Source organism: Ruegeria sp. F5 (assembly GCF_056533845.1).
On record NZ_JBQFOU010000002.1, the window covers coordinates 1 to 55,938 of the forward strand.

Annotated in this window: 54 protein-coding genes and 5 tRNA genes (1 of these 59 only partly in view); 30 read left to right on the forward strand and 29 right to left on the reverse strand. The window is 60.9% G+C overall.

The genetic code is table 11. The annotated features are described in order from the left end of the window. Positions 1-439: 439 nt before the first annotated feature. Positions 440-525, reverse strand: a tRNA-Leu gene (locus ACR0K1_RS02345). A gap of 144 nt (positions 526-669) precedes the next feature. Between ACR0K1_RS02345 and ACR0K1_RS02350 the strand changes: the two genes are divergently transcribed. Both ACR0K1_RS02350 and ACR0K1_RS02355 read left to right on the forward strand, forming a co-directional pair. Further along, positions 670-1,248, forward strand: a complete 579-nt coding sequence (locus ACR0K1_RS02350; protein WP_480848593.1) for a YqaA family protein — start codon at positions 670-672, stop codon at positions 1,246-1,248. Then, entirely contained in the window at positions 1,245-1,709 is a 465-nt protein-coding gene (locus ACR0K1_RS02355) for a disulfide bond formation protein B (protein ID WP_480614949.1), read from the forward strand. The genes ACR0K1_RS02350 and ACR0K1_RS02355 overlap by 4 nt, the downstream gene beginning before the upstream one ends. Here the strand turns inward: ACR0K1_RS02355 and ACR0K1_RS02360 are convergent. Continuing rightward, positions 1,706-2,290 carry an HNH endonuclease gene (locus ACR0K1_RS02360; protein WP_480614947.1) on the reverse strand — a complete coding sequence of 195 codons (585 nt, stop codon included), beginning with the start codon at positions 2,288-2,290 and terminating at the stop codon, positions 1,706-1,708. The genes ACR0K1_RS02355 and ACR0K1_RS02360 overlap by 4 nt on opposite strands. A 213-nt stretch (positions 2,291-2,503) precedes the next feature. On the opposite strand from ACR0K1_RS02360, the gene ACR0K1_RS02365 reads away from it, so the two are divergent. Together ACR0K1_RS02365 and ACR0K1_RS02370 are read left to right on the forward strand one after the other, a co-directional pair. After that, the gene (locus ACR0K1_RS02365) at positions 2,504-3,109 is read left to right on the forward strand and encodes an rRNA large subunit pseudouridine synthase E (RefSeq protein WP_480848596.1); all 606 of its coding nucleotides are present in this window, start codon (positions 2,504-2,506) and stop codon (positions 3,107-3,109) included. A 32-nt stretch (positions 3,110-3,141) separates the two neighbouring features. Beyond that, positions 3,142-3,567: a VOC family protein gene (locus ACR0K1_RS02370; RefSeq protein WP_480614943.1), complete on the forward strand. Its 426-nt coding sequence runs from the start codon at positions 3,142-3,144 to the stop codon at positions 3,565-3,567. Here ACR0K1_RS02370 and ACR0K1_RS02375 read toward each other — a convergent pair. The 3 genes from ACR0K1_RS02375 to ACR0K1_RS02385 are packed head-to-tail and all read right to left on the reverse strand — an operon-like array spanning position 3,564 to position 5,349. Continuing rightward, positions 3,564-4,052: an N-acetyltransferase family protein gene (locus ACR0K1_RS02375; RefSeq protein ID WP_480614941.1), complete on the reverse strand. Its 489-nt coding sequence runs from the start codon at positions 4,050-4,052 to the stop codon at positions 3,564-3,566. The two genes, ACR0K1_RS02370 and ACR0K1_RS02375, sit on opposite strands and share 4 nt — an antisense overlap. Before the next feature lie 2 nt (positions 4,053-4,054). Further along, a complete protein-coding gene (locus tag ACR0K1_RS02380; RefSeq protein WP_480848599.1) occupies positions 4,055-4,720 on the reverse strand; it encodes an alpha/beta hydrolase in 666 nt (221 codons plus the stop codon). Further along, positions 4,717-5,349: a DNA-3-methyladenine glycosylase family protein gene (locus ACR0K1_RS02385; protein ID WP_480848601.1), complete on the reverse strand. Its 633-nt coding sequence runs from the start codon at positions 5,347-5,349 to the stop codon at positions 4,717-4,719. The genes ACR0K1_RS02380 and ACR0K1_RS02385 overlap by 4 nt, the downstream gene beginning before the upstream one ends. 96 nt (positions 5,350-5,445) lie before the next feature. Here ACR0K1_RS02385 and ACR0K1_RS02390 point away from each other — a divergent pair, with 96 nt between their 5' ends. Continuing rightward, on the forward strand, positions 5,446-6,672 hold the full coding sequence (locus tag ACR0K1_RS02390) for an MFS transporter (RefSeq protein WP_480614935.1): 1,227 nt from the start codon (positions 5,446-5,448) through the stop codon (positions 6,670-6,672). On the opposite strand, the gene ACR0K1_RS02395 is transcribed toward ACR0K1_RS02390, so the two are convergent. Genes ACR0K1_RS02395 through cysS form a run of 3 tightly spaced genes read right to left on the reverse strand, consistent with a single transcriptional unit; the run spans position 6,673 to position 10,483 of the window. After that, a complete protein-coding gene (locus ACR0K1_RS02395) occupies positions 6,673-7,455 on the reverse strand; it encodes a squalene/phytoene synthase family protein (protein ID WP_480614933.1) in 783 nt (260 codons plus the stop codon). After that, positions 7,452-9,086 (reverse strand): citramalate synthase, encoded by a 1,635-nt coding sequence (gene cimA, locus ACR0K1_RS02400; RefSeq protein WP_480614931.1) that lies wholly within the window; start codon positions 9,084-9,086, stop codon positions 7,452-7,454. The genes ACR0K1_RS02395 and cimA overlap by 4 nt, the downstream gene beginning before the upstream one ends. Continuing rightward, entirely contained in the window at positions 9,086-10,483 is a 1,398-nt protein-coding gene (gene cysS, locus ACR0K1_RS02405; protein ID WP_480614929.1) for a cysteine--tRNA ligase, read from the reverse strand. The genes cimA and cysS overlap by 1 nt, the downstream gene beginning before the upstream one ends. A gap of 208 nt (positions 10,484-10,691) precedes the next feature. Between cysS and ACR0K1_RS02410 the strand changes: the two genes are divergently transcribed. Together ACR0K1_RS02410 and ACR0K1_RS02415 are read left to right on the forward strand one after the other, a co-directional pair. Further along, positions 10,692-11,036, forward strand: a complete 345-nt coding sequence (locus ACR0K1_RS02410; protein ID WP_480614927.1) for an MmcQ/YjbR family DNA-binding protein — start codon at positions 10,692-10,694, stop codon at positions 11,034-11,036. A gap of 57 nt (positions 11,037-11,093) precedes the next feature. Further along, positions 11,094-12,281 (forward strand): pyridoxal phosphate-dependent aminotransferase, encoded by a 1,188-nt coding sequence (locus ACR0K1_RS02415; protein ID WP_480614925.1) that lies wholly within the window; start codon positions 11,094-11,096, stop codon positions 12,279-12,281. A 6-nt stretch (positions 12,282-12,287) separates the two neighbouring features. On the opposite strand, the gene ACR0K1_RS02420 is transcribed toward ACR0K1_RS02415, so the two are convergent. Further along, complete coding sequence (locus ACR0K1_RS02420) at positions 12,288-12,806, reverse strand: outer membrane protein (protein ID WP_480614923.1); 519 nt, start codon at positions 12,804-12,806, stop codon at positions 12,288-12,290. Positions 12,807-13,232: 426 nt separating this feature from the next. On the opposite strand from ACR0K1_RS02420, the gene ACR0K1_RS02425 reads away from it, so the two are divergent. Beyond that, on the forward strand, positions 13,233-14,777 hold the full coding sequence (locus ACR0K1_RS02425; RefSeq protein WP_480848605.1) for a trimethylamine methyltransferase family protein: 1,545 nt from the start codon (positions 13,233-13,235) through the stop codon (positions 14,775-14,777). Between the two features lie 46 nt (positions 14,778-14,823). On the opposite strand, the gene ACR0K1_RS02430 is transcribed toward ACR0K1_RS02425, so the two are convergent. The 3 genes from ACR0K1_RS02430 to ACR0K1_RS02440 form a co-directional block, all read right to left on the reverse strand. Then, a complete protein-coding gene (locus ACR0K1_RS02430) occupies positions 14,824-15,069 on the reverse strand; it encodes an EF-hand domain-containing protein (RefSeq protein ID WP_480614919.1) in 246 nt (81 codons plus the stop codon). Between the two features lie 524 nt (positions 15,070-15,593). Next, positions 15,594-15,860, reverse strand: a complete 267-nt coding sequence (locus ACR0K1_RS02435; RefSeq protein ID WP_480614917.1) for a hypothetical protein — start codon at positions 15,858-15,860, stop codon at positions 15,594-15,596. A gap of 10 nt (positions 15,861-15,870) precedes the next feature. After that, positions 15,871-19,488, reverse strand: a complete 3,618-nt coding sequence (locus ACR0K1_RS02440; protein WP_480848608.1) for a vitamin B12-dependent ribonucleotide reductase — start codon at positions 19,486-19,488, stop codon at positions 15,871-15,873. Between the two features lie 479 nt (positions 19,489-19,967). Here ACR0K1_RS02440 and ACR0K1_RS02445 point away from each other — a divergent pair, with 479 nt between their 5' ends. Next, entirely contained in the window at positions 19,968-20,456 is a 489-nt protein-coding gene (locus tag ACR0K1_RS02445) for a hypothetical protein (protein ID WP_480614913.1), read from the forward strand. Between the two features lie 13 nt (positions 20,457-20,469). Here the strand turns inward: ACR0K1_RS02445 and ACR0K1_RS02450 are convergent. From ACR0K1_RS02450 to pdxH, 4 genes are all read right to left on the reverse strand, one after another. Next, a tRNA-Pro gene (locus ACR0K1_RS02450) sits at positions 20,470-20,546 on the reverse strand. Between the two features lie 43 nt (positions 20,547-20,589). Continuing rightward, the gene (locus tag ACR0K1_RS02455) at positions 20,590-21,000 is read right to left on the reverse strand and encodes a DUF192 domain-containing protein (protein WP_480614911.1); all 411 of its coding nucleotides are present in this window, start codon (positions 20,998-21,000) and stop codon (positions 20,590-20,592) included. A 62-nt stretch (positions 21,001-21,062) separates the two neighbouring features. Beyond that, the gene (locus ACR0K1_RS02460) at positions 21,063-21,590 is read right to left on the reverse strand and encodes a cold-shock protein (RefSeq protein ID WP_480614909.1); all 528 of its coding nucleotides are present in this window, start codon (positions 21,588-21,590) and stop codon (positions 21,063-21,065) included. A 121-nt stretch (positions 21,591-21,711) separates the two neighbouring features. Continuing rightward, positions 21,712-22,317, reverse strand: coding sequence for a pyridoxamine 5'-phosphate oxidase (pdxH, locus tag ACR0K1_RS02465; protein ID WP_480614907.1), 606 nt, complete (start codon positions 22,315-22,317; stop codon positions 21,712-21,714). 135 nt (positions 22,318-22,452) lie between these two features. Here pdxH and fabI point away from each other — a divergent pair, with 135 nt between their 5' ends. The 5 genes from fabI to trpE all read left to right on the forward strand — a co-directional run bounded on the left by fabI (position 22,453) and on the right by trpE (position 28,461). After that, positions 22,453-23,259 carry an enoyl-ACP reductase FabI gene (gene fabI, locus ACR0K1_RS02470; RefSeq protein WP_480614905.1) on the forward strand — a complete coding sequence of 269 codons (807 nt, stop codon included), beginning with the start codon at positions 22,453-22,455 and terminating at the stop codon, positions 23,257-23,259. Between the two features lie 4 nt (positions 23,260-23,263). Continuing rightward, positions 23,264-23,773 (forward strand): xanthine phosphoribosyltransferase, encoded by a 510-nt coding sequence (gene gpt, locus ACR0K1_RS02475; RefSeq protein ID WP_480614903.1) that lies wholly within the window; start codon positions 23,264-23,266, stop codon positions 23,771-23,773. Between the two features lie 67 nt (positions 23,774-23,840). After that, positions 23,841-25,016, forward strand: a complete 1,176-nt coding sequence (locus ACR0K1_RS02480) for an aminotransferase (RefSeq protein WP_480614900.1) — start codon at positions 23,841-23,843, stop codon at positions 25,014-25,016. Positions 25,017-25,095: 79 nt separating this feature from the next. Beyond that, entirely contained in the window at positions 25,096-26,937 is a 1,842-nt protein-coding gene (locus ACR0K1_RS02485; protein ID WP_480614897.1) for a peptidyl-prolyl cis-trans isomerase, read from the forward strand. A gap of 12 nt (positions 26,938-26,949) precedes the next feature. Beyond that, positions 26,950-28,461: an anthranilate synthase component I gene (gene trpE / locus ACR0K1_RS02490; RefSeq protein WP_480614895.1), complete on the forward strand. Its 1,512-nt coding sequence runs from the start codon at positions 26,950-26,952 to the stop codon at positions 28,459-28,461. Positions 28,462-28,519: 58 nt separating this feature from the next. Here trpE and ACR0K1_RS02495 read toward each other — a convergent pair whose 3' ends face one another. Beyond that, positions 28,520-29,980, reverse strand: a complete 1,461-nt coding sequence (locus ACR0K1_RS02495; RefSeq protein ID WP_480614893.1) for a divergent polysaccharide deacetylase family protein — start codon at positions 29,978-29,980, stop codon at positions 28,520-28,522. Positions 29,981-30,155: 175 nt separating this feature from the next. Here ACR0K1_RS02495 and ACR0K1_RS02500 point away from each other — a divergent pair, with 175 nt between their 5' ends. The 6 genes from ACR0K1_RS02500 (at position 30,156) to lexA (ending at position 34,981) form a co-directional block, all read left to right on the forward strand. After that, positions 30,156-30,737, forward strand: a complete 582-nt coding sequence (locus ACR0K1_RS02500; RefSeq protein ID WP_480848614.1) for an anthranilate synthase component II — start codon at positions 30,156-30,158, stop codon at positions 30,735-30,737. Beyond that, positions 30,734-31,753 (forward strand): anthranilate phosphoribosyltransferase, encoded by a 1,020-nt coding sequence (trpD, locus tag ACR0K1_RS02505; protein WP_480848616.1) that lies wholly within the window; start codon positions 30,734-30,736, stop codon positions 31,751-31,753. Before ACR0K1_RS02500 ends, trpD begins: the two co-directional genes overlap by 4 nt. After that, positions 31,750-32,562 (forward strand): indole-3-glycerol phosphate synthase TrpC, encoded by an 813-nt coding sequence (gene trpC / locus ACR0K1_RS02510; protein ID WP_480848618.1) that lies wholly within the window; start codon positions 31,750-31,752, stop codon positions 32,560-32,562. The genes trpD and trpC overlap by 4 nt, the downstream gene beginning before the upstream one ends. Continuing rightward, complete coding sequence (gene moaC, locus ACR0K1_RS02515; protein WP_480848620.1) at positions 32,562-33,035, forward strand: cyclic pyranopterin monophosphate synthase MoaC; 474 nt, start codon at positions 32,562-32,564, stop codon at positions 33,033-33,035. Before trpC ends, moaC begins: the two co-directional genes overlap by 1 nt. Next, positions 33,032-34,204, forward strand: coding sequence for a molybdopterin molybdotransferase MoeA (locus tag ACR0K1_RS02520; protein ID WP_480848623.1), 1,173 nt, complete (start codon positions 33,032-33,034; stop codon positions 34,202-34,204). The genes moaC and ACR0K1_RS02520 overlap by 4 nt, the downstream gene beginning before the upstream one ends. Positions 34,205-34,282: 78 nt before the next feature. After that, a complete protein-coding gene (gene lexA, locus ACR0K1_RS02525) occupies positions 34,283-34,981 on the forward strand; it encodes a transcriptional repressor LexA (protein WP_480848625.1) in 699 nt (232 codons plus the stop codon). On the opposite strand, the gene ACR0K1_RS02530 is transcribed toward lexA, so the two are convergent. Continuing rightward, positions 34,975-37,026, reverse strand: a complete 2,052-nt coding sequence (locus ACR0K1_RS02530) for a ComEC/Rec2 family competence protein (protein ID WP_480848627.1) — start codon at positions 37,024-37,026, stop codon at positions 34,975-34,977. The genes lexA and ACR0K1_RS02530 overlap by 7 nt on opposite strands. Before the next feature lie 78 nt (positions 37,027-37,104). Here ACR0K1_RS02530 and gltX point away from each other — a divergent pair, with 78 nt between their 5' ends. Both gltX and gltA read left to right on the forward strand, forming a co-directional pair. After that, positions 37,105-38,505, forward strand: coding sequence for a glutamate--tRNA ligase (gene gltX, locus ACR0K1_RS02535; protein WP_480614870.1), 1,401 nt, complete (start codon positions 37,105-37,107; stop codon positions 38,503-38,505). Between the two features lie 122 nt (positions 38,506-38,627). Continuing rightward, positions 38,628-39,923: a citrate synthase gene (gene gltA, locus ACR0K1_RS02540; RefSeq protein ID WP_480614867.1), complete on the forward strand. Its 1,296-nt coding sequence runs from the start codon at positions 38,628-38,630 to the stop codon at positions 39,921-39,923. Between the two features lie 44 nt (positions 39,924-39,967). Here gltA and ACR0K1_RS02545 read toward each other — a convergent pair whose 3' ends face one another. Beyond that, positions 39,968-41,035: a PA0069 family radical SAM protein gene (locus ACR0K1_RS02545; RefSeq protein ID WP_480848630.1), complete on the reverse strand. Its 1,068-nt coding sequence runs from the start codon at positions 41,033-41,035 to the stop codon at positions 39,968-39,970. A 314-nt stretch (positions 41,036-41,349) separates the two neighbouring features. On the opposite strand from ACR0K1_RS02545, the gene ACR0K1_RS02550 reads away from it, so the two are divergent. Both ACR0K1_RS02550 and ACR0K1_RS02555 read left to right on the forward strand, forming a co-directional pair. After that, positions 41,350-42,048: a corrinoid protein gene (locus ACR0K1_RS02550; RefSeq protein ID WP_480614861.1), complete on the forward strand. Its 699-nt coding sequence runs from the start codon at positions 41,350-41,352 to the stop codon at positions 42,046-42,048. 101 nt (positions 42,049-42,149) lie between these two features. After that, the gene (locus tag ACR0K1_RS02555; RefSeq protein WP_480614858.1) at positions 42,150-42,818 is read left to right on the forward strand and encodes a DUF1638 domain-containing protein; all 669 of its coding nucleotides are present in this window, start codon (positions 42,150-42,152) and stop codon (positions 42,816-42,818) included. An 11-nt stretch (positions 42,819-42,829) separates the two neighbouring features. On the opposite strand, the gene ACR0K1_RS02560 is transcribed toward ACR0K1_RS02555, so the two are convergent. Continuing rightward, the gene (locus ACR0K1_RS02560) at positions 42,830-43,240 is read right to left on the reverse strand and encodes a SufE family protein (RefSeq protein ID WP_480614855.1); all 411 of its coding nucleotides are present in this window, start codon (positions 43,238-43,240) and stop codon (positions 42,830-42,832) included. 173 nt (positions 43,241-43,413) lie between these two features. On the opposite strand from ACR0K1_RS02560, the gene ACR0K1_RS02565 reads away from it, so the two are divergent. Then, positions 43,414-43,905 (forward strand): hypothetical protein, encoded by a 492-nt coding sequence (locus ACR0K1_RS02565; protein ID WP_480614959.1) that lies wholly within the window; start codon positions 43,414-43,416, stop codon positions 43,903-43,905. Here the strand turns inward: ACR0K1_RS02565 and rnd are convergent. From rnd to purM, 3 genes are all read right to left on the reverse strand, one after another. Then, on the reverse strand, positions 43,902-45,059 hold the full coding sequence (gene rnd, locus ACR0K1_RS02570; RefSeq protein WP_480614852.1) for a ribonuclease D: 1,158 nt from the start codon (positions 45,057-45,059) through the stop codon (positions 43,902-43,904). The genes ACR0K1_RS02565 and rnd overlap by 4 nt on opposite strands. A gap of 113 nt (positions 45,060-45,172) precedes the next feature. Then, a complete protein-coding gene (purN, locus tag ACR0K1_RS02575) occupies positions 45,173-45,769 on the reverse strand; it encodes a phosphoribosylglycinamide formyltransferase (protein WP_480614849.1) in 597 nt (198 codons plus the stop codon). Next, the gene (gene purM / locus ACR0K1_RS02580; protein WP_480614846.1) at positions 45,766-46,812 is read right to left on the reverse strand and encodes a phosphoribosylformylglycinamidine cyclo-ligase; all 1,047 of its coding nucleotides are present in this window, start codon (positions 46,810-46,812) and stop codon (positions 45,766-45,768) included. The genes purN and purM overlap by 4 nt, the downstream gene beginning before the upstream one ends. Positions 46,813-46,919: 107 nt before the next feature. Here purM and ACR0K1_RS02585 point away from each other — a divergent pair. Both ACR0K1_RS02585 and ACR0K1_RS02590 read left to right on the forward strand, forming a co-directional pair. After that, positions 46,920-46,996 (forward strand) — tRNA-Ile (locus ACR0K1_RS02585). Positions 46,997-47,203: 207 nt separating this feature from the next. After that, positions 47,204-48,280, forward strand: a complete 1,077-nt coding sequence (locus tag ACR0K1_RS02590) for a toll/interleukin-1 receptor domain-containing protein (RefSeq protein ID WP_480614843.1) — start codon at positions 47,204-47,206, stop codon at positions 48,278-48,280. A gap of 3 nt (positions 48,281-48,283) precedes the next feature. Here ACR0K1_RS02590 and ACR0K1_RS02595 read toward each other — a convergent pair whose 3' ends face one another. Then, positions 48,284-49,603, reverse strand: coding sequence for an ATP-binding protein (locus ACR0K1_RS02595; protein WP_480614840.1), 1,320 nt, complete (start codon positions 49,601-49,603; stop codon positions 48,284-48,286). A 45-nt stretch (positions 49,604-49,648) separates the two neighbouring features. Between ACR0K1_RS02595 and ACR0K1_RS02600 the strand changes: the two genes are divergently transcribed. Both ACR0K1_RS02600 and ACR0K1_RS02605 read left to right on the forward strand, forming a co-directional pair. Beyond that, complete coding sequence (locus ACR0K1_RS02600) at positions 49,649-50,563, forward strand: MBL fold metallo-hydrolase (RefSeq protein WP_480848634.1); 915 nt, start codon at positions 49,649-49,651, stop codon at positions 50,561-50,563. A gap of 75 nt (positions 50,564-50,638) precedes the next feature. Beyond that, positions 50,639-50,713: transfer RNA gene (locus ACR0K1_RS02605), tRNA-Asn, on the forward strand. Between the two features lie 96 nt (positions 50,714-50,809). Here the strand turns inward: ACR0K1_RS02605 and ACR0K1_RS02610 are convergent. Next, positions 50,810-51,373 carry a hypothetical protein gene (locus ACR0K1_RS02610; protein ID WP_480848636.1) on the reverse strand — a complete coding sequence of 188 codons (564 nt, stop codon included), beginning with the start codon at positions 51,371-51,373 and terminating at the stop codon, positions 50,810-50,812. A gap of 292 nt (positions 51,374-51,665) precedes the next feature. Between ACR0K1_RS02610 and ACR0K1_RS02615 the strand changes: the two genes are divergently transcribed. After that, positions 51,666-51,740, forward strand: a tRNA-Asn gene (locus ACR0K1_RS02615). 15 nt (positions 51,741-51,755) lie between these two features. Here ACR0K1_RS02615 and ACR0K1_RS02620 read toward each other — a convergent pair. The 4 genes from ACR0K1_RS02620 to zwf all read right to left on the reverse strand — a co-directional run. Continuing rightward, positions 51,756-53,375 (reverse strand): long-chain-fatty-acid--CoA ligase, encoded by a 1,620-nt coding sequence (locus ACR0K1_RS02620; RefSeq protein WP_480848638.1) that lies wholly within the window; start codon positions 53,373-53,375, stop codon positions 51,756-51,758. 103 nt (positions 53,376-53,478) lie between these two features. Next, a complete protein-coding gene (gene pgi / locus ACR0K1_RS02625; RefSeq protein WP_480848640.1) occupies positions 53,479-55,089 on the reverse strand; it encodes a glucose-6-phosphate isomerase in 1,611 nt (536 codons plus the stop codon). Between the two features lie 4 nt (positions 55,090-55,093). Next, positions 55,094-55,765, reverse strand: a complete 672-nt coding sequence (gene pgl / locus ACR0K1_RS02630) for a 6-phosphogluconolactonase (protein WP_480614826.1) — start codon at positions 55,763-55,765, stop codon at positions 55,094-55,096. Continuing rightward, positions 55,762-55,938: the 3' end of a glucose-6-phosphate dehydrogenase gene (zwf, locus tag ACR0K1_RS02635; RefSeq protein ID WP_480848643.1), read on the reverse strand. 1,278 nt of this gene lie beyond the right edge of the window; only the last 177 of its 1,455 coding nucleotides appear in the window; the start codon falls outside the window, past its right edge — the gene reads right to left on this strand; it ends in the stop codon at positions 55,762-55,764. The genes pgl and zwf overlap by 4 nt, the downstream gene beginning before the upstream one ends.

Genomic DNA, 55,938 nt, shown 5'->3' on the forward strand with positions numbered 1-55,938 from the left:
CGCCCGTCGGATAATAAACACCCGTTACACCACCCGTCCCAATCGTGATGAACTCCTCAGAATACGCCGCAGGCGCAAAAAAGGCGGCGGCCGCAAAGGCGGTAAGGCTGACTTTAACTTTGTTCTTCATAACTGTTCTCCCTGTCGTCTTTTTCCGGCAGACTTGACGAAAACCGAAGGCGGGAAATTGTGCCGCCCTGGAAACATAAAGCATGTCAGTATCTGATTTTTTCCAAAGTCTCCCAACAAATACGAGGTTTCATTCAGAGACAGCACTTGTCAAGTGCAGCCCCTGCCCGCGCCCGCAAAAGTCTCAGTTTTGAAGATATCCGGAGGAATTTCCCCGTCTGCCCCGGGGTAAGACCGTCTGACAGGTCCACTGAACATAAACAGTGATAATTGCGAATGTTGCGCCGCAAAATCAAATTGACGCTGGATGTGGTGCCCTTCCCCGGACTCGAACCGGGACGCCGTTGCCGGCAAGAGATTTTGAATCTCTCGTGTCTACCATTCCACCAGAAGGGCACTGTCACTGGATTAGCGCCCAAAAAAGGGAAGGTCCAGAGGCAAAAATAAAGCAGTGAACTGTTTGTTTCCTTGACGGTGGTTGACGGGTCTGCGGGCGCGTGTTTTGGCTTGCACGGTTAGGGAATGGGATTTGAGTATCTTATGTTACGAGCGCTTTACGATTGGACGATCCGGCTGGCGGAGCATCCGCATGCCCTTTGGGCACTGGCGATTGTGGCCTTTATCGAAAGCTCGTTCTTTCCGATCCCACCCGACGTTCTGATGATTCCGATGATTATCGCACGGCCGTCGCGGGCCTGGCTGATCGCGGGGGTTGCATTGGTGGCCTCGGTTCTGGGGGGCTTGCTGGGTTATGCCATCGGCGCGTTCGCCTATGAAAGCATCGGTCAGCCCATCCTCGAAGCCATGGGCAAGGCGCATGCGATGGAGGAGTTCAACACCCGCTTCAACGATTTCGGCTTCTGGGCCGTTCTGGCCGCCGGTGTCACGCCCTTCCCCTACAAAGTCATCACCATCATGTCCGGCTGGACCGGGATGCCACTTGGAACGTTCATTGCGACCTCGATTCTGGCGCGGGCGATGCGGTTCTTTTTGGTGGCCGGATTGCTGTGGAAATTTGGCGAACCGATCCGCGAATTCATCGAAAAACGCCTTGGCCTGATGTTTACGCTCTTCATCATCTTGCTCTTCGGCGGGTTTTTGATAGTGCGTTACCTATGACAAAAAGAACAAGCTATGTGCTATTGGCCGCCGGTGGTTCGGCGGCGATGCTGCTGGGTGCCTGGGCCTTTCAATATCTGGGCGGTCTTGCACCCTGCAAAATGTGCATCTGGCAGCGTTATCCGCATGGCGCTGCTGTACTGATTGGGGCTTTGGCCCTTTCTGCGCCCCATGTGCGGCTGTTGCCTGCGCTGGGGGCTTTGGCGGCGCTGGTGACCGCTGGCATTGGCCTGTTCCATGCGGGGGTCGAGCGTAAATGGTGGGAAGGTCCGACCAGTTGCACCTCGGGCGATATTGGCGGGCTGTCGACGCAAGAGTTGATGGATCAGATCATGTCCGCCCCGCTGGTGCGCTGCGACGACATCCCGTGGGAGATGCTGGGCCTTTCGATGGCCGGGTGGAACGCCGTGATCTCTGCCGGGCTGGCCCTGATCTGGATCGCAGCCTGGCGCGCGCGCTAAGCGTCCAGTTCTGCATCCCAGTACAGGAAGTCGATCCAACTGTCGTGCAGGTGGTTGGGCGGGAATTTCCGCCCGATATTGCGCAGGGCTTCGGCATCGGGCTGACGCGGCGGCTTGCGCAGGCTCATCCCGGCTTGCCGCAGCGATTTCGACCCTTTGCGCAGGTTGCACGGGCTGCAGGCTGCGACAACGTTCTGCCAGCTTGTGACGCCCCCGGCGGCACGCGGCACAACGTGGTCAAATGTCAGATCGCCCCGGCTACCGCAGTACTGGCAGCAGAACTCATCCCTCAGAAATAAATTAAAGCGCGTGAAGGCCACGCGCTTTCTGGGTTTTACATAGTCTTTCAAAACAACGACCGAGGGTATTCGGATCTCGGTGCTCGGGCTTCGAACGACCTCGTCGTATTCAGCCACGATGTCGACCCTGTCCAGCCAGGCGGCCTTGATCGCCTCTTGCCAGGGCCACAGCGACAGCGGATAATAGGACAAGGGGCGGTAATCGGCATTCAAAACCAGCGCCGGGTGATGCTTGAGCGCACCTGGCTCCCTGACAAATTCGGTCCTGAAGTCTCCGTCCATCACAGAATCGCTCCTCGCTCTCAGCTGCCCGTTTGTGACACCAGAGCGGGGAGCACCCGCCCCGGCCTTATAATGACTATATATCGTGGTAAAACTCTGACAAGCCCTGATTTTCCACAATATGTCGCAGACTGAGTACGCCTGTTCCGTAACAGACACGTGACAGTTATCCACAGGTTGCACCTGCTGTGCCCTTCGGGCTATGGGCGGGTCATGTCCTGGTTCATTCGCTTCAACAAACCGTTCGACGTGCTGCCGCAGTTCACCGACCGCGCGAATGAGGATTCGCCGCGCCGGACCCTGTCGGATTTCATCGACCTGCCCGGGGTCTACCCGGCCGGGCGGCTGGATCGTGACAGCGAAGGTCTGTTGCTTTTGACCGATCACGGGCGGTTGCAGGCGCAGATATCGGACCCCAAACACAAGATGGCCAAGACCTATTGGGTGCAGGTCGAAGGCGAACCCGATGCTGCCGCTCTGAAGGCGTTGCGGGACGGGGTTGAATTAAAGGACGGCCTGACCCGACCCGCCAAAGTGCGCGAGATCGACGAACCCGAAGGGCTATGGCCGCGCACCCCGCCGATCCGCGTGCGCAAGACTGTGCCCGACAGTTGGATCGAGTTGACGATACGCGAAGGCAAGAACCGGCAGGTGCGCCGTATGACGGCGGCTGCCGGTCTGCCGACGCTGCGCCTGATCCGCTACCGGATCGGAGATTGGACACTGGACGATCTGGAACCCGGTCAATGGGACAGCCTGCCAATGCCAGCCCTGAACGCCGCGCCGCAACGCAAACGCGACCGCCGCGTGCGGCGGTGACAGGGCAAGCCGCAATCTGTTAAACTGGGGCTATGAAAGTCACGCCTCAAACACCTGTTCCCTCGGCCATTCTGGAAGCGGCGCTCTATGTGGATGACCTTGACGCCGCCGAACGGTTCTATGGCGAAACGCTGGGGTTGGAGCGCGTTCAGCGCGTCGCGGAACGCCATGTGTTCTACCGGGTCGGTGGCTCGGTGCTATTGCTGTTCAACGCGGATGAGACGGAAAAGCCGCCCCTGAACCCGGACCTGCCCGTGCCGCCTCATGGCGCGCGGGGCGCAGGGCATGTATGCCTTGTCCTGACGCGGGAGGAAATCGAGGTCATGCGCAAGCATCTGCTGAACTGGAACATTCCAATCGACGCGGAATTCGACTGGCCCAGCGGGGCGCGGTCCTTGTATGTGCGCGACCCGGCGGGCAACTCGGTTGAATTTGCCGAAGCGCACCTGTGGGATTAGCGCAGATCGTACCGCTTTGAGATGCGGTTGACCGGTGTGCCATCCCGCAGCGGAACGCCATGCGCCACGGAATAGTCCCGAAACCCCATCTTGTCATAGTAACTCAGGCCCGGAACGTTGTCCGCCCGGATGGTCGCATTGATCGCCGATAACCCCAGCGCACCGGCGGTTTTCACCGTCTCGTCAAACAGCGCCCGCCCCGCACCGCGTAAGACGGGGTGGCGGCGGGTGAAGGTCGCGATATCGGCGCAGGTGTCGGGCAAATTCTCATGCGTGCCCAGCCACTGAAACCCGGCCACATCGCCCTGATCATCCAGCGCGACGTGGCAGCAAATCTTGTCGGCCCCGTCCAGATAGCTCTGCGCAAACAGGATGTCCGAGAACGGGATTTCATGTGCAGTCGTGCCGCCAGCGGCGATGATGTCGTTGAGGATGCGGCACGCCTCGGCCACATCCTCTCGCATCATCGGGCGGACAGCGATCATGGTCACAGGCTCAGCTTGTCGCGCATGAAGGCGAGCGCCACGCTCAGGCCATCGGGGGCGATGCCGTGGCCGGTGCCTTTCATGACATGGGCGTAGATCTCTTTGAACCCTGCGCCCTGCAGAGCCTCGGCGGCTTCGGGCAGCGATTGCGGCGGCACCACGTCGTCCACATCGCCATGCACCAGCAATACGGGCATCCGGCTTACCACCTCGTCGGCCAGCAGATCGGGTTCCAGCAAACGGCCCGAGAAGGCAACGATCCCCGCCACCGGGTCTTCACGGCGCGGGGCCACGTGCAGGCTCATCATCGTACCCTGAGAGAAACCGAACAGCACGACCTGCTCGGGCAGCACGTCTTCGTCGACCATCAGCGCGTCCAGAAAGGCGTTGAAATCCTCGACCGCCATCTCCATGCCACGCCGCGCTTCTTCCTCGGACGAGCCGTCGATCCACGGGATCGGAAACCATTGAAATCCGTTGGGCATTCCGGGGATCTGCTCGGGCGCGTCGGGGGCGACGAACAGCGTATCGGGCAGATGTTCGCCCAGCGGGTCGGCCAAACCCAGCAAATCGGCCCCGTTGGCCCCATAGCCATGCACGAACACCACGACCGAGCGTGTATCGCCCGAAACCGGCTCTTTTCGGAGCGCATTCAAAACTCGAGTCATCTGATCCCTTCTCGTTCCTTGGCCACCCGGTAATAGGCCCACAAAACCCGCGCCGCAACCGATCGCCAGGGCGACCAGGCCTCGGCCATCTGGCGTAGCTCTTTGTCCGTGGGGCGCTTGGGCAGATCGTAGAGAATCCGCGCGGCCTCCTGCAGGGCCAGATCGCCCGGAGCGATAACATCGGCCCGCCCAAGCGAGAACATGGCGTAGATTTCAGCGGTCCACACCCCGATGCCGGGCACCTCGGTCAGAACTGAAACAACCTTTGCATCAGAAACGTCGCGCAAGGCATTGTAATCAATACGTGCTTCGGCCAGCGCGCGGGCATAGCGGATTTTCTGGCGGCTCAGCCCCACGGCGCGCAGATCGTCATCCGTGGCCCACATGATCTTGCGCGGTCCGGTCAGTTTCGCATCTTTCAACCGCTTCCAGATCGCATTGGCCGAGGCCACGCTGACCTGCTGGCTGACAATCGCGCTTAGCAGCTGGGCAAACCCGTCCGGGCGGCGACGCAAGGGCAGCGGGCCGGTCTGGTCCATCGCATAGGCCATGCGCGGGCACGCCCCGGCCAGCCACTCGGCCCCTTCGGCAACGCAATCCGGCGTTTCGATGATACGTCCAACGGTCATGCGCTCTCCGCTTTGTGAATTTATCCGCACGTTAGGCGGCTTTGCCGCATATGCAAGCCGCTTGTACGCGGGTCTTTTCGCGGCTACGCATGGCGCATGACACTGACCACCGCGACCCCGGACAATTCTCAGGCCAAACGCAACGTTGCGGTTCTGGTTGCGGCGCAATCGATTCTGGGCGCGCAGATGCCGATGATTTTCATCGTCGGAGGGCTGGCCGGTCAGTCGCTTGCCAGCAACCCCTGCCTTGCCACCCTGCCCATTTCGCTGATCGTTCTGGGCTCGATGCTGGCGGCCACGCCGATCTCGGGCATCATGCAGCGCTGGGGCCGCCGGGCGGGGTTTCTGGTGGGCGCAACTGCCGGGGCCTGCGGCGGTCTGGTCGGGGCTTATGGCCTTTATCTGGGGTCCTTCCCGATCTTCCTGCTGGGCAGCCTGCTGACCGGCATCTACATGAGCGCCCACGGCTTCTACCGGTTCGCCGCCGCCGATACGGCATCCGACGACTTCCGGCCCAAGGCGATCTCGTACGTCATGGCAGGCGGTCTGGCCGCTGCCATCATCGGGCCGCAGATCGTCAAACTGACCTCGCAGGCCTATGTGATCCCGTTTCTGGGCACCTATCTTGCGGTGATCGCGCTGAACGTCTTCGGCTCGGCCCTGTTCTTTTTCCTCGACATTCCGACGCCACCCAAACCATCCGAAGACACCCCAAAAGGCCGCACGCGGCTGGAGCTGCTAAAAACGCCGCGCATAGCCGTCGCCATCATCTGCGCCATGGTGTCCTATGCGTTGATGAATCTGGTCATGACCTCGACCCCCCTTGCCGTCGTCGGCTGCGGATTTTCCGCCAATGACGCCGCGGATGTTGTCACAAGCCATGTTCTGGCCATGTATGTCCCCAGCTTCTTCACCGGGCACCTGATCGCGCGGTTCGGGGTGGAAAAGATCGTGGCACTCGGTCTGGCTATCCTCGCAGGAGCTGGCGTCGTGGCCCTGCAAGGGGTCGAGTTGGGCAATTTCTTCTTCGCCCTGATCCTGCTGGGCATTGGCTGGAACTTCGGCTTTATCGGAGCCACCAGCATGCTGGCGGCCTCGCACGAGGTCCACGAACGCGGGCGGATGCAGGGCCTGAACGACCTTCTGGTGTTTGGCGGGGTAACTGTCGCATCGCTCGCTTCGGGCGGGTTGATGAACTGTTCCGGCGGCTCGCCGGTCGAAGGGTGGACAGCGGTGAATCTGGCCATGATCCCCTTGCTGACTTTGGCAGGTGGCGCGCTGTTGTGGCTGGTCCTCAGACCGGCAGACACCAGAACCGCCTGATCACCACCGCCCCGAGGCCGAGGTCCACATCAGCGACAACCGCCGACGCGCCTCGCCCTGTATCAAAACCCCCGAGGCGACTCGATCCGGGCGCGCGATGGCCTGTTTCAAAATCCACTCGGCCTGCCATCCGACATACATCGCCGGGCGCGCCTTGGCGGAAACGGCATCTCGCCGAACACGCGCCTTGGTCAAACGCGCAAGCGCCGATTGCGCCAAACTCCGTACACCCTCGGGCGTGCCATCCAGCAACGGAATCCGTCCCCGCGCCTCAAGTTCAGGAATGGCGCGCAACCAGTTCGCCACACCGACGCCATAGCCATAGTCGCGCACAACCGCTTCATCCGCCGTCCCCAAAGCCTGTGTGGCCGCGACCAGCAGAGACCCCGAGCTGTGGTTGATATAGGCATCGAAATGCGCCTGATCCTCGAACGGATCACGGTAGATATCCCAACGCCTTACGGCGATATATTCATCCAGTGCAGCCGCCAGATGCGGTGACAGCACACGCGACAGAGGGGTAACGACCTCATGCCGCCGCGCCCTCGGACCTTCGGCAATCTCCTGCAGCGCATCGCGCCACCATTGCAGACGCATCTCGGCAATCATGGCCTCTTGCGTCACCCAGGGGGCGCGCGCAACCTCGACATTCAACGCGTAGATCGGAAACAGGATCGGGCGCGCGGAAACCGGCGCTGCCATTGCGGCCAGAAATCGGTCAGGATCGGCCTTGTGCACCAAAGCGGCGCAGGCTTTGACGTCTTCGTCAAAGGAAACGCTCACTCGGCTGCTGCCTTTTGCGGCCCGCAATCCCGGACAAGTTTCCACTGGATCGCATCCAGCAGAGCCTCGAACGAGGCATCCACTATGTTCGCGCTGACCCCCACCGTGGACCAGCGCCGCCCCTGCCCGTCTTCGCTGTCGATGATAACGCGGGTGACGGCCTCGGTGCCGCCCTGCGTGATGCGCACTTTGAAATCGACCAGATGCATATCGTTCAGTATCTGGGAATATTGCCCCAGATCCTTGGCCAAAGCCTTTGCCAGAGCGTTGACCGGCCCCCGGTCACTGCCCTGTTCGTCATGCGATTCACTGACCGACAGCTTCTTTTCGCCATCGACTTTCACCACCACGACGGCCTCGGACAGGCTGACCATCTTGTTGTACTTGTTCTTGCGCCGCTCGACCGTCACCTTGTAACGCTTGACCTCGAAGAACTCGGGCAATTGTCCCAGCTCATCCCGCGCCAGCAATTCGAAACTGGCTTGTGCGGTGTCGTAGGAATAGCCCTCGGCCTCGCGCTGCTTGATCCGTTCCAGAATGCGCCCCAGCGCCGGGTCGCCCGACTCGACCGTCAGCCCCGCTTCGGTCAGACGCTTGCGCAGGTTCGACTGCCCCGCCTGGTTCGACATCGGGATAATCCGCGCATTGCCCACGGTGGCGGGCTCGACATGTTCATAGGTCGAGGGGTCCTTGAGGATCGCACTGGCGTGCAGACCGGCCTTATGTGCAAAGGCCGAGGCCCCCACATAGGCCGATTGCTTGCTGGGCACACGGTTCAGTATGTCGTCCAGCATCCTGCTGATCCGCGTCAGCCCGGCCAGCGCCTCGGCGCTTACGCCAATCTCGAAGCCCGAGGCATAGGGCTCTTTCAACAACAGCGTCGGGATCAGCGCCGTCAGATTGGCATTGCCGCAACGTTCGCCCAACCCGTTCAGCGTGCCCTGTATCTGCCGCGCGCCCGCGTCCACGGCAGCCAGCGAACAGGCCACCGCGTTTTCGGTGTCGTTATGGGTATGGATGCCCAGACGGTCGCCCGGCAACCCCGCCGAGATCAACTCCGAGACGATACGCCCGACCTCGGCAGGCAAGGCCCCGCCATTGGTGTCACACAGAACAACCCAACGCGCGCCTGCGTACAGCGCAGCGCGGCAGACCTGCGTGGCGTAATCGGGATTGTCCTTGTAACCGTCAAAGAAATGCTCGGCATCGAACAAGGCCTCGCGCCCCTGCGCCACGATATGCGCGACCGAGGCGCGGACATTCTCGACGTTCTCCTCCAGCGAGATACCCAGCGCGTGGGTCACGTGATAGTCATGCGACTTGCCGACCAGACACACCGCTTGCGTGCCTGCGTTCATCACCGCGGCCAGCACATCGTCATTCTCGGCCGACCGGCCCGACCGTTTGGTCATTCCGAACGCCGTCAACCGGGCCGAGGTCTTGGGGGCCGCATCGAAAAACGCGCTGTCGGTGGGGTTGGCCCCGGGCCAGCCGCCTTCGATGTAATCAACCCCCAAAGTGTCCAACGCCTGCGCGATCTGCACCTTTTCAGCGGTCGAGAACTGCACACCCTGCGTCTGCTGCCCGTCACGCAGTGTGGTATCGTAAAGGTAAAGACGCTCTTTGCTCATCAGACTTCTTCCAGCTTGCCGGCGTCGAATCCGGCTCCGGGCACCAGTTCGACCCCCTCTTTGCTCATCCGCACTTCAAGCCCGGCGGCAATATACGCGGATTTCAGACGATCGACTTCCGAAAAATCCTTGTTCTGCATCGCCGCCGCCCGCGCATGGGCCAACCGCTCGGCATGCGAGGTCAAATCCACCGCACCGGTTTCCGCCCAGGCCCCCATGTCGTCCGACAACAACCCAAGCACCTGCGCGCTGGCCAGCAATACCGCCGCGTCCCCGTCCGACGCGATCCGGTGGAGGTCCGCGATGGCACCCGCCGTGTTCAGGTCATCGCCAAGCGCCGCGATTACCGAGGGTGCCGCGCTGGCGGCGGGCTCGATGCCCGCTGTCAGCGCCCGCCACTTGCGCAGCGTCGCCTCGGCCTCGCGCGCCTTTTTCTCGGTCCAGTCCATCGGCTTGCGGTAATGCGTCTGCAGGAAGACGAACCGGATCACCTCACCCGGCACGCCCTTTTCCAACAAATCATGCACGGTGAAGAAATTGCCCAGCGATTTGGACATCTTCTTCCCCTCGACCTGCAGCATCTCGTTGTGCATCCAGACCTTGGCGAACTCACCATGCGGATGAGCGCACCGGCTTTGGGCGATCTCGTTCTCATGATGCGGGAACATCAGATCGTTGCCGCCGCCGTGAATGTCGAAACTCTCACCCAGCAGCTCATAGGCCATGGCCGAGCATTCGATATGCCAGCCCGGACGCCCGCGACCCCAAGGGCTGTCCCACCCCGGCAGTTCATCGGTCGACGGCTTCCACAGCACGAAATCCATCGGGTTTTTCTTGTACGGTGCAACCTCGACCCGAGCGCCCGCGATCATGTCATCGACCGACCGGCCTGACAGCTTGCCATAGTCCTCTTTCCAACTGTCGACTGCAAACAACACGTGACCCTCGGCCGCATAGGCATGGCCCTTGGCGATCAGATCCTCGATCATTGCGATCATCTGGTCGATATATTGCGTGGCGCGGGGCATCTCGTCCGGCTCCAACGCACCCAACGCACCCATGTCCTGCAGATACCAGCCGATGGTCTCGTCCGAGCGTTCCTGAACAAGCTGCTCCAACGATCCTTCGGCCCCGGCCTGTTTCCGAGACAGGGCCGTGGCGTTGATCTTGTCATCCACGTCGGTGAAATTGCGCACGTAAGTCACGTGATCCGCGCCATAGACATGGCGCAGCAAACGGTAGAGCACGTCAAACACCACCACGGGCCGCGCATTGCCCAGATGGGCGCGGTCATAAACGGTGGGTCCGCAGACATACATCCGCACGTTTTCGGGATCGATCGGAACGAAATCTTCCTTCGTCCGTGTCCGCGTGTTGTGCAGCTTGATGTGTGTCATCGGTCTGGCTCCTAAAGCTTGCGCGTTGGCGCGGGCTTAGCAACTTGTCTCAGAGATGAAAACGAAAGAAACCGGCCCGCTTGATAAATCAGCAGGTAATGCAGCAGATAATGATGCAGCTCTTGCGGCTCATGCCCCATCGCTTAACACGAGACAGCCCCCACGCCAAGGCTTGAGTTCGGGCGCGCCGAACGGCACTCTGCCCTTCATGAGCCGTGATGTTGTTAACGATATCTGCCGGGGCTTGCCCGGTGCCGAGTGGTCGGACCCTTGGGGTGGCGGTCACGATGCGTGGAAAATCGGGGGCAAGATGTTTGCCTGTATTGGCACGGCAAATGACGGGGTTTCCGTTAAAACGCCCGATGTCGAAACGGCGCAGATGCTGATTGATGCCGGGATCGCGGTCAAAGCGCCCTACTTTCACCGAAGCTGGGTCCGCCTGCCTTTCGACGCCGACCCAGACGAGATGCGCCACCGCCTGACAGCGTCCTACGATCTGGTGCGCGGGTCACTGACCAAGAAATTACAGGCGACGCTGCCGCCGCGAAGCTGATTGACAAATCCGATCTGCGATGCCCCATTCGGCGGTAAGGTCACGGGGGGCGACGGCATGAAACTGTCTCAGCGTATCACTCAGCTTAACGGCGGCGGCAGCGACGGCTGGGATGTGTTTTATCGGGCACGGCGCATGGTCAGCGAAGGCCATGCGGTGACGGAACTGACCATCGGCGAACATGACGTGCGGACCGATACGTCGATTCTCGAGGCGATGGACATATCGGCCCGCGACGGGCACACCGGTTACGCGATGGTGCCCGGAACCGACCTGTTGCGCGATACCGTCGCCGCTCGGGTTCAGATGCGGACCGGCGTTCCGACCACCCGCAACAATGTCATGATCACACCCGGTGGCCAGTCCGCGCTGTTTGCGTCGCATGTGGCGCTGTGTGATCCGGGCGATGTGGGCCTGTTCCTCGACCCGTATTACGCCACCTATCCCGGAACGATCCGTGGTGCCGGGGCGATTGCGCGCGCGGTTCAGACCTCTGCCGCAGACGCGTTTCAACCCCGGTCCCAGCAGATCGACGCCGCCGCAGACGGGGCCGTTTCGCTTCTGATCAACACGCCCAACAATCCGACCGGTGCCGTATATTCACGCCAAACCCTTGAAGACATTTCCGAAGTTTGCAAAAGGCGCGATCTGTGGCTGATCTCGGACGAGGTTTATGACACGCAGGTCTGGGAGGGTGAGCACATCTCTCCCCGCGCCCTGCCCGGCATGGCCGAGCGGACGCTGGTGATCGGCTCCATGTCGAAATCCCACGCCATGACCGGCTCGCGCTGCGGTTGGATCGTTGGCCCGGAAGAGGTCATCAGCCATCTGATCAACCTCGCCACGCATACCACCTATGGCGTTCCGGGCTTCATTCAGGACGCGGCCAGTTTTGCGCTGAGTTCGGGCACGACGCTTGAAGAAAACATCGCCGCCCCCTTCCGCCGCCGGAGAGCTCTGGCCGTCAAGCTGCTGGAGGGTCAGAACACCGTCGGGCTGGTTCCCGCCCAGGGGGCGATGTACCTGATGCTGGATGTCCGCGCGACGGGCTTGAACGGCGAAGGCTTCGCCAATGCATTGCTGGACGCGCATTCCATCGCCGTGATGCCGGGCGAAAGCTTCGGCAAGGCTGCCGCCGGACATGTTCGTGTTGCGATGACGGTGGATAATGACCGGTTCGAGGCGGCCCTGAAAACTCTGTGCGACTTCGCCGCCAAACTGGCCAGCCGTCACGCGGCGGAATAAGGCGGATCAGAACCGGAACGTGGTGCGCAGGTTGAACACGTTTGCATCCAGACCGCCATTCGACCGTGTTATATCGTCAAAGTCCTGACGCAGGGCTTCACCGCTGATGACGAAGTTCTCGTTGATCGGATAAGCAACGCCGATCCCGTAAACGGCCGCCGTGTCATTATCGACCGAAGTATCGGCACGCGCCGCCCCCACGACCACATACCCCAGCGCCCCGCCAAAATCATAGCCGCCGCGCAGCTTGACGCTGGTCATACTGTCCAGACTACCCTGATTCTGGCTAAGGTTGAGAGACAGCCGGTTATATTCAAGCTCACCGCCCAGAACGAAATTGCCGAAATCCCGATCGTAGCCGATATGTGCCCCAAAGACCGTATTATCGTCGCTGAACCCGCCGGGGCCGTTAGCGTCAGCATATCCAAAGCTGAACCCGGCATAGGCCCCTGTCCAATCCTCGGCCAAAGCCGGTGCGGCGCTTGTCACAGCCATCGCCACAATCAGGGCCGAACAGAGTTTCATACACTTCTCCAAGACATATTGCCCGGGCTTTGGCTGCTTTTGGGCGTCAGCGAACCACTGTTTCGAACGTGGTCTCTAATTCCCAAAATTCAATTAACATCACAGGTTATTCCAAACTAAGTGATCCAACTATAACAGATTTCTTCCATAACGGGAAAAAAACTCAGACTTTTTCTCAAGTTGCCTGCACCAACCGAGGGTATAAGCCGGTTTTTGAGCCGCAAGTCGCAAACAGAACAGATTGCGACGGCCTGCGTCCGGATACTGAGGGCCAGAAGTTGAGGGCATGCATGCACAACGAAGTCTGGAAAATCCGGCTTATCAGCCGCACGATCGGGGCAGATCGGGGCCGTGCTGCGCGTGGGCGTCCGTGCGGGGCATAGCATCTGCCACCCTTGTGACTGCTCAACTATCGGAATTCAGACCATGAACGATCAACCCCGTAACACTTCGCGCAGCGGTGGACGCGCCGCGCGCCGTGCCGCCCGTGCCTCGGCACTGCCCGACCATCTGCGCCCGGTGCGCCCCGGACTTGAGGGCGGGACGTATAAACCGCTGACGCAACCTCAGGTAGAGCGCATCCACGAGGCCGCCCTGCAGGCGCTTGAAACGATAGGGCTGGCCGACGCCCCCCAAAGCGGCATCGATTATCTGGTCGGCGCAGGCTGTACCCTCGGCGATGATGGCCGCATCCGCTTCCCCCGCGCGCTGGTCGAAGACACGATTGCCAAGGCAAACCGCTCGGTCACGCTGTTCAGCCGCGATGGTCAGACCGATCTGGAACTGTCCGGTTCAAAGGTTCACTATGGCACAGCAGGGGCCGCTGTCAGCGTTGTCGACGTGCATGGCCGTGAATACCGGGATTCGACCGTGCAGGATTTGCACGACGCGTCGCGGATTTGCGATCAGCTGGACAATATCCACTTCGTTCAACGGCCCATGGTCTGCCGCGATATCCTTGACAATATGGAGATGGACCTGAACACGATTTACGCATGTTGTTCAGGGACTTACAAACATGTCGGAACGTCGTTCACCGACCCGTCTTACGTCGCCCCGGCAATGGAAATGCTGCACATGATTGCAGGCGGCGAAGACAATTGGCGGGCGCGGCCTTTCCTGTCGAACACAAACTGCTTCGTCGTACCGCCGATGAAATTCGCAACCGAAAGCTGTCAGGTCATGGAGGAATGTATCAAGGCCGGCATGCCGATCCTGCTGCTGTCCGCCGGCATGGCCGGAGCGACGGCGCCTTCGACCATCGCCGGTGCGATCACGCAGGCGACGGCAGAATGCCTTGCAGGCTTGGTTTATGTAACCGCCGTAAGTCCCGGTGCTGCAGCCATTTTTGGCACTTGGCCCTTCGGTCTGGACCTTCGTACAGGGGCCATGTCGGTAGGGTCGGGCGAACAAGCGCTGCTAAGCGCGGGCTGTGCCCAAATGCACAAGTTCTACGATCTGCCGGGCGGTGCCGCCGCCGGGGCCTCGGATTCGAAACTGCCCGACATGCAGGCCGGGTGGGAGCAGATGTGTTCCAACGTCATGACCGGTCTGGCCGGGTTGAACATGGTCTACGAGGCGGCGGGCATGCATGCCTCACTGCTTGGGTTCTGCCTTGAAAGCTTGATCCTGGGTGACGATCTGATCGGACAGGCGCAGCGTTGTGTTCGGGGGATCGAGGTCAGCGATGAAACGCTGGCGCTGGACCAGATGGCCGAGGTGTGCCTTGGCGGACCCGGTCATTATCTGGGAACCGACGCGACGCTCAGCCGGATGCAGGCGGACTATGTGTATCCGACCTTCGGCGACCGTACCTCGCCGAAAGAGTGGGCCGAACTGGATAAACCCGACCTGATCGAAAAAGCCATCGCCCGGAAGGAAGAGATTCTGGCAAGCCCGTCTGCGGCCAAGTTCGATCCGCTTCTGGACGCCGAAATTCGCAGCAAGTTCAACATTCACCTGCCCGCGTAACATATTGAAAACAGGCGGCCCGGACGATTCCGGGCCGCCGCATGTCTTAGCCGTTACTCGGCGGCAGCAAGCCCGCCTCTTGCGCAACGGCAATCTCATCCGCGTCCAGTGCGCCGTCGCCATTCGCGTCCATCGCCGAAAAGCCATCGGCATCCACATCGGGCAGAACGGCCTGCACTTCTTCGATCGTCAGAACCCCGTCCCCGTTCGTGTCGGCCGAGGATTGCGCCGTAGCCAAAGTCGGAATTGCTGCGACAGCGACGAAAATGGCGGCCAGATTTTGCGGTTTCATTTGTTTGCCTCCTGAATGAGTTTTTGATGTTTGCGTCCGGACAGGCATCACAAACACCCAACCACCTAAGGTCGTCACCCGTTTCGCGAGATTTCGGGGAATTCGCGCCAATCTCCGCGTGTTTGGCCGAGTCGCATCCGCAACCCTCCGCCGCGCGAAATCCGCTTTCAGCCACTCGGCGGGTCTTGCCCGACGCGAAGCAGGTGATCCGGCAAGGCTCTGCCCACGTCGTGCAAAAAAAAAGGGGGCCGAAGCCCCCTGTCAGTTTCGCCATCCAGGCTCATATCGTTGACCGCCCGGTGTTTTTTTGCCTGCGGCCTGGACGTCGTCTGGGACGAGCGCACCCGTCCCCTGAAAGAGTGGGAAGGAGCAAGTATTCCGCCCCACCCTGTTCCCGGCCAACACGGGCATGTCGGCCGAGTGGATCAAGGCGAACTTGGTAAGTCTCGGTGCCTTGATCCGTATTCGTCGGGGTCGGTACCTGTGGCAGCTATCCGACCCCTGCACCCCGGGTTGCCGGGGCGCTAAACTTTTGGTTCAACGCAATAGCTGAGAGCTATTTTTCTACCTATCTCTGAGTTTCTGCTTTGGGGTTTGAGACCCCAAGTATGGTTGCCGGGATAAACATCAAACCTTTCCGGATGATCCAAACAGAGCTCAAGGTCGTGCGCCGTGGTTCGGTTGGCGCACAAAAAGTCCAAGGGTACCGGAAGCGAAAACTCACCTTCATCAAAGTTTTCGCGAAAATCCTGAACCTTACTTCCAATTTTGAAGTATCCAGAAACTTGCATTGAATCCTCCTTAGCTACACCCGCTTGTCGCGCCGCAGGTGTTGCACTTCATGCAGGTGCCGTTGCGCACCAGCGTGTAGTTTCCGCATTCACCGCAGGGATCGCCCTCGTAGCCCTGCATCTTGGCTTTGGTGCGAGCGTCCATTCCGGTTGCGACGGCGGTTTCCGCAGGCGCGTCGAAGGTCGCGGCGGGTTCCGCCATGCCGGTCACATCGGTCTGACCGCCATTGAACACCATCAGGTCCTGCGGCAGGCGCTTGCGCAGATAGCCGGTCGAGCTGATTTGTTTCAGCACTTCCAAGGACTTGGTCGCCGCGCTTTCACTGATTTCCGAGACATTCGGCAGACCGTCCTCTTCGCCCCGGCCCAGATCGTCGAAGGTTGCGCCTTCGGGTTTCACATGGGCCAGATCGGTCCGGTCCAGATAAGACACGGCCAGTTCACGGAAGATGTAATCGAGGATTGAAGTCGCGTTCTTGATCGAATCGTTGCCCTGCACCATCCCGGCCGGTTCGAACTTGGTGAACGTGAAGGCATCCACGAACTCTTCCAGCGGCACGCCATATTGCAGGCCGACCGACACGGCGATGGCGAAGTTGTTCATCATCGCCCGGAAGCCAGCGCCTTCCTTGTGCATGTCGATGAAAATCTCGCCCAGCTTGCCGTCTTCGAACTCACCGGTGCGCAGATAGACCTTGTGGCCGCCGACAATCGCCTTTTGGGTATAGCCTTTGCGGCGATGCGGCAGTTTCTCGCGATGGCTGCGGATCATTTCCTTGACCACAACCTTTTCGATCACCTTCTCGGCCAGAACGACGGCTTTTTCCTGCGTCGAACCGCTTTCCAGCACTTCCGCCGCCTCGTCGTCATCCTCGACCAGTGCCGCCGCCAGAGGCTGCGACAGTTTCGAGCCGTCACGATAGAGCGCGTTGGCTTTCACACCCAGCGACCAGCTGAGTTCATAGGCCTTCTGGCAATCCTCGATGGTCGCGTCATTCGGCATGTTGATCGTTTTGCTGATCGCGCCCGAGATGAAGCTTTGCGCTGCCGCCATCATGGTGATGTGGCTATCAACCCCAAGGAAACGCTTGCCTTTCTTGCCGCACGGGTTGGCGCAGTCAAAGATCGAATAGTGTTCTTCCTTTAGATGCGGCGCACCTTCCAGCGTCATCGTCCCGCAAACATGATCATTCGCCGCGTCGATATCCGCCTTCGTAAAGCCCAGATGGCGCAGCAGATCGAAAGTCGGGTCATTCAGCTTGGTCGCCGGGATGCCCAGAACGCCGGTGCAGAAATCCTCGCCCAGTGTCCACTGATTGAAGACGAAGCGGATATCAAAGGCGCTTTCCAGTGCCGCATCCACCTTTGCCAGCTCATTGGGGCCAAAGCCGTGGCCGGTCAGCGAGGTGTGGTTGATCCCCGGGGCGTTGCCGATGGTGCCGTGACCAACCGCGTGGCCTACGATCTCTTCGATCTGAGACGAAGAATAGCCCAGTTTTTCCAGCGCCGACGGCACCGAGCGGTTGATGATCTTGAAGTAACCGCCTCCCGCGAGCTTCTTGAATTTTACCAGCGCGAAGTCCGGCTCGATCCCGGTCGTGTCGCAATCCATCACCAGACCGATGGTGCCGGTCGGTGCGATCACGGTGGCCTGCGCGTTGCGGTAGCCGTTCTTCTCGCCGAGGCTCAGGGCCTCATCCCAAGCCGACATGGCCAGATCGACCAAACGTTTGTCCGGGCAGTTGCCGTGGTCCAAAGGCACCGGCTTCACGGCAAGCTTCTCATAGCCAGTCGTGACACCCTGCGCCGCGCGGCGGTGGTTGCGGATGACGCGCAACATGTGATCGGCGTTGCGCTCATAGCCATTGAAGGCGCCTAACTCGCCGGCAATCTCGGCCGAGGTCGCATAGGCCACACCGGTCATGATCGCGGTCAGCGCGCCGCAGATCGCGCGGCCTTCGTCCGAGTCATAGCTGTAGCCCATGTTCATCAGCAGACCGCCGATATTGGCATAGCCCAGACCCAGCGTGCGGAAGTCATAAGACAGCTGCGCGATTTCCTTCGACGGGAACTGCGCCATCGTCACCGAGATTTCCAGCGTCAGGGTCCACAGCCGCGAGGCGTGCATGTAGTCGGCCGCCTGGAACTCATCGTCCTTCAGGAAGGTCAGCAGGTTCATTGAGGCCAGGTTACAGGCCGTGTCATCGAGGAACATATATTCCGAGCACGGGTTCGAGCCGCGAATCTCACCATCTTCGGGGCATGTGTGCCATTCGTTGACCGTGTCGTGGAACTGAATGCCCGGATCGGCACAGGCCCACGCGGCGTGGCCGACCTTTTCCCACAGATCGCGCGCCTTGACGGTCTTGGCGACCTTGCCATCCGTGCGGTTGATCAATTCCCAATCCGCGTCTTTCTCAACAGCGGTCAGGAACGCGTTTGTCACGCGGATCGAGTTGTTCGAGTTCTGACCCGAGACCGAGCTATAGGCTTCCGAATCCCAGTCCGTGTCGTAGGTCGGGAATTCGATACTGTCGTGGCCCTGCTTGGCGTAATCCAGCACACGCTTGATGTAAGTTTCGGGGATCGCGACTTTTTTGGCCTCGCGCACCGCCTTTTTCAGCGCGTCGTTCTTGTTGGGGTCATAGGCGTCATCCGCCGCACCGTCCCAGGAACGGATGGCCTCGAAAATGCCGTTCAGCATCTTCTCGTGCATTTTCGATCCGGCAACGATCGAGGCCACCTTCTGCTCTTCAATCACCTTCCATTCGATGAATTGCTCGATATCGGGGTGATCTGCATCGACGATCACCATCTTTGCTGCCCGACGGGTTGTCCCGCCTGATTTGATCGCGCCAGCGGCGCGGTCGCCGATCTTGAGAAAGCCCATGAGGCCCGATGACTTGCCGCCACCCGACAGCGCCTCACCTTCTGCGCGCAGATGGCTGAAGTTGGTCCCGGTGCCCGAGCCGTATTTGAACAGGCGCGCCTCGCGCACCCACAGGTCCATGATGCCGCCTTCGTTCACCAGATCATCATCGACAGACTGGATAAAGCACGCGTGCGGCTGCGGATGCTCATAGGCGGATTTGGATTTGGTCAGCTTGCCGGTCTTGTAATCGACATAGTGGTGCCCCTGCGCCGGGCCGTCGATGCCATAGGCCCAGTGCAGACCGGTGTTGAACCACTGCGGCGAGTTCGGCGCGGCGCGCTGGGTCGCCAGCATATACCGCATCTCGTCGAAATAGGCGCGCGCGTCTTCCTCGGTCGAGAAATAGCCGCCCTTCCAGCCCCAATAGGCCCAAGCACCGGCCAGACGGTCGAACACCTGCTTCGAGGATGTCTCGCCATCGAACTCAGCACCTTCCGCGGGGACCGAGCGCCACAGGAATTCGGGGACGTCTTTTTCCTTAACTTTCTTCATCTTGGACGGGACGCCCGCTTTGCGGAAGTATTTTTGCGCGATCACGTCGCTGGCGACCTGGCTCCAGCTTGAGGGGACCTCGATATCGTCCAGACGAAACACGATGGTGCCGTCCGGGTTGCGGATTTCAGACGTCGCGGACACGAAATCTAGCTCTGCGTATGCGTCCTGCCCTGTTTTAGTGAATTTCCTGTCAATCTTCATGTCCGCCGCCCTATATTCAAAAGCCTTTTCACCCAGCTTCGTGCTCAAAAATACCGAGCCATCCACCATGCCGAAGTTCACGGGCGCAAAAGACAGGGCGCTGCCGATAACAGCGCAGAACCGGCTAAGCGGCTGCACGATAGTCTGGTGTGCTTTCCGTCCCTTGCCCTGTACCCATCCCCGGCTTTTCTACCAGATGTAGTGGGGTCACGTTCGGCTTATACAATCTGGCGTATGAACCCATACAAGGTCAACGGCCTTTTTGGGTCATTTTTGAAATCTTTTTGGTTGACCCGACTATCAGAGTGGAACCGGATTCCTGCGGGCACGATTCCTCCACAGGTTCATCCACGGCAAATTTCCGCCTATTTCAGAAGGCCGCAAATGAATTTGCCGTTTTTACCAGCATAGTTATCAGCGTTTGATCAACCAGTGGCCCACTGGGTAGGCTTGGACAGAATCACTCTGAACCCGGTGCATTGGCGACCAGAAAAATTCGTGCGATGTGCAAAGAATTGAGGGCAAACAAACAGATGCTGGCATTTCGCCTCGTTCCCGCACTGGCCGTTTTAGTGTCCTGTACACAACAAGATGTGCCCCCCGCATCACGCAGCGCACAGTTCGACCAACACCCTGAACGGTTGTTCGACACGTTCGAAACCGGCTGTTCAGGCCCCGGGGAGACCTTTCAGAAGGTCAGCAAGCGATCATATGAGTGCCGCGAGTTTCTGCCGCCCGAAACCACCGCCTATCTGATTCTCAACTACAGCGGCGATCCGCAGGACCTGCCCCAAAGCGTGATGCGCCTGACCTCGACCAAAAACGAGGGCGGCTACCGGGTAGATGCACGGCTTTTCTTCAACGTGCCGCAAAGAAGCGGCGCCACGGTCGAAATACCTGTGGAAAGCAAGGCACTGGATCAGACCCTAGGTGCGCTGTACCAGCGCATGGGCGGATCACCGACATAATAGAGAGAAAAAGTGGTCGGGGCGGCAGGATTCGAACCTACGACCCCCTGTACCCAAAACAGGTGCGCTACCAGACTGCGCCACGCCCCGGACCGTGCGCCTTCCTAAACGGGCCGATCTGATTTGAAAAGCCCTAACAGGGCCAAATCGCGGGGCCTTGCGAAAAAATCTGGTGCCGCATCTGGGTTCCCGGTGTGATCAGATACCGGGCCGCCAGACCCGCATTGATTTCCAGCACCGCAAAGACCGAGTCGCCCCCTTCGATCATGCTCAGATCACCGGGAATCGCGTCCGCATGCACGCGCGTCACCGTCCCGGTGCTGTCGAAAAAAATCATGTCGAGAGGAATCAGCGTGTTCTTCATCCAGAACGCAACCGGCTGCGGCGGGTCGAAGACAAACAACATGCCCGAACGGCTGGGCAGCGATTCCCGGAACATCAAACCGCGCGACCGTTCCTGCGGCGTCACCGCAAGTTCAACGTCAAACCGGACCTGAGACTTATCGTTGCGAAGATCGACGCGCCCCGGACTGCAGGCGGCCATAACATTTCCGGCCCAAAGTACTGAAAGCAGAGCCGGAAGTGTCAGACACCGCATCATTCCGATCAGTCGTCCAGGGCCGCTTCCCAGGCCAGCACCTGCGCGGCCATACGCCCGCGCTTGCCGTCGATCACGCGCATCGCCAGCGCTTCGCCCGGCTGCAGATCTGCAAGACCGGACCGGCGCAGAACCTCGATGTGCAGAAAGACATCCTCGCCCCGGCCAAAGACATTCGCAAAGCCGAATCCCTTGCCCTTGTCGAACCATTTGACCCGCGCGGCCTCAAGCGGCGCTGCCGCGATCTCCGCCGGGTCAAGCTCGGCGAAATCCGCCAGCAGCATGGTATCGGCCCGGGCCGGAGGGTCGACCGCAATCACCTCGACCGCTTGAACGCCACGATCCGTGCGATGGGTCATGATCTCGATTCCGGCGCCGTCGGCGACCGAGCTCTGACCGAAATTCCGCAATACATTCACATGTAACAGAATATCCGGACCGCCTGCGTCAGACACAACAAATCCGTACCCCTTTGCAGGGTCGAACCATTTAACGTGTCCACGTACGCGGTACATGCTGTTCAGATCTTCTGGCACGGTTTTCCCATCGCGAAAATTAGCGCTTCGTTAAGGGTTTGTTGTTTATGGGAATGGCAGGCAAATTCAAGTTGAAAAAATCCTTTGTTTTCTGCCTGTTGCATTTCGCGACACGTGAACATCATGGATTCAACCTCTGTACCTGCCACTTGGAACCTGGCGCATCCCTTTGCCACCTGAACCGGTCATGGAGACGAAACGCACCATCGGCCCAGAATTCAATTTCAATCGGCGTCAACCTGTACCCACCCCAGAATGGGGGGCGCGGCGGATTGGCACCCAGTTTCGCCGTCACCTTTGCAACCTCGGCCATAAGGGCCGCACGGCTGCTCAGGGGTTGTGACTGGCGTGAAGCCCACGCCCCCAAACGGCTTTTCAGCGACCGCGATGCATAATATTCATCGGCCTGCGGTCCACTTTCGCGGGTGATTGTACCACGAACACGCACCTGACGCCTCAAAGATTTCCAATGCATTACGAAAGCTGCTTTTCCGGCGCTGTCCAACTCGGCTGCCTTGGCACTCTCGTAATTGGTGTAAAACACGAACGCGCCCGGTTCGATTTCTTTCAGCAATACCATCCGCGCATTCGGCATGCCATCAGAATCAACGGTCGCCAACGCAATCGCATTCGGGTCGTTTGCTTCCGTCTTTTCAGCCTCTGCCAGCCACCGCGCCGCTATTTCAAACGGATCGGTGCCGGCAAAGATGCCATCGCGTTCGCTCATTTCCATCCCCTGGAACGTCCTGAGGTCAAACCTAAGGCGATAACCCGCTGCGGGCAAGAGCGCACGGCCTTGATGCAGCGCATCCAATGGCATAAACCAACGCAACACATCGCGAAGACAGGCGGAGAACCAAACATGTCAAATCAGTTGATGGCCGGGAAACGCGGCCTCATCATGGGACTGGCCAATGACAAATCAATCGCATGGGGTATCGCCCGCGCCTTGTCCGACGCAGGGGCCGAGCTGGCCTTTTCGTATCAGGGCGATGCGCTGAAAAAGCGGGTTGATCCGCTGGCGGCGCAACTGGGCAGTGAAATCGTGCTGCCCTGCGATGTAAGCGACGAGGCGTCGATTGATACGCTGTTCACATCGCTCGAGGAAAAATGGGGCAAGCTGGATTTTGTCGTCCACGCCATCGGATTTTCCGACAAGAACGAGCTGCGCGGCCGCTATGTCGATACCAGCCGGGCGAATTTCAAGCTGACGATGGATATTTCGGTTTATTCCTTCACCGCCGTCATGCAACGGGCCGAGAAAATGATGTCTGAAGGCGGCAGCGCCGTCACGCTGACCTATTATGGCGCCGAACAGGTGATGCCGCACTATAATGTCATGGGTGTCGCCAAGGCGGCGTTGGAAGCGTCGGTCAAGTATCTCGCCGAGGATCTGGGCAAGGACGGCATCCGCGTCAATTCGATCTCGGCCGGTCCAATCAAAACGCTGGCCGCCAGCGGCATCGGCGATTTCCGCTACATCATGAAGTGGAACGAATACAACTCGCCCCTGCGCCGCAACGTGACCATCGATGACGTCGGCAAATCGGCGCTGTATCTGCTGTCCGACCTCAGCAGCGGCGTGACCGGGGAAAATCTGCATGTGGATTCGGGCTACCACATCGTCGGCATGAAAGCCGTCGACGCGCCTGACGTCGAAAAGGGCTAAGATCATGAGCGCCAAGGACCGCCTGCCCCACGAAAAGGGATTCCACATCAGCTGGGACCAGATTCACCGCGACTCGCGCGCCCTCGCCTGGCGGCTTGACGGCCAAGGCCCCGACGATGGCGCCTGGAAGGCCGTTGTCGCGATCACCCGCGGCGGCATGGCGCCCGCGATGATCGTCAGCCGCGAGCTGGATATCCGCACCGTCGATACGGTCAGCGTGAAATCCTATCACCATCAGGCGCAGGGTGAGGCTGAAGTGCTGAAAGCCCCCAACGCCGACCTGATGGGCGACGGGACCGGCGTTCTGATCATCGACGATCTGGTCGACAGCGGCAAAACGCTGGAACTGGTGCGCGAGATGTATCCCAAGGCGCATTTCGCCACCGTCTACGCCAAGCCCAAGGGCCGCCCGATGGTCGACACCTTTATCACCGAGGTCAGCCAGGACACATGGATCTTCTTCCCGTGGGACATGGCGCTTCAATATGTCGAACCCTACCGGGGCACAGACTAAATCCTTCTTCTTTCTCAAGAAGTACCTTGGAACGCGGGGCGGAGCCTCGCCAAAAGTCGGTTCTGCCATGGCTCACACACGCACCAGCGCCACCTTCCCCCCTCCGGTGATGGAGGCACGGCGCTGGCTTGAAGGCGTCACCTTCCCTGCCGACAGACCGCTGGTCAATGTCAGTCAGGCGGCGCCGGTTGATCCGCCGCCCCTGGCGCTGCGGCAGGCCATGGCCGACTTTGCGGTGAACGAGGACAGCGCGCATCTTTACGGTCCGGTTTTGGGCAACACCAACCTGCGCACCGCGCTGGCACAGCAGGTCGGCGAGCATTACGCAGCGCAGATCGCGCCCGAACAGATCGGCATCACGTCGGGGTGCAATCAGGCGTTTGCCTCGGTCATCTCGGCCCTCACCGACCAAGGCGATGAGGTCATTCTGCCGACGCCGTGGTATTTCAACCACAAAATGTGGCTGGACATGGCCGGTGTTCGCACCGTGGACCTGCCGACCGGGGATGATCTGCTGCCCGATCCTGAAGCCGCACGGCAGTTGATCACCGACAAAACACGCGCCATTGCACTGGTCACGCCCAACAATCCGGGCGGGGTCGAGTACCCCTCGGATCTGGTCAAAGCCTTTTACGATCTGGCCCGCGAAACCGGTATCCGCCTGCTGGTGGACGAAACCTATCGCGATTTCGACAGCCGCAGCGGCCCGCCGCACGAGTTGTTCCAGCAACCCGGCTGGGACGAGACGCTGGTGCACCTCTATTCCTTCTCCAAAGCCTACCGCCTGACCGGGCACCGCGTCGGGGCCATCGCCACAAGTGCCGCGCTATTGGCCGAGATTGAGAAATTCCTTGATACCGTCGCCATCTGCCCCGGACAGATCGGGCAGTTCGCGGCGCTCTGGGGGATGGAGAACCTGTCGCAATGGGTGGCTGGTGAGCGCGACGAAATCCTCGACCGGCGCGCTGCGATTGCCGACGGCATGCCGAAGCTGACGGCCAAGGGATGGCGGTTGCTGGGGCTTGGCGCTTACTTCGCCTATTTGGAACACCCCTACGACATGCCATCCGATGAACTGGCCCGCCTGTTGGTGGCCAAGGCTGGCGTTCTGCTGCTTCCCGGCACCATGTTCATGCCGGACCACGACCCGGCTGGACAGCGTCAGGTCCGGGTCGCGTTTGCCAACCTTGATCGCGCGGGGATTGGCCAGTTGTTCGACCGTTTGCAGGCCCTGTCCATCTAAGCTTGCCCCCCGGCGGCGCGCATCGTATTCAGGGCCGCAACCGACAGGGCAGCAACCTGCCACTAAACAAGAGGGCACCATGGCCGCAGGCGTTAAAAGTCTTTCGAAAACCTTTGTCTGGATTCTGATGGGCCTGTTGTTTCTGGGCCTTGCGGGCTTTGGTGCGACCAGCCTGACCGGCACCATCCGCACGGTTGCGCAGGTTGGGGATGAAAGTGTCTCTGTCGACGCCTATGTGCGCGAGCTTCAACGCGAAATCCGCGCGGTCGAGGCGCAGACAGGCCAGCCTTTGCAAATGTCACAGGCGCGCGAACTGGGCCTTGAACAACTCGCCCTGTCCCGGCTGACCGCCGTGGCGGCGCTGGATAATGAGGTCGCGCAACTTGGCATCTCGATAGGGGACGAAAACCTGCAAGAGGAAATCGTCTCGATCCCCGCGTTTCAGGGCGTCAACGGCACGTTTGACCGCGAAACATATCGCTTCCAACTGGAACAGGCTGGGATGACCGATACCCAGTTCGAAGATGATCTGCGCAAGGAATCGGCCCGTACCATCGTTCAGGGCGCGTTGATGGGCGGTGTGACCATGCCCGCCGCGCTGACGGACACCCTGACCGACTATATCGGCGCGCGGCGCAGCTTTACGGTTGCGACTGTGGGTGCCGATGCGCTGGCCGAACCCATCGCCGACCCCACTGACGCGCAGGTTCAGGCCTTTTACGACGAAAACACCGATAGCTTCACCCTGCCCCGGACCAAACGCCTGACCTACGCCCTTCTGTCACCCGAGATGCTGGTGGATACGGTTGAGGTCGATGAGGATTCGCTGCGACGCCTGTACGACCAGCGCATCGCCGAGTTCCAGCAGCCCGAACGCCGTCTGGTCGAACGCCTGAACTTCCCAGACGAAGCGGCTGCAAACGACGCCAAGGCCCAGCTTGAGGTCGGTGGCACAACCTTTGAACAACTGGTGCGCGACCGGGAACTGGAACTCAGCGATATCGATCTGGGCGACGTGACGCGCGAAGACCTCGGCGATGCCGCGGATGCGGTGTTTGCCGCCGATCTCGATACCGTGGTCGGGCCGCTTCCTTCGGTCTTTGGCCCTGCCCTGTTCCGCATCAACGGATCGCTGGCCGCAAACAATGTGCCCTTTGAAGAGGCCGAGCCTGCCCTGCGGGAAGAAATGGCCTCGGACCGCGCCCGTCGCCTGATCGAGGCGCAGGCCGAGGACATCAACGACATGTTGGCCGGTGGGGCCACGCTGGAAGAACTGGCCGCCGAGACCGAGATGGAGCTGGGCCAGATCGACTGGACCCGCAACAGCTCGGACGGTGTTGCCGCCTATGACGGCTTTCGCACCACAGCCGAAGCCGTGCGCGAGGGCGACTTCCCTGAGGTTGGTTTCCTCGAAGACGGCTCGATCTTTGCGCTGCGCCTGAACGAAACCCTGCCCCGCCGCCCCGAACCGTTGGACAGCGCCCGCGACCGGGTTGCGGACGCCTGGGTGCAGGCTGAAACCGGCAAAGCCTTGCAGGAACAGGCCAATTCCGTACTGACCAAACTGGCGACAGACGGGGATTTCGCGGCCACTGGCCTGCCCTTCCGCGTGGAAAACGCCCTGACGCGAACCGCGTTCCTTGACGATGTTCCGGCCGATTTCATGGCCGAGGTCTTTGCGATGGAGCCCGGCGATTTGCGTGTTATCGGCGGCAATGGCGCAGCCCTGATCGTGCGTCTGGATGAGGTTCTGCCCCCCGCCGAAACCGACGAGTTGCGCCAGATGCAACAGGCGCTTTCGGCCCAGTTGGATCAGGCCCTGGCCCAAAACATCTTCGACGCCTATGTCCGCGATGCCCAGACCCGGGCGCGCCCGATCATCGACCAGCAGGCCCTGAACGCCGTGCAGGCGAGCTATTAAAACGAGGCCGATATGGCGCTGACCCCCGATTTCGACACGTTCGCGCGCGCCTATGAGGCGGGCGAAAATCAGGTCGTTTACACCCGCCTCGCGGCTGATCTGGATACGCCGGTCTCGCTGATGCTCAAGCTGACCGGCGCGCAGAAAGACGCGTTCATGCTGGAATCCGTCACCGGCGGCGAGGTGCGCGGTCGGTATTCGATCATCGGGATGAAGCCCGACCTGATCTGGCAGTGTCGGGGTGCGGCGTCGGAGCTGAACCGCTCGGCCCGGTTCGACGCTGACGCCTTTGCGCCGCAGGACGGCGATCCGATGGACAACCTGCGCGCCCTGCTGGCCGAAAGCCGCATTGACTTGCCGGACGATCTGCCTCAGGCGGCGGCGGGGCTGTTCGGCTATCTGGGCTATGACATGGTGCGGCTGGTCGAGCACCTGCCCGACGTCAACCCCGACCCGCTGGGCCTGCCCGATGCAATCATGCTGCGCCCGTCAGTTGTTGCGGTGCTAGACGGTGTGAAAGGCGAAGTCACGGTCGTTTCCCCCGCCTGGGTCAGCGATGGGCAGTCGGCTAAGGCGGCCTATGCGCAGGCCGCCGAACGGGTGATGGACGCGGTGCGCGATCTGGAACGCGCCATGCCCGCCGAAACCCGCGACCTGGGCGACGCTTATGAGGTCGCGCCGCCGGTCTCGAACTTCACCAAACCGGGCTATATGGAAGCGGTCGAAAAGGCCAAGGAATACATTCGCGCCGGTGACATCTTTCAGGTCGTCCCGGCGCAACGCTGGACGCAGGATTTCCCGCTGCCGCCCTTTGCACTCTACCGCTCGCTGCGGCGGACCAACCCGTCGCCGTTCATGTTCTATTTCAACCATGGCGGCTTTCAGGTCGTGGGCGCAAGCCCCGAGATTCTGGTGCGCGTGTTCGGCAACGAAGTCACCATCCGCCCCATCGCCGGCACCCGCCCCCGCGGCGCGACGCCGGAAGAGGACAAGGCGAACGAGGTCGATCTGCTGGCCGACAAAAAGGAACTGGCCGAGCATCTGATGCTGCTGGACCTTGGCCGCAACGACACCGGACGTGTGGCCAAGATCGGAACCGTGCGCCCGACCGAGGAATTCATAATCGAGCGCTACAGCCACGTCATGCACATCGTGTCCAACGTGGTGGGCGAGCTGGCCGAGGATAAGGACGCGCTGGATGCCTTCTTTGCCGGGATGCCTGCAGGCACTGTCTCGGGTGCGCCAAAGGTCCGCGCGATGGAGATCATCGACGAGTTAGAACCAGAAAAGCGTGGCATTTACGGCGGTGGCGTGGGCTATTTCAGCGCGGGCGGCGACATGGATATGTGCATCGCCCTGCGCACGGCCATCGTGAAGGATCAGAAGCTCTATATTCAGGCCGGTGGCGGTGTTGTGTATGACAGCGACCCCGAGGCTGAATACATGGAGACCGTGCACAAATCCAACGCCATCCGCCGCGCTGCCGCGGATGCGGCGCGATTTACCGGTTCGGGCAACAGCTAAGAAAAGGGCGGCAGGTCTGTTGACCGCCGCCCTTTGAGTTTCCGCCGTGCAGTAACGATTACTGAATTTCCCGCATCATCACGGCCGAGATCGGGGCCATCGCCACCCGGCTGCCGCGGTCTTCCAGACCCCACAGCAACAGGGCCGAGATGGTCTCGGGGCGTACGCGGCCCAGCATCACGACCGTCCCTTCCTGACCGGCGCGGAACGCGGCCTGATCCAGAAAGCGGCGCATGATCTTCGGGTCCTGACGCGCGCCGTCAATGTCGCGGAACACAACGCCCGAGGGCACACCGTTACGTGCCGCCAGCTTCTGCACCGTGTTCAGACCGTTATCCTGCGTGATCAGACCACGCCCTGTTCCACCGGCAATCGCGGCGACCTGATCGGCCAGCTTGCGGTTGCCCTGAATGCCCGTGTTGATCCCTTCCAGAATCCCGACCGTCTCGGGCAGAGTGTCCAGCCAGACGGCCATCGAAACCTCGGCATCCTGTGCGCTTGCGGCCTCGGGCAGATCGGCCATTGCCAGAACCTCGAACCCGGCGGCGCGGTGGCGGGCCATCTTTTCGGCGGCAGCCGGGTCGGACGGGCTGACCGCGAAACTGATCGGATATGGGAAATCCTGCAGCGCTTCGACCCCGAACGCGCCTTCGTCATCGATCAGAATGATCGACATGAGCGGCTTGGCCTCGGGGTTCTGGAAAGACGCGGCGAAGGCTTCAATCGGTTTGCCCACCGGCGCTTCGGCGGGTGCCTCGGCGGTGGTCGGCTCTTCATCCCGGTCGGTCAGAGGGACCACCCGGGTTCCGACGATAGAGTTGCCTTCGGCCGCCTGCTCACCCCCGATCTGAGGCAAAGCCGCGATCCGGGGCAGCTTGCGCGGCAGCGCGTCTTCGTCGCCTTCAACCGCAATCGGGCTGTTTTCGAATGGGTTCTCTTCCTCCTGCTCCTGCGCGGGTTCCGAAACCTCGGGCAACGCGACGGGTTCCGGCTGCGGCTCGGGCTCAGGCTCAGGCTCAAGCAAGGCAATATCGGTCGTTTCCGGCGCGGGCGGCTCTGGTGCCTGGTCAATAACAACCGGTTCCACCTCTTCCTCCAGAGAAGCCGGAACCGCAGCCGGGGCCGGAGGTGCTACGGGCGCGTCGGTTGCCACGGCGACCTCGGTCGTCTCGGCCACGTCAGGCTGGTCAAGCGCCTGAACCTCATCCTCCAGCGCGGGTTGGCTGTCAGGGGCCGTCTCGACCCCGGCCAGATCGGCCAGATCATCCGTTTCCTCTTCGGCGGCTTTTGGCCCACGGGGCGGCAATTCGACCAGATCGGCGTCTGATCCTGCCGCTGCAACTTCGTCCGGTGCCTCGGCCGGTTCGACCGGCGCCGGTTCCGGGGCCTTCGTTGCGATCTGGGGTTTGCTGTTCAGCGGAGTGTTCAGTGACAAAACCGCGCCCGCAATCAAAACAACGACCGCGCCAGCGATCATTCCTCCGATAAATCCGCCCATTACTTTTGCCTTTCGCCTCATCTACTGCTCTGCTCATCCCTGCGCCGTCTCCTGCGGCGCTCGACCTGATGGTGCGTCGAAGGGGGATGTCCTCTTGACGCTGCCGCACAAGCCTGAGCATGTATGTCCCGACATTATACCGTGGCCCGGGGCTGTACCGCCAGCCCGAAATGCCCAAGCCGAGATAAGTGCCCAAATGCTGCTGCTGATCGACAACTACGACTCGTTTACCTACAATCTGGTACATTTTTTGGGCGAACTTGGCGCCGAAATGGTCATTCGCCGAAACGATGCGCTGGATGTGCAGGAAGCGATGGCGATGAACCCCGCTGGCATCCTGCTGAGCCCCGGCCCCTGCGACCCGGATCAGGCCGGGATCTGCCTTGCCCTGACCGAAGCCGCAGCCGAGACGAAAACGCCGCTGATGGGCGTCTGCCTTGGGCATCAGACCATCGGTCAGGTCTTTGGCGGCAAGGTCATCCGCTGCCATGAGATCGTGCATGGCAAGATGGGCACCATGCATCACACCGGCAAAGGCGTCTTCGCCGGGCTGCCCTCGCCATTCGAGGCGACGCGCTATCATTCTCTGGTCGTCGAACGCGAGACCCTGCCCGATTGCCTTGAGATCACGGCAGAGCTGGAAGACGGCACGATCATGGGCCTGCAGCATAAAGAGCTGCCGATCCACGGCGTTCAGTTCCACCCGGAATCCATCGCCTCGGAACATGGTCACGCCCTGCTCAAGAATTTCCTGCAAGAACTGAAAGTCCCCGCATGAGCGACATTCTGAAACCGCTGATCGGCGCGGCCGCCGACCGGCCGCTGACCCGCGCCGAGGCAGAACAGGCCTTTGGTATTCTGTTCGACGGTGAAGCCACGCCCAGCCAGATCGGCGGTCTGCTGATGGCGATGCGCACGCGGGGCGAAACGGTGGACGAATACGCCGCAGCCGCTGCAGTGATGCGGGCCAAGTGCAACGCGGTTACGGCCCCAGCCGGTGCGATGGACATTGTGGGGACAGGGGGCGATGGCAAGGGTACGCTGAATATCTCAACCGCGACTGCCTTTGTGGTGGCGGGTGGGGGTGTCACTGTTGCCAAGCACGGCAACCGGAACCTCAGTTCCAAATCCGGGGCCGCGGATGCGTTGGGGCAGATGGGCATCAACGTGATGGTCGGCCCTGCAACCGTCGAAAAGGCGCTGAACGACGCGGGGATCTGCTTCATGATGGCCCCCATGCATCACCCGGCGATTGCCCATGTGATGCCCTCGCGCCAGGAACTTGGGACGCGCACGATCTTCAATATTCTCGGCCCCCTGACCAATCCCGCAGGCGTCAAGCGCCAGTTGACCGGGGCGTTCAGCCGGGAATTGATCCGCCCGATGGCCGAAACGCTGGGCCTGCTGGGCTCGGACCGCGCGTGGCTGGTGCACGGCTCGGACGGCACGGATGAACTGACCATCACCGGCGTCAGCTGGGTGGCCGCACTGGAAGACGGCACCGTCAAAGAGGTTGAACTGCACCCTGAAGACGCGGGCCTGCCGGTTCACCCGTTCGAAGATATCGTCGGCGGTACCCCCGAAGAAAACGCGGTGGCCTTCCGCGCACTGCTGGACGGCGCGCCCTCGGCCTATCGCGATGCGGTTTTGCTGAACGCAGCGGCGGCTCTGGTTGTGGCGGAAGCCGCCAGCGATCTGCGCGAAGGTGTTGCGAAAGCCGCCGAAAGCATCGATAGCGGAAAAGCCAAAGAAAAAATCAACGCCCTGGCCCGCATCACACAGGAAGCCGCATGACCGAGACTGTTCTGGACAAAATCAAAGCCTACAAACTGGAAGAAGTTGCGGCGGACAAGGCGCAAAAACCCTTGGACGAGGTTGAAGGCGAAGCCCACAGCGCCCCCGAGGTGCGCGGGTTTGCCGAGGCGCTGCAGGCCGCATCCCGGCAAGGATATGGTCTTATTGCCGAGGTCAAGAAGGCCAGCCCCTCCAAGGGTCTGATCCGCCCCGATTTCGATCCGCCCGTTCTGGCGAAAGCCTACGAGGATGGCGGCGCGGCCTGTCTGTCCGTTCTGACCGATACGCCCAGTTTTCAGGGTGCGAAGGACTTTCTGACCCAGGCCCGCGCGGCGACGTCTCTGCCCGCGCTGCGCAAGGATTTCATGTACGACCCCTATCAGGTGGTCGAGGCCCGCGCGTTGGGCGCGGACTGCATCCTGATCATCATGGCATCGGTCGAGGATGATCAAGCCGCCGAGTTGGAACAAACCGCCATCGACTGGGGCATGGACGTTCTGATCGAGGTTCATGACGAGGACGAACTGGAACGCGCGACGCAGTTGAAAAGCCCGCTGATCGGGATAAATAACCGCAATCTCAAGACGTTCGAGACCACTCTTGATACCACGCGGCGGTTGTCGAAACTGGTGCCCGGCGACCGGAGAATTGTCTGCGAAAGCGGTCTGAGCACACCCGAGGACCTGTCGGACATTGCCCGGTACGGGGCGCGGTGTTTTCTGATCGGTGAAAGCCTGATGCGGCAGGACGACGTCGCCTCGGCGACCCGGCACCTGCTGGCCAACCCGCTGATCCCCGGAGGGATGTGATGCCGCTGACCCATTTCGACGCGCAGGGACAGGCACATATGGTGGATGTGTCCGACAAGGCCGTCACGGATCGGGTCGCGGTCGCGACTGGCCACGTTAAAATGGCCCGCGCAACATTTGATCTTATTTCAGAAGGCCGCGCCAAGAAGGGCGATGTTCTGGGCGTCGCTCGGCTGGCTGGCATCATGGGCGCAAAGAAAACGCCGGATCTGATCCCGCTCTGCCATCCGCTGCCGGTGACCAAGGTCGCGGTGGAACTGACCCTCGACCCTGACCTGCCGGGCGTTCAAATCGAAGCGACAGTCAAGACCTCGGGCCAGACGGGGGTCGAGATGGAGGCGCTGACGGCGGTCTCGACGGCGGCGCTGACGGTCTATGACATGACCAAGGCCGTGGACAAGGCGATGCAGATCGGCGGCATCCGCGTTCTTCTGAAAGATGGCGGTAAATCAGGGCGTTACGAAGCGACATGATTAGCGTAGACGAGGCGCGCGCGCTGCTGTTTGATCTGGTCAAGCCCTCGCCGGTCGAGCAGGTTCCTTTGGCACAGTCTGCCGGTCGCGTTCTGGGGCAGGACGTTGCCGCGACACGGGACCAGCCTCCGTTTGCGGCCTCGTCCATGGATGGCTACGCGGTCAAGGCGACCGAGGTCGAATTGCACGCCATGTTCAAGGTCATTGGCGAGGCGACGGCTGGTCAACGGTTTGATGGCACAGTGGGCGCGGGACAGGCGGTGCGTATTTTCACCGGCGCGCCCGTTCCCGAAGGTGCTGATTTCATTGTCATTCAGGAAAACATTAACCGGCGCGGCGATCTGATCACGGTCAGCGATACGCCCAGTGCCAAGTCGAACATCCGGCCCGCTGGCGTCGACTTCACCAAGGGCACGGCAATACCGGCCCCCCGCCTGATCCGGGCCGAGGATGTGGCGCTGATGGCCGCCATGAACATCGCGCAGGTCCCGGTGACGAAAAAGCCGGTTGTTGCCCTGATCTCGACAGGAAACGAGTTGGTGATGCCCGGCGAAATGCCCGGACCCGACCAGATCATCGCGTCGAACACCTTTGGCCTTCAGGCCTTGCTGGAAGGTCTGGGGGCGCATGTCCGCGTTCTGCCGATTGCGCAGGACACGGTGCCGTCGCTGGAAACGGCCTTTGATCTGGCAAATGGCGCCGATCTGGTAGTGACGATCGGCGGGGCTTCGGTGGGGGATTACGATCTGGTCTCGGACGTCTCGCAGGGTCTGGGGATGGAGCGGTCGTTTTACAAAATTCGCATGCGCCCCGGTAAGCCTCTGATGGCTGGCCGCATGGGCGGTGCGGCGATGGTTGGTCTGCCCGGAAACCCTATCAGTGCAATGGTTTGCGGCTATCTGTTCCTTGCCCCGATGGTGCGCCGGATGTTAGGTCTGGATCAGGTGGCGACACCGTTTCGCCGCGCTGTTTTGGCCGAACCGCTGGCGGCAAACGGCCCTCGCGAGCACTATATGCGCGCGCAACTGGACGAAAACGGCATCCGCGCCTGCCCCGATCAGGACAGTTCATTGCTGAGCGTTCTGGCGCAGGCAGATGCGCTGCTGGTGCGCCCTCCGAACGATCCGCCCCGGCAAGCCGGGGATCAGGTTTCCTACCTGCCGATTTGAAAACACCCCAAATTCGTTGACACAAAACGTGAACATGCGTAGAACAAAAGAAAACGCATGAGCGAAGAGGTATGAGCGATGTTGACCAAGAAACAGTTGGATTTGCTGGAATTCATCCACAAACGCGTGCAGGCGGACGGTGTTCCGCCCAGTTTTGATGAAATGAAGGCAGCGCTGGACCTGCGCTCGAAATCCGGCATTCACCGTTTGATTACGGCGCTGGAAGAACGCGGCTTTATTCGCCGTCTGGCCCACCGCGCCCGCGCAATTGAGATTGTGAAACTGCCGGAAAGCCTGGGTGGCGAGCCCACCGCCGGGTTCAGCCCCCGCGTTATCGAAGGCGACAGGCCCTCGGGGCCCCGCCCGGCCAATTTTGAGCCGGTATCCGTTGATGCAATGGAACTGCCCGTCATGGGCCGGATCGCCGCCGGTGTCCCGATTGAGGCGATCAGCCATGTCTCGCACCGCGTTGCCGTGCCCGGGACGATGGTGTCCGGCAAAGGGGAACATTACGCGCTTGAGGTGCGCGGCGACTCGATGATCGACGCCGGTATCAACGATGGCGACGTGGTGGTGATCCGCGCAACTGGCGTCGCCGATAATGGCGATATTGTCGTCGCACTGGTCGAGGATCAGGAAGCCACGCTGAAACGGTTTTTCCGCCGTGGCAACGCCATCGCGCTTGAGGCCGCCAACCCCGCCTATGAAACGCGGGTTCTGCCCGAGGACAAGGTCAAGGTTCAGGGACGGCTGGTAGGCCTGATCCGCACCTACTGATCCCGTTTCCCCCGTCGTACCACCGAAGATTTCGGAGACCACAAACGGTGCCCGGTCATCTGGGCGCTTGTTGTCAGCTTTCCGCCTGAAAACGCCAGACTGCCGGTTTCAAGCAGGTGCTCGGGGTCGAACACTCCGCATTTCCCCTGCAGGCTCAGGGGCACGGCGGACACGATGATCTGATCCTCGCGGCATTCATCGAAACCGCGCGCGGCGCGCTTTCCTGCGATGTGAACCAGTTCTTTGCCTTGCAGCGCAAAGCGCAGAATCAGCCCATCCTCTTGCGGCCATCTTTGCGAGGCCTGCGTCTGATCCACGCCGTCGCCGTCATTCTCAAGCCACACGGTCGCGACAAAGCCGCTGCCTTTTTCCTTGCTGAGCGCCCGTCCCTGCTGGGTCATGACCCCGACCAACCCACCCGTTTCCGCCACCAGCACATCGGGGCGGCTGGCTGGGCTCCACAACAACAGCGCGCAGACCACCGGCAAGGCTCCGGCCCACCGCGCCCGCCCTTGCCACAGAGCCAGCCACAAGGCCCCCATTACGAGGACAGGCAAGACAAACCACGGCGGGCTGACAACAAACCCCTGCGCGCCATCCAGGCCTGCAACCCACTCGGACACAAAGAGAATCCAGCGCAATCCAACGCTCATCAGGGTCAGCGCGGCCGCCTCGAACCCGAACGGCGCCAACAAAGCGGCAAGGACGGCGGACGGAACCACGATGCTGCCCATCACTGGCACGGACAGGATGTTTGCCAGCAACCCGAAATGCGACATCGTGTTGAAATGGGCGGCCCCGATGGGGGCCGTCGCCAGCCCTGCGATTGCCGAGGACATTAACACGCCGACAACCGGCTTCGACCATTTCGGGCCGGGCACAGTGCCCCAATCGCGCAGCGCTCCGAACACGGCGACCAGCGCGGTTGTGGCGGCGAAAGACATCTGAAACCCCGGGCTGAGCAGGGATTCGGGCCTCAGAAACAGAACGATCAGTGCAGCCACGGCGACCGCCCGCAGCGATATCGCGCGACGGTCGATCAGGACCGCCACGAACATGACGCTGACCATGATAAAGGCGCGTTCCGTTGCCACGTTGCCACCGGACAGCATCAGATAAATGACCGCAGCGGTCAGAGCGCACACAGCCGCGACTTTGCGCACCGGCACGCGCAAGGCCAATGAGGGCACAGCCGACAGGCATATCCGGCAAGCTACATAGACGAACCCGGTCAGCAGGCCCATATGCAGGCCTGATATGGCCAGCAAATGCGCCAGATTCGAGACCCTGAGCGCATTCAGGGTCTCTTGCCCCATGCCACTGCGATCTCCGGTTGTGACGGCGGCGGCAAAGCCTCCGACCTCACCCGGAAGCACGTCGCGAACCCTGCGCGAGATCGCCATGCGCCAGGCCGTTATCCGGACACCCGCGATCCCGCTCTCGGGCGGCGCAGCGGTCAGGATCGGAACCCGCGTATAGCCCACCGCCCCCAATTTCTGGAACCAGGCGTGGCGACGGAAATCGAACCCGCCGGGTTCGACCGGCCCCTGCGGCGGCGACAGATGGGCGGTGGTCATGATCCTCTGGCCCGGACTGATCGGCCCCGAACCTCCGTGAACCGACAGGCGGATGCGCTGCGGCCTGCGGTCCTGCGGCACGTCCCCGATGCGCACCTGATCCAGCGTCAGCCGCAACGCGTCCGAGGCGGAACGGTCGATGGCAACGACCCGCCCCTCGACAGGGCCGTAATATCGCCATGACAGAACCGGCTCGGCCATCCGATGTGCCCGCGCTCCGGCCAGCGTAAACCCGGCAATGACCAGAGCGCCCCCGATCATGAGCGTCCCCCACCCCGGCGGCAGCAAGAAGCGCAGACCGATCAGTACGGCCGCGAGCGCCGCCAAACCGGCGTAAACCAGCCAGTCGGGTTCAAACCGCAAACCGAAATACAGGCCGATGCCGACGGCCAGACAGACCGGAGACCACGGAAACAGATGCCCGGCCTGATTCAGCAGCGCGGTCTCGACCCGTGCCAGAACACGCATGGTTGCCCCCGTCTTTCGGGCTGGTTAGATAGTCGCCAAACTAAGCCCAACGCGGTTACCAAAAGGTTAATCAACAATATGTCCGATCAGGTCGTCACCCGTTTTGCTCCCTCGCCCACCGGTTTTCTGCATATCGGCGGCGCGCGCACTGCGTTGTTCAACTGGCTGTATGCACGGGGGCGCGGCGGCAAGTTCCTGCTGCGGATTGAAGATACCGACCGGGAACGCTCGACCCCCGAGGCCACCGCCGCCATCCTTCAGGGCATGGCGTGGCTGGGGCTGGATCACGATGGCGACGTGATCTCTCAGTTCGAAGGGGCCGCGCGTCATGCCGAGGTGGCGCATCAGTTGCTGGCCGAGGGCAAGGCGTACAAGTGCTTTGCAACGCAAGAGGAAATCGCCGCGTTCCGCGAAAACGCGCGGGCCGAAGGCAAATCCACCCTGTTCCGCAGCCCCTGGCGCGACGCGGATGCTTCGACCCATCCCGATGCGCCCTTCGCCATTCGCATCAAGGCCCCGCAGGACGGGACGACCGTGATCCGCGATCAGGTGCAGGGGGATGTGACCATCCGTAACGACCAGCTGGACGACATGATCCTGCTGCGCTCGGACGGAACGCCGGTGTATATGCTGGCGGTAGTGGTGGACGACCACGATATGGGCGTGACCCATGTGATCCGCGGCGACGACCACCTGAACAACGCTGCACGTCAGATGATGATCTATGAAGCGATGGGCTGGAACGTCCCCGTCTGGGCGCATATCCCGCTGATTCACGGGCCCGATGGCAAGAAGCTGTCCAAACGTCACGGGGCACTTGGCGCGCAGGAATATCAGGCCATGGGCTATCCCGCCGCCGGTATGCGCAACTATCTGGCCCGTCTGGGCTGGAGCCACGGAGACGATGAGTTCTTCACTGACGCGCAGGCCAAAGAGTGGTTCGATCTGGGCGGAATCGGCAAAAGCCCGGCGCGTTTCGACCTGAAAAAGCTGGAAAACCTGTGCGGTCAGCATATCGCGATTTCGGACGATGCCGCATTGCGGCAAGAAATCGAAGGCTATCTGGCGGCGGCAGACCTGCCGCCCCTCACCCAGACACAATCGGGTGATCTTGAACGTGCGATGTATTGCCTCAAGGACCGTGCGCGGACGTTCCCGGAACTGCTTGAAAAGGCTCATTTTGCACTGACAGAACGCCCGATTGCCCCGGATGACAAGGCGGCGAAAGCCCTTGGTTCAGTATCCGACGGTATACTGGAAGAATTGACGCCGCAGTTGCAAAATGTTAGCTGGTCACGGAACGAACTGGAGGAGGCCCTGAATTCCTTTGCCGAGGCAAGGGGGCTTAAGTTCGGTAAGCTTGCGGGGCCGCTCAGGGCCGTGCTTGCGGGACGAGCGGTCACTCCTTCGGTGTTTGACATGATGCTAGTACTGGGTCGGGACGAAACCCTGGCCCGTCTTTCTGACGCAGCGAAATAAACCCAATCTTCATAATCGGGTAACGCTGCTCCAATAACACCCGGACTGCGCGTCAACGCGCAGCCGTTGCCCGCAAGGTCGGACAGCGATCCGATCTGCGCATGAATGAAGAAGGGACAACCATGACTGATAGCAACAAAACAGCGACTCTGACTGTTCATGGCAAAGAGTATGAGTTGCCGGTCCACTCACCGACCGCTGGCCCTGACGTTGTCGACATTCGCAAGCTGTACAGCGATGCGGGTGTGTTTACCTACGACCCCGGCTTTACCTCGACCGCAAGCTGCGACAGCACCATCACCTATATCGACGGCGAAAAAGGGGAACTGCTGCATCGTGGCTATCCCATCGATCAGCTGGCCGAAAAATCCCACTTCCTCGAAGTATGCTATCTGCTGCTGTACGGAGAGCTGCCGGTCGCGAAGGACCTGGAAAAGTTCGAAACCACCATCACGCGCCACACCATGCTGCACGAGCAGATGCAGTATTTCTATCGCGGGTTCCGCCGCGATGCGCACCCGATGGCGATCATGGTGGGTGTCGTTGGCGCAATGTCGGCCTTCTATCACGACTCGACCGATATTCACGATCCGCGCCAGCGCGAGATTGCCTCGCACCGCCTGATCGCCAAGATGCCCACCATTGCGGCCTGGGCTTATAAATACCACAACGGCCAGCCCTTCGTGTATCCGCGCAACGATCTGGATTATGCGTCGAACTTCCTGCGCATGTGCTTCAGCGTTCCGGCCGAAGAATATGAGGTCAACCCGATCCTCAGCCGCGCGATGGACCGTATCTTTACCCTGCACGCGGATCACGAGCAGAACGCCTCGACCTCGACCGTGCGTCTGGCATCAAGCTCGGGTGCCAACCCGTTTGCCTGTATTGCCGCGGGCATCGCCTGTCTTTGGGGTCCGGCCCATGGCGGTGCTAACCAGGCCTGTCTGGAAATGCTGGAAGAGATCGGCAGCGTCGACCGCATCCCGGAGTACATTGCCCGCGCCAAGGACAAGAACGATCCGTTCCGCCTGATGGGCTTTGGCCACCGCGTGTACAAGAACTTCGACCCGCGCGCCAAGGTGATGAAGCAATCGGCGGATGAAGTGCTGGATCTGCTGGGTATCGAAGACAACCCCAAACTGCAGGTCGCCAAGGAACTGGAACGCGAGGCGCTGGAAGATCCGTATTTCGCCGAGAAAAAACTGTTCCCGAATGTCGATTTCTACTCAGGCATCATTCTCGAGGCGATGGGCTTCCCGACCTCGATGTTCACCCCGATTTTCGCCCTGTCACGCACCGTCGGCTGGGTCAGCCAGTGGAAAGAGATGATCGCCGATCCGCAGAACAAAATCGGCCGTCCGCGCCAGTTGTATCTGGGCGAGACGCTGCGCGACTACGTGGATATCGAAAACCGCTGATCGCAAAAGTGCCCAAACTCCCCGGATTTCCGGGGCGTTTTTTGTCAGAACAAGCTAAGCTGATCGCCGGATTGCGGCGGTTTCGCGAACAGATCACACCGAAGCGGATCGGATTGCGTGGCCAGCTCAAGACGTTTTACCGCCAGTTTGAAACGTTTGGCGACCATCTCGGCATATTCGCCCTCACCCCGCATCCTGTGGCCCCAGCGTGGGTCGTAATCCCGCCCGCCATGCATGTCGCGTAACCGGGACATGACCTTGTCCGCGCGCGCCGGTTCGTGTGCCGCCAGCCACTCCTGCCATAGCGCTGACACCTCACGCGGAAGGCGCAGCATGATCCAACTGGCGGCATCCGCGCCTGCGTCTTTTCCAGCCTGCAGCAAATCTTCCACCTCGTGATCCGTCAGCCCCGGAACGATGGGTGAGGTCATGACCCGGACCGGAACCCCTGCCCCGGTCAATCGCCGGATCATGGTCAGGCGGCGCTGCGGCGACGGCGCGCGCGGTTCCATCCGGCGGGACAGACCCGCATCCAGCGTTGTCAGCGATATCCCGACCCGCGCCAGCCCCTTTGGGGCCATATCGGCGAGAATATCAAGGTCCCGTTCGATCAGTGCGCCCTTGGTCACAATCGCGATGGGATGGTTAAAGTCACGCAGAACCTCAAGGCATGACCTTGTGATAAGACGGGTTTTCTCAATCGGCTGATACGGGTCCGTGTTCGTCCCAAGCGCGATGGGCGCGACGCGATAGGTCCTGGAGGACAGTTCCCGGCGCAGGATATCAGCAGCATTTGGTCGTGCGATCAGGCGGGTTTCAAAATCCAGACCGGCAGACAGCCCCAGATAGGCGTGGCTTGGACGGGCAAAACAGTAGACACACCCGTGCTCGCACCCGCGATACGGGTTGATCGACCGGTCAAACGGCAGGTCCGGCGAGCGGTTATAGGTGATCAGGCTGCGCGCGACCTCATCCCGAACCTCGGTCCGGAGAGGCGGCAGATCGTCCTCCAGATCCCACCCGTCATCCGCCGCGACGGTGGCAAACCGTTCGAACCGGCCAGCATCATTCGACGCCGTGCCACGACCGCGGATATTGGGCTGGTGTTTCATTCACTTGTTCGCTTTTTGTTCTTTCTCATTGGTAAAAGAAATCGGCTTATGGCACAAGGGTTTCATCAGACATCCGGGGACCCTGCGACAGTCCCAATGCAAACCGCAACGATTTACCCGGCAAGGTGGAGTAACCTGAGCTAAATGCAGGATGATCTTGCATATGTTTCTATCGAATACGCAAATAAAGTAACGTATAGGTCGGTCCCGAAACCGCCGAGGTCGCAATCGTCACAGTCAGACTGCGACGTTTTGGCCAAAACGGAAAAAATGCCACCACGGGCTGATGGCCCGCACAGCTCAGGGAAATGCCCATGTCTGAAGAAGAAGACATCGTCCTGTCCGAACTGAATGACGAAGAACTTGTCGAACAGATGTTCGACGATCTTTATGACGGCTTAAAAGAAGAGATCGAAGAAGGCGTGAACATCCTGCTGGAACGCGGATGGATGCCCTACGACATTCTGACCAAGGCGCTGGTCGGTGGCATGACCATCGTTGGCCATGACTTCCGCGACGGCATCCTGTTCGTGCCCGAGGTTCTGCTGGCCGCCAACGCGATGAAGGGCGGCATGGCGATCCTCAAGCCTCTGCTGGCGGAAACCGGCGCGCCACGCGTCGGCAAGATGGTGATTGGAACCGTCAAAGGCGACATCCACGACATCGGCAAGAACCTTGTGTCGATGATGATGGAAGGCGCGGGTTTCGAGGTTGTCGATCTGGGCATCAACAACCCGGTCGAAAACTATCTGGAAGCGCTGGAAGCCGAACAGCCCGATATTCTGGGCATGTCCGCGCTGCTGACCACCACCATGCCTTACATGAAAGTCGTGATCGACACGATGGTCGAACAGGGCATTCGCGATGATTATATCGTACTGGTCGGCGGCGCACCGCTGAACGAAGAGTTCGGCAAGGCCATCGGCGCCGACGGGTATTGCCGGGATGCTGCCGTGGCGGTGGAAACGGCGAAAGAGTTCGTCTCGCGCAAGCACAACCAACTGGCGGGCTGACGACGCGGAAATGTCGTTTTAAGGCCGCCCAGCACTGGGCGGCCTTTTTTTTGTTTCCCCCGGTTGCTGACCACGCCCCGCGTCTGAAAGGGACCATCGGAATGCCACAGGACCACTTGCCGGATGATGCCAGCCTGACAACCAAAGGCTATGAGGAGCAGGGTAAGAACGGCCAGATCCTGTTGCTGGCCTGTGGCGCTCTGGCGCGTGAGATTCTGGATATCAAAAAGCGCAACGGCTGGGATCACATGGCGCTGACCTGCCTTCCGGCGATCCTGCATATCCACCCCGAAAAGATCACGCAGGCCGTGGAAGAGGCCGTCGAAAAGCACCGCGACCAGTACGATCAGATTTTCGTCGTCTACGCCGATTGCGGCACCGGCGGCCTGCTGCAAAGCGCGTGCGAACGTCTGGGCGTCGAGATGGTCAAGGGCCCGCACTGCTATTCCTTCTTCGAGGGCAACGAGGCGTTCGCGGACCGTGGAGAAGACGAAATCACAGCCTTCTACCTGACTGATTTTCTGGCCCGGCAGTTCGATGCGTTTGTCTGGAAGCCGATGGGCCTGGACCGGCACCCCGAGCTGCGCGACATGTATTTCGGCAATTACACCAAAGTGGTCTATCAGGCCCAGATCGACGACCCGGACCTGACCGCGCGGGCGCGCGACATTGCAGATCGGATGGGTCTGGATTTTGAACGCCGCCTGACCGGGTATGGCGATCTTGAGACGACGCTGTCGGACTGGGCGACGCGCGCCCCCCGGGACTGACCCGAGTAGGATCAGGCGTTTTCCTGCGCCACCTCTCGGATGCGTTCGATCATGGCGCGCAACCCGTTGGACCGCTGCGCGGACAGATGGTCGTTCAACCCCAGCCGCGCCAGTTCGCCGCCGGCATCGACCTTTGGCACCTCGGCCACGGGCAGGCCGTTGTAAAGCGACCGCAGGACAGCGATCAGCCCCCGCACGATCAACGCGTCGCTGTCGCCGTCAAAGCGGAACTTGCCAGCTTCGATCATTGGATGCAGCCAGACCTGACTGGCACAGCCATGCACTTTGGTTGCGGGCACTTTGAAGGCGTCGTCCAGCGGCTCCATCGCTTTGCCCTGCTCGATCACGTGGCGGTACCGGTCTTCCCAGTCCTCCAGAAACTCGAAGTCCTCGACGATGTCTTCAAAGGCGGGCGTTGCCATGATGCGGCTGTCCTTCCGTTTCGTTCACAATTTGTGACCTATGCCTAGGATCGGCCCCTGTCCAGCCCCCGGCGTGGGTTTTCAAGGCGCGGAATTTGCGCTAACCCATTGCCTGAATTACTGCCAAGAACCGTGGGTCCATGCAAAAATCTGTTTCTGTTCTCGTTATCGCTATGTTGACCCTGTCTGCCTGCAGCAGCTGGCGCGAGTCGCGGGTAAACCCGTCAAACTGGTTCGGCTCCAGCACATCCGCCCCGGCCGAACTCTCTGCAGATGACCCGAACCTGCTTGTGCCCCAACAAAACGACGGCGGCGGTCTGTTTGCGCGACCTGATGCAGAAGACACAAGCGTTCCGATCGCCAAGATTGACGAGCTGCGCATCGACCCGACACCCACTGGCGCTATCGTCTATGTCTCGGGCACCGCACAGCGCCAGGGGGCATACGATGCACGGCTGGTTCGGGTGGATTCGGAAGAAAACCAGAAGAATGGCGTTCTGGAATACACGTTCCGTGTGAACTACCCCAACTACCAGACGGTGCAGGGGTCCGAGCGGACGCGCATGGTGTCGGACGCAATCAACGTCTCGAGGCAGGAACTGGAGAGCATTCGACTGGTTCGCGTCGTCGGCCAGCAAAACGCGTTGGAATCGCGGCGGCGCTAAAGTGCTACGACCTTGACCGCCTGCCCTTTTGCCGCCAGCGCGATCTTGCCCTCGCAAAGTTTCAGCGCGTCCTCGCCGAACACCTCGAACCGCCATCCGGACATGGCCGGAACCTCGCGCTCGCCTGCGGCGATCTGATCCAGTTCGGCGCTGGTGGCGATCAGCTTGGCCGCCACGCCCGAACTTTCGGTTTTTGACTTGAGCAGAACCCGAAGCAAATCCGCCAGCGCCGGATTGACCTTCAGCTTGTCGCGGCTGTTGTCGATCCGGGGCAGATCATCGGCCGGACAGTTCACGCCTTTCTTGACCGCTGCCAGAATGCCATCGGCAATCGCGCCCTTGCGCGCCTCGCGCAGCAACAGGCGGGACCCGCCGAGGTCGGATTGCGATTTGGGCTTGGTCGAGGCCAGCTCGATCAGCGCATCGTCCTTGAACACCCGGTTGCGGGGCACGTTGTTTTGCTGCGCATAAGCCTCGCGGAAATGTGCCAGTTCGCGCACAACCGCCAGAAACTTGGCCGAGTTTGTCCGGGTTTTGATCCGTTTCCACGCATCTGCGGGCCGGATGTCATAGGTGCCTGACTGGGTCAGGATATGCAGTTCCTCGGCCACCCAGTGACTGCGATGTGTCTTTTCCAGTTCCGCCGCCAGATTTTCGTAGATTTTCCGCAGATGAGTCACATCCGCCAGCGCATAGGTTTTCTGCGCCTCGGTCAGCGGGCGCCGCGACCAGTCGGTAAAGCGTGAAGTCTTGTCTACCCCCTGCTTGCAGATCTTGCGCACCAGCGTCTCGTACCCGACCTGTTCGCCAAATCCGCAGACCATTGCGGCGACCTGCGTGTCGAACAGTGGCTTGGGGAATACGCCCGCCTCGACCCAGAAAATCTCAAGATCCTGCCGGGCGGCGTGGAACACTTTGACCACGCTTTCATCCCGGAACAGATCGTAAAGCGGGTCCAGCGACAGCCCATCGGCCAGAGGATCAACAAGAACCGCGTTGTCTTCGGCCCCGGACGGAATGGCGAGTTGCACCAGACAGAGCTTCGAGTAATAGGTGCGTTCGCGCAGGAACTCGGTATCTACAGTGACATAGGGATGGTCCGCCGCGGCCTTGCAGAAATCGGCCAGCTCTTGCGTCGTCGTCAGGGTTTTCATGCGCCGTACTAGTCTTGCTTTTGTTCTTGGTGTTTGCCCGATTTTTCCTCGTGCCGAGCGGTAGGCGCGACCATAGGACGAATAGCGGCCAAGTGTAAATCACCCTCGGGCGATCAGGGCAGCAGAACCGGCGACTTGTCTCCGACCGCGAACCGCCGCAACACGGCAGGGTAAAGCTTGTGCTCCCAGACCAGAACGCGCGCGGCCAAGGCATCGGGTGTGTCTGCGGGTTCAATTTTTACACGGGCCTGACCCAGAATTGGGCCGTCATCCAGCGCTGCTGTCACCTCGTGCACGGTGCAGCCATGTTCTGCGTCGCCGGCCTCGATGGCGCGGGCATGGGTGTGCAGCCCCTTGTATTTTGGCAACAGCGAGGGGTGAATATTCAGCATCCGCCCCTGAAACTGCCGGACGAAATCGCCCGTCAGAACCCGCATGAACCCGGCCAGACAGACGATATCAGGCTGCGCCGCGTGCAACGGTTTCAACAGTTCAACTTCGAACGCCGCACGGTCGCCCTTGTAGGGGCGGTGATCCACGGCTGCCGTCGCGATGCCCCGATCCGCCGCCTTCTTCAGCCCCCCGGCCTGTGCGTCATTCGACAGCACCAGACAGGGCCGCGCCGGGTGGTCGCCCACCATGCTGTCGACCAGCGACACCATGTTTGACCCACCACCCGAGATCAGGATCGCAACGCGCTTTTGGCTCACAACAGCTTGCCCGAATAGGCGACGCCGGGGTTGTCCGTCACGGCCCCGATGCGCGAGACGGTTTCGCCCGCCTCGGACAGCAGTTCCGCCAGTTCGTCGGCCCGATCCCCGGCGCAGACGACAATCATGCCGATGCCGCAATTAAAGGTCTTGAGCATCTCGGCCTCGGCAATCCCGCCTGTCTTTGCCATCCAGCCAAAGACCGGCGGCAATTCCCAAGCATTCAGGTCAATCTCCGCCCCCAGCCCTTCGGGCAAAACACGTGGCAGGTTTTCGGTCAGGCCGCCACCGGTGATATGGGCCAGCGCATGTACGCCCCCTGCCCGGATCGCAGCCAGGGCTGGCTTTACATACAGGCGCGTCGGCGTCAGCAGCGCCTCACCCAGCGACCGCTCGCCAAAGGGCGAGGCGTCATCCCAGTTCAGGCCCGACATCTCGACCAGCTTGCGCACCAGTGAGTATCCGTTCGAGTGCACCCCGTTCGACGCCAGACCCAGCAGCACATCGCCCGCCTGAACGCCGTCCGGCAGGTCGCCGCCCCGTTCCATCGCCCCGACCGAGAACCCGGCCAGATCGAAATCACCATCGGGATACATGCCCGGCATTTCAGCCGTTTCACCGCCGATCAGGGCGCACCCAGACTGCGCGCACCCTTCGGCAATCCCTTCGATGATCCGCGCAGCGGTGTCGGTGTCCAGCTTGCCGGTTGCGAAATAGTCGAGGAAGAAAAGCGGTTCAGCCCCCTGACAGATCAGGTCATTCACGCACATCGCCACCAGGTCGATCCCAACGCCATCCACCACGCCGGTATCAATCGCGATCCGCAGCTTGGTGCCAACGCCATCGGTCGCGCCCACAAGGATCGGATCGTTATACCCTGCCGCTTTAAGGTCAAACAGCGCCCCGAAACCACCCAGACCGCTCATGACTCCGGGCCGGTTGGTGCGTTTGGCGGCGGGCTTGATCCGGTCGACCAACGCGTTGCCTGCATCGATATCCACGCCCGCATCGGCATAGGTGATTCCGTTCTTGCCCGCTGTCATGGCCAATCCCTCATGAATGCTTTGCGGGCGGGTTAGTCGATTGTGCAACATGTTGCAACGGTCAGGCTTGACGCGGGCGTTCACCGTGATACCCAAGGCGCTCAGGCGGGCCTGTAGCTCAATTGGTTAGAGCAGAGCGCTCATAACGCTTTGGTTGGGGGTTCGAGTCCCTCCGGGCCTACCAGAATATCCGCCATATCACTGATTTTGTTACATAATAAGATCGCCCTGTCGTTGGTCGGACTGCGTTATGAGCCGCGTTTCCCTGCCCGAAAGCACCGCCCGTCGCCATACAGGCAAAAAAGACCGAAATACGCTATTCTGATGGACAACCATGTGTTCAGCGCGCGGGTGACAACCGGGCCGAGCGGTTTTCTGTGAGGGTGCCGAAATGACGGGAACTGATAAGACTGCTGCGAATAGCTATTTCTCGCCGAAAGCGGTGGTCTTCATTGCCTGGAGCAAGGAAACCGAGAAAGCCGCGCACATTTTGCGCGACATACTGGATGCCCGGGGCCTGTCGGTCTGGATGAGCGAACAGATCACCGCGGGCCGAAAGTTCCGTGAAGAGATCAGACGATCCGTTCTGGACGCGCACCTGATGCTTGCCATCTTTCCGGATAAGCCCTCGCCCTGGCAAATCGCCGAATCCGGCCTCGCCTATTTTGAGAACAAGCTGATACCGATCGCGATTGACAGCGACGAAGTCATTGAGCCATTCAGCGAATTCGAGACCCACAACCTGCGTTCCGAGGATCTGGAGGCTGGCGAAGGTCACAGCATTGACGCGTTAGAGGCCACCTTGCGCAGCCGGATAGGGGCGCAGCGCAAGGATGTCATCACTCTGGGACTTGTGACGCTTCTGAACCGCATTTTCCTGTTGGCAGTGCCGTTTGCCGGCGTCTTGACGATATTGATGATCGTAAGTCTCGGCTTTCTATCCCAGTCGGATGGCAGCCCGTTGCAGTCAGAGGATGTTTCCCTGCATATGTACCGCGCCGGACACACCGCATTTGGGGCAATGCTCTATGGCGGGGCGGCCTTCATCGCGCTGATATTTGCCCTGGTCGGTGCGGCTGCAAGTTATTCGGCGCGACGGTTCGGCTTTTTAGTCGCCAAGTTCCTTCTTCTTCTTTGGTTTTTGGTTGCCGGATTGCAACTCTGGCTGGGGATGTTGCTTTTGGCCAAAAAATTCGGCCACGGATACGCAGATGAATTCTGGCTGTTGCTTTCGATTGCCTTTTTCTTTCTGGCGATGATTTTTGCTTTGGTTGCTTATATTTGTCACAGCTCCGCGTTTCGCGAGAACCGAAATCAGGGGCCCATGAAAAAAATTCAGATCAATGTCTTTCTGGGCAATGTCTGCTTCGCCGTCACCTTGGTGCTGCTGACGTTTGTTATTCTTATGATGAGCCTCCAATGCGAATTCGACGCCATTTTTGTTGGGGGCGACGCCTGTTCACAATAGGGCCTACCGCCCAATCACGATATCCGCGCACAAGCCGCCCAGCCGTTCGCTTTCAGCAAGGCGCAGTGTTCCGCCGTGGGCGCGGGCGATGTCGGCGACGATGGCCAGCCCAAGGCCCACGCCGCTACCCTGGTTCTGATTGCGGGCCGGGTCCAGCCGGGTAAAGGGTTTGACGGCTTCGGTGCGTTGCTCGGGCGGGATACCGGGGCCATCGTCTTCGACCCGAATGCGAATGGATTTGGCGCTGAGCGTCAGGCTGACATCCGCCTTGCTGCCATACCGGACCGCGTTTCCGATCAGGTTTTCAACAGCGCGACGGATGGCCGTGGGGCGAAAGGTTGCGGTGCCCTCGCCCTCGACACTGATCAACTCGGCCACATATCCGGCCCGCTGTGCGTCACCGACAATCTGGCGCAGGAAGGCTTCCGGGTCGATTTCCTCGGGGGCACCTTCGGCAGCCCCTCGGGAAAACTCCAGAAACGCATCCAGAAGCGACTGCATTTCCGTGACATCCTGCTGCAGCGGGGCGGCTTCGTCCTCGGGCAGCATGGACAGGCCAAGTTTCAGGCGCGTCAGAGGGGTGCGCAGATCATGGCTGACGCCGGACAGCATCAGCGTGCGCTGCTCCATCTGCCGTTCGATCCGGGCGCGCATGTCCAGAAACGCATTACCGGCGGCTCGCACCTCGATCGCGCCGCCGGGGGTGTAGGGCACAACGCGCCCGCGGCCAAACGCCTGCGCCGCGTTGGCCAGACGCGTGATCGGGCGCAACTGATTGCGCATGTAAAGAAATGAGATCGAGGTCATGACGACGGCAAAAAACACCATCGTGACCATCAACTGGTGCGGGGCCGTGGGCGACAGGCGCCGTCTGTCAAAGGTCAGTTCGAGCAGGCCCAGATGTGTCCGGATGTACAACCGGACATCTGCACCGCTTGGCAGGGCAACCGCTTGCAGGCTTGGCAATTGGGCGTGCAAGTCAGCCTCGACCTGAGGGGCGATGAAATCGTACCACCGCCGTTTGCCGATATCCGGCACTTCGTTGAGCCCCAGAAAGCGAACCTTCATTTCCAACGCAGCCAGATCCGGGCGCACGGCTGCAAGCGCCTGCTGCTGCGTTTCCACGTCGGCCATTGCGCTTGTGATCAGATCGACCTCGCGCACGGTCGCGCGGACCATCTGCGCCGTGACATCCTCTAAATGCCGTTGAAGGAACGCATTTCCGACGACCAGCAACAGCACGATCACCGGAAGAACCAGGATCAATGCGGCCCGGGCGTACAGGCTGCGCGGCATATAGGGTTTGAGCCAGTGCGACGACATAGGCTAAACCTAACGGGCTGCCCCGGCTAGAGGAAGAGGACAAGAATGCAGGCCCCTGACGATTTCAACCCAGCCCCCGGTCAAGCAATTGAATTGCAGCCGGGGCTGCGTCGCATTCTGGCTCCGAACCCTTCGCCCATGACCTATCGCGGGACCAATACCTATCTTTTGGGGCAGCGAGACCTGGCCGTGATCGACCCCGGCCCGCTGAACGACGCGCATCTGCAGGCGATTCTGGGCGCGCTGCAGCCGGGGCAAAGGATCAGCCACATCTTCGTCACGCACAGCCATCTGGATCATTCTCCGTTGGCTGGCCCCTTGTCGGCGCAGACAGGGGCTCCGATTCTGGCCTTTGGCGGGCCCGAGGCCGGGCGCAGCGATGTCATGACCCAGCTGGCCAAAAACGGTCTGGCCGGTGGCGGCGAAGGCATCGACACCGCGTTTCGCCCGGATATCGAGGTCGCGGATTCAGAGGTGATCGAAGGCGATGACTGGCAGCTAGAGGTCATCCACACCCCCGGCCATCTGGGCAACCACATCGCTTTGGCCTGGGGCGACACCTGTTTCACCGCAGATCACGTGATGGGCTGGGCCAGTTCGCTGGTTTCCCCCCCTGACGGAGACCTGACCGATTTCATGGCCGCCTGCCACCGACTGCGGGCGCGGGACTGGTCGGTCTTCCACGCCGGGCACGGCGCGCCGATCACCGACCCCACAGGCCGCCTCGACTGGCTGATTCAGCACCGGTTAGGGCGCGAGGCGCAAATCCTGTCGGCGCTGGAACAGGCCCCCGGCACGGCGCGCCAGCTGGCCGAACGCATCTATACCGACATCCCGGCTGCCCTATTGCCCGCTGCCGAGCGTAACGTGTTCGCCCACCTTATTGATCTGACAGGAAAATCCCAGGTCGCTCCGGACGGCTCCTTGTCAGCGACCACCGTTTTCAAACGCTGCGCGTGACCCGAAGAAATTTTTCCCGATTCCCGCCTTTCCCCTCTGGACGCCGAAAATCCGGATTGTTATACGCCCCTCAGTTCCGGCGTAGCTCAGCGGCAGAGCAGTTGACTGTTAATCAATTGGTCGTAGGTTCGATCCCTACCGCCGGAGCCAGATTTCCCAAATTGTACTGGCAATTTTCAGACGTGACCCCGTGGAACTTGTGCCCATTGCGCGCCAGTATCCCCCGCGCGCCGCAGCCCCTGCTGCCTAGGGATTGGTCATCAACCGGAACATTCGAATCAGCCGGTTGGCTTCGATTTTCTGCGGCTCGACATGAAAGACGGCCATGCGCCCAACCAGTTCTGGTTTATCCAAAAATTCCTCGGTTGCGTGCATGCGCGGACGGTGGGCGTAGTCGTCGAACAAAAGCGTCACAGGGCGCGAGATGCTGAATGCCGTGGCCAAGGCGCATCCAACGCGGAAGCGACCGTCAACCAGAACCACATCGGGGTGCTTGAACCCGTCGCTTTGCCAGATCGACAGCGGGTAGCGCGGAAAGCGGGACCAGTTCTCGGTGCTGACGGGGAAGCCCCATTTCTTGGTCGCGCCAATATTGACCCAGCGAACGTGAACGTCGGTATTTGCGGCGGGCGGGTTCTGGTTGAACCAGCGCTGCATCTTCCGCGCCCACTTCCGGTCGCTTTCGACGCTGTAGACGGTTTTCGACTCCATCTCAGCCGCCATCACCGTGGACCCGCCGGACCCGTATTCGAGAATAACCGACGCTTCCTGGTACTTTTCACGAACCAGATCCTGGACGTTTTCCGGCAAAGTGAGGACGGGTCTGTCTGTTACATTGGCCTTCAAATCGGTCTCCGAATCCAGAATGTCGGGCCGTGTCTAACACGCTGCGCCCCTGTCATACAGGCGAAGGTTTCTCGCCGACAAAATCGCCTTGGCACTGTGTTATTCGGACAGGTTCTGAGAAATCAAGAACAAGCGCAAGGAACCTGTTAGGGTCAGTGCAGGGCTTGCCTTACGTGTACGGCAACACCGGCGCAAAAAAAACATTCATCCGCCCTCTGGACGCCGCGAAATCTGGTTGCTATACGGCGCGAACCGTTCCGGCGTAGCTCAGCGGTAGAGCAGTTGACTGTTAATCAATTGGTCGTAGGTTCGATCCCTACCGCCGGAGCCATTTTTCCCTTTAGACCTAGCCGGTTAAGGCGTTCTCGTAATCCGCGCGCAGGTTGCGTTTCAGCACCTTTCCTGTTGCGTTCAGCGGCAGCGCATCAACAAACACAACCTTGTCCGGCACCTGCCATTTGGCGATCTTTCCGTCGAAGAAGGCCAGCAATTCGTCCTCGGTCGGGTCCTCGCCTTCGGCTTTCACCGCGACCAGCAGCGGGCGCTCGTCCCATTTCGGGTGCGGCACGCCCACAACGGCTGCCGTGGCGAGTTTGGGATGGGCGACGGCGATATTCTCCAACTCGACCGAACTGATCCACTCTCCGCCAGATTTGATGATGTCCTTGGACCGGTCCCGGATGGTCATGTAGCCGTCGGCATCCAGCGTTGCCACGTCGCCGGTGGCGAACCAGCCATCCTGCAGCAGACCCTCGTCCTGCAACTGGAAATAACTGTCCAGAACCCAGTGACCGCGCACCATCAGGTCGCCCTGCGTTTCGCCATCATGCGGCAGGTCGTTGCCGTCATCATCGACGATTTTCAGCTCCGCCCCAAAGGGCGGACGCCCCTGATTTTCACGCAGCCTGTGCTGGGCTTCGAGCGGCATTTTCAGATGCTTGGCCATGGGGTAGTTCGTCGTGCCCAGCGGGCTCATCTCGCTCATCCCCCAGGCGTGCACGGTGTCGACGCCATAGGTCTCCCGGAAGGTTTCGATCATCGAGGGCGGGCACGCCGCGCCGCCAATCACCGTGCGGTTGAGGCTTTCCAGCTTGGTCCCGCATTTCGCGGCATGGGTCAGCAACCCCTGCCAGATCGTGGGCACGCCCATGGCCAGCGTCACGCCATAGGTGTCGATCAGATTGACCAGCGCCTCGCCATGCAGGTCTGGCCCGGGCATCACCATGCGCGAGCCAGACATGGCGCTGGCATAGGGCGACCCCCAGGCGTTGACGTGGAACATCGGCACCACCGGCATCACCACATCCATGGCGGAATAGCCGATCACATCGCGTGTGTTCGACGCAAAGCTGTGCAGCAAGGTGGACCTGTGTGAATAAAGAACACCCTTGGGGTTCCCCGTCGTGCCGGAGGTATAGCAGAGGCTGGAGGCGGTGTTTTCATCAAAGCTGGGCCACGCAAAGCTCTCATCGCCGGTTTCAATCAGCTCATCGTAAAAAACCAGCCCCGGCACCTGAGACAACGCGGCCTCGTCCCGGGCCCCCATCAGCACAAAATGCTGCACATCGGTCAGATGCTCTTGTAGCGCAGCCACCAACGGCAGGAAGGTTGCATCAAAGAACAGGGCACGATCCTGCGCATGGTTGATGATATAGGTGAGTTGTTCGGGAAACAGGCGCGGGTTGATCGTGTGGCAGACAAAGCCCGCGCCGGAAACGGCGTAGTAGATTTCCAGATGCCGACGGTTGTTCCACGCCAGCGTGCCCACGCGATCTTGCGGTTCGAGCCCCAGCTTCACCAGCGCCGAGGCCATTTGGCGGGCGTTCCGCGCGATTCCGGCCCAGTTGGTCTCGGTCACGGTGCCGTCTGTTTCGACCGAGACGATCTCGGTCTGGCCGTGATAGCGTTCGGCGTGCTCAATCAGCGACGAAATCAGCAAGGGCTGCGTCATCATCTGTCCCAGCATGGACAATCCTCCCATCGTCAGCGCTGATCCGCAGGGGTCGCGCCGTTATACCTTGGCGACGACCCTGCCAATGATTCAATTGTCTGACAATAAAAGAATGCGGTCAGTCGCGATGCCGCAAAGCGTAATCCACCAGCGCAGCCGTCGATCCGTCCTTACCGCTGGCGCTTTCATCGCCATCCACGATCGGCCCCAGTGAGGTCGCCAGTTCCTTGCCCAGTTCCACGCCCCACTGATCGAACGAGTTGATCCCCAGCAGAACGCCCTCGACAAACACGCGGTGTTCATAAAGCGCGATGATCTGGCCCAGAACAAACGGGGTGAGTTGGGGGTAGATCAACGTGGTTGATGGACGGTTCCCCGGAAACACGCGATGACGCGCCTGCCGTTCCAGTTCCGCGCCGTTCAGCCCTTTCTCCGCCATGCGGGCACGCGCCTCGTCCAGCGAGCGTCCGCGCATCAGCGCCTCGGATTGCGCCAGACAATTGGCCAGCAACAGGCGGTGGTGATGGGCCAGTTCGGGTTCGTGTCCTTCGGCGGCGACCATGAATTCACAGGGGATCACGTCGGTCCCCTGATGGATCAACTGATAGAAGGCGTGCTGCCCGTTTGTGCCGGGCTCTCCCCAAACCACCGGGCCTGACGGCACAGTCAGCGCGCTGCCATCCATCGCAACGGACTTGCCGTTGGATTCCATCTCCAACTGCTGAAAATAGGCGGGCAATCGCAGCAATCGTTGGTCATAGGGCAAAACGGCGCGGCTGGCATGGCCCAGAACCTGACGGTGCCAGACGCCGACCAGCGCCAGCATTACGGGAAGGTTCTCGGCCCATTCGGCAGACTGGAAATGCAGGTCCATCGCCTGCCCACCGCGTAGAAACGCGTCAAACGCATTCGAGCCTACGGCGATCATCACCGGCAGGCCCACCGGCCCCCAGACGGAATACCGCCCGCCGACCCAATCGGCGAAACCGAACACGCGCGCTTCGGGGATGCCAAAGGCCTGTGTCTTGTCCAGGGCACTGGACACGGCGGCGAACTGCGTGGACGGGTCCCCGCCCCCATCGGTCATCCAGGCCCGCGCGGTGCGCGCGTTGGTCATGGTCTCAATCGTGGTGAAGGTTTTTGAAGCGACGATCACCAGCGTCCGCTTCGGGTCCAACTGCCGCAGAGTGTCTGCGATATGCGCCCCGTCCACGTTCGAGACATAGTGCAGCCGCGGCCCATCGTGGTACGGAGCCAAAGCGTGGGTCGCCATGACCGGCCCCAGATCGGACCCGCCTATACCGATATTCACCACATCGGTAAAGCTGCCCCCTGCCCCTGACGCCGCGCCGCCGCGCACTTCTTCCGCGAAGACCCGCAGCCGCTGCAGAGTGTCCAGGACATCCGGCATGACGTCCTGCCCATCGACCTCAACCGGGCCGCCGTCGAGGTTGCGAAGCGCGGTATGCAGCACCGCGCGCCCCTCGGTCTCATTGATCTTCTGGCCGCTGAACATCGCCTCACGCCGGCCCGCCAAATCGGCCTCGTCGCACAACCGGATCAGAGCGTCGCGCACCGCCTGATCGATCTGCGTTTTTGAGTAATCGAACAGCAAATCACCGGTCGAGGCCGAAAAGCTCTGTGCCCGCGTCGGGTCAGCGTCAAACAGGTCAATCAAGCGGCGGTCTTGCCGGGAAGCGGCCAGTGATTTCAATGTGTCCAGTTGCATGGTCCTACTCCGCCCAATGTACCGTCATGCCGCTTAGCACCGCTGCGATTGGCGCCTCTTCCGGTGGCAGCGACATGGCACGTTCTAACGCCTCGCGTTTTGCGGCTCCGAAAATGATCAGATGTTTGGACAAGGCCCCATCCAGAACCGGCGCGGTCAGGGTGATGCGCGGTTCCGGCTGTACATCGGTTCGGGCCACCGCCAGCATCGGCGCGTGCGCGTCCAAAGCGGCCTCTAGCCCGTCCATGCCGGGGAACAGCGACGCGGTGTGCATATCCTCGCCCATTCCCAAGACCAGTACAGACAGCGGCATGACCGGAGCGATCAGGGATTCGATTTCCGCCAATGCGGCCTCGGGGGCGGCACCCGGCAGGTATAAAGGGACATATTCCGCGACCGAGGCCCGGTTGGTCAGCAACCTGTCGCGGATCAGGCGTTCGTTCGACCGCTCGCTGTCGGCGGGCACGCAACGCTCGTCCGTGGGCAGAACGCGCACGCGGTCCCAATCCAGATCGGCGGCGCACAACACGTCAAACATCGGGCCCGGCGTCGTGCCCCCCGGAACGGCCAGCGCGACCTTCTCTTCGTGCAGCAACGCCGCCTCCAACTCTCCGGCAAGCGCGTTTGCAACATCGATGGCCAACATGTCCCGGTCGGCATATTCCTGAATTTTCATGGATTAATTCCCTGCCAGCGGCGACCGTCTCGTTTCATCAGCAGTTCGGCGTCGCCTGGGCCTGTGCTGCCGCTGTCATAAGGTTTGGGCACATCGCCACGCGCCTGCCAACCCGCGATGATCGGGTCGGTCCAGGCCCAGGCGGCTTCGACCTCATCCCCGCGCATGAACAG

Coding starts and splice junctions, on each gene's coding strand:
- ACR0K1_RS02350 (WP_480848593.1), top strand. CDS start 670: ATGTTACGAGCGCTTTACGATTGGACGATCCGGCTGGCGGAGCATCCG.
- ACR0K1_RS02355 (WP_480614949.1), top strand. CDS start 1,245: ATGACAAAAAGAACAAGCTATGTGCTATTGGCCGCCGGTGGTTCGGCG.
- ACR0K1_RS02360 (WP_480614947.1), bottom strand. CDS start 2,290: ATGGACGGAGACTTCAGGACCGAATTTGTCAGGGAGCCAGGTGCGCTC.
- ACR0K1_RS02365 (WP_480848596.1), top strand. CDS start 2,504: ATGTCCTGGTTCATTCGCTTCAACAAACCGTTCGACGTGCTGCCGCAG.
- ACR0K1_RS02370 (WP_480614943.1), top strand. CDS start 3,142: ATGAAAGTCACGCCTCAAACACCTGTTCCCTCGGCCATTCTGGAAGCG.
- ACR0K1_RS02375 (WP_480614941.1), bottom strand. CDS start 4,052: ATGATCGCTGTCCGCCCGATGATGCGAGAGGATGTGGCCGAGGCGTGC.
- ACR0K1_RS02380 (WP_480848599.1), bottom strand. CDS start 4,720: ATGACTCGAGTTTTGAATGCGCTCCGAAAAGAGCCGGTTTCGGGCGAT.
- ACR0K1_RS02385 (WP_480848601.1), bottom strand. CDS start 5,349: ATGACCGTTGGACGTATCATCGAAACGCCGGATTGCGTTGCCGAAGGG.
- ACR0K1_RS02390 (WP_480614935.1), top strand. CDS start 5,446: ATGACACTGACCACCGCGACCCCGGACAATTCTCAGGCCAAACGCAAC.
- cimA (WP_480614931.1), bottom strand. CDS start 9,086: ATGAGCAAAGAGCGTCTTTACCTTTACGATACCACACTGCGTGACGGG.
- cysS (WP_480614929.1), bottom strand. CDS start 10,483: ATGACACACATCAAGCTGCACAACACGCGGACACGGACGAAGGAAGAT.
- ACR0K1_RS02410 (WP_480614927.1), top strand. CDS start 10,692: ATGAGCCGTGATGTTGTTAACGATATCTGCCGGGGCTTGCCCGGTGCC.
- ACR0K1_RS02415 (WP_480614925.1), top strand. CDS start 11,094: ATGAAACTGTCTCAGCGTATCACTCAGCTTAACGGCGGCGGCAGCGAC.
- ACR0K1_RS02420 (WP_480614923.1), bottom strand. CDS start 12,806: ATGAAACTCTGTTCGGCCCTGATTGTGGCGATGGCTGTGACAAGCGCC.
- ACR0K1_RS02425 (WP_480848605.1), top strand. CDS start 13,233: ATGAACGATCAACCCCGTAACACTTCGCGCAGCGGTGGACGCGCCGCG.
- ACR0K1_RS02430 (WP_480614919.1), bottom strand. CDS start 15,069: ATGAAACCGCAAAATCTGGCCGCCATTTTCGTCGCTGTCGCAGCAATT.
- ACR0K1_RS02435 (WP_480614917.1), bottom strand. CDS start 15,860: ATGCAAGTTTCTGGATACTTCAAAATTGGAAGTAAGGTTCAGGATTTT.
- ACR0K1_RS02440 (WP_480848608.1), bottom strand. CDS start 19,488: ATGAAGATTGACAGGAAATTCACTAAAACAGGGCAGGACGCATACGCA.
- ACR0K1_RS02455 (WP_480614911.1), bottom strand. CDS start 21,000: ATGGCCGCCTGCAGTCCGGGGCGCGTCGATCTTCGCAACGATAAGTCT.
- pdxH (WP_480614907.1), bottom strand. CDS start 22,317: ATGAGCGAACGCGATGGCATCTTTGCCGGCACCGATCCGTTTGAAATA.
- fabI (WP_480614905.1), top strand. CDS start 22,453: ATGTCAAATCAGTTGATGGCCGGGAAACGCGGCCTCATCATGGGACTG.
- gpt (WP_480614903.1), top strand. CDS start 23,264: ATGAGCGCCAAGGACCGCCTGCCCCACGAAAAGGGATTCCACATCAGC.
- ACR0K1_RS02480 (WP_480614900.1), top strand. CDS start 23,841: ATGGCTCACACACGCACCAGCGCCACCTTCCCCCCTCCGGTGATGGAG.
- ACR0K1_RS02485 (WP_480614897.1), top strand. CDS start 25,096: ATGGCCGCAGGCGTTAAAAGTCTTTCGAAAACCTTTGTCTGGATTCTG.
- trpE (WP_480614895.1), top strand. CDS start 26,950: ATGGCGCTGACCCCCGATTTCGACACGTTCGCGCGCGCCTATGAGGCG.
- ACR0K1_RS02495 (WP_480614893.1), bottom strand. CDS start 29,980: ATGAGGCGAAAGGCAAAAGTAATGGGCGGATTTATCGGAGGAATGATC.
- ACR0K1_RS02500 (WP_480848614.1), top strand. CDS start 30,156: ATGCTGCTGCTGATCGACAACTACGACTCGTTTACCTACAATCTGGTA.
- trpD (WP_480848616.1), top strand. CDS start 30,734: ATGAGCGACATTCTGAAACCGCTGATCGGCGCGGCCGCCGACCGGCCG.
- trpC (WP_480848618.1), top strand. CDS start 31,750: ATGACCGAGACTGTTCTGGACAAAATCAAAGCCTACAAACTGGAAGAA.
- moaC (WP_480848620.1), top strand. CDS start 32,562: ATGCCGCTGACCCATTTCGACGCGCAGGGACAGGCACATATGGTGGAT.
- ACR0K1_RS02520 (WP_480848623.1), top strand. CDS start 33,032: ATGATTAGCGTAGACGAGGCGCGCGCGCTGCTGTTTGATCTGGTCAAG.
- lexA (WP_480848625.1), top strand. CDS start 34,283: ATGTTGACCAAGAAACAGTTGGATTTGCTGGAATTCATCCACAAACGC.
- ACR0K1_RS02530 (WP_480848627.1), bottom strand. CDS start 37,026: ATGCGTGTTCTGGCACGGGTCGAGACCGCGCTGCTGAATCAGGCCGGG.
- gltX (WP_480614870.1), top strand. CDS start 37,105: ATGTCCGATCAGGTCGTCACCCGTTTTGCTCCCTCGCCCACCGGTTTT.
- gltA (WP_480614867.1), top strand. CDS start 38,628: ATGACTGATAGCAACAAAACAGCGACTCTGACTGTTCATGGCAAAGAG.
- ACR0K1_RS02545 (WP_480848630.1), bottom strand. CDS start 41,035: ATGAAACACCAGCCCAATATCCGCGGTCGTGGCACGGCGTCGAATGAT.
- ACR0K1_RS02550 (WP_480614861.1), top strand. CDS start 41,350: ATGTCTGAAGAAGAAGACATCGTCCTGTCCGAACTGAATGACGAAGAA.
- ACR0K1_RS02555 (WP_480614858.1), top strand. CDS start 42,150: ATGCCACAGGACCACTTGCCGGATGATGCCAGCCTGACAACCAAAGGC.
- ACR0K1_RS02560 (WP_480614855.1), bottom strand. CDS start 43,240: ATGGCAACGCCCGCCTTTGAAGACATCGTCGAGGACTTCGAGTTTCTG.
- ACR0K1_RS02565 (WP_480614959.1), top strand. CDS start 43,414: ATGTTGACCCTGTCTGCCTGCAGCAGCTGGCGCGAGTCGCGGGTAAAC.
- rnd (WP_480614852.1), bottom strand. CDS start 45,059: ATGAAAACCCTGACGACGACGCAAGAGCTGGCCGATTTCTGCAAGGCC.
- purM (WP_480614846.1), bottom strand. CDS start 46,812: ATGACAGCGGGCAAGAACGGAATCACCTATGCCGATGCGGGCGTGGAT.
- ACR0K1_RS02590 (WP_480614843.1), top strand. CDS start 47,204: ATGACGGGAACTGATAAGACTGCTGCGAATAGCTATTTCTCGCCGAAA.
- ACR0K1_RS02595 (WP_480614840.1), bottom strand. CDS start 49,603: ATGTCGTCGCACTGGCTCAAACCCTATATGCCGCGCAGCCTGTACGCC.
- ACR0K1_RS02600 (WP_480848634.1), top strand. CDS start 49,649: ATGCAGGCCCCTGACGATTTCAACCCAGCCCCCGGTCAAGCAATTGAA.
- ACR0K1_RS02620 (WP_480848638.1), bottom strand. CDS start 53,375: ATGCTGGGACAGATGATGACGCAGCCCTTGCTGATTTCGTCGCTGATT.
- pgi (WP_480848640.1), bottom strand. CDS start 55,089: ATGCAACTGGACACATTGAAATCACTGGCCGCTTCCCGGCAAGACCGC.
- pgl (WP_480614826.1), bottom strand. CDS start 55,765: ATGAAAATTCAGGAATATGCCGACCGGGACATGTTGGCCATCGATGTT.